This window comes from Capnocytophaga sp. (assembly GCF_030532915.1).
Lineage (GTDB): Bacteria > Bacteroidota > Bacteroidia > Flavobacteriales > Flavobacteriaceae > Capnocytophaga.
Window position 1 is genome coordinate 1 of the sequence record NZ_JAUNKD010000011.1, and the last position, 57671, is coordinate 57671.

General features: G+C 39.6%; 47 protein-coding genes, 2 tRNA genes and 1 pseudogene (1 of these 50 running past the window's edge). 24 read left to right on the top strand and 26 right to left on the bottom strand.

Annotation, left to right across the window (positions count from 1 at the left end):
• Window positions 1-15 precede the first annotated feature (15 nt).
• From Q4D72_RS04775 to Q4D72_RS04805, 7 genes are all read right to left on the bottom strand, one after another.
• On the bottom strand, window positions 16-1380 hold the full coding sequence (locus Q4D72_RS04775; protein WP_303076408.1) for a DUF6377 domain-containing protein: 1365 nt from the start codon (window positions 1378-1380) through the stop codon (window positions 16-18).
• 37 nt (window positions 1381-1417) lie between these two features.
• Complete coding sequence (locus Q4D72_RS04780) at window positions 1418-4012, bottom strand: DNA gyrase/topoisomerase IV subunit A (RefSeq protein WP_303076409.1); 2595 nt, start codon at window positions 4010-4012, stop codon at window positions 1418-1420.
• A 135-nt stretch (window positions 4013-4147) separates the two neighbouring features.
• The gene (locus Q4D72_RS04785) at window positions 4148-4564 is read right to left on the bottom strand and encodes a CBS domain-containing protein (RefSeq protein WP_303076410.1); all 417 of its coding nucleotides are present in this window, start codon (window positions 4562-4564) and stop codon (window positions 4148-4150) included.
• A gap of 259 nt (window positions 4565-4823) precedes the next feature.
• Window positions 4824-5198 carry a hypothetical protein gene (locus Q4D72_RS04790; RefSeq protein WP_303076412.1) on the bottom strand — a complete coding sequence of 125 codons (375 nt, stop codon included), beginning with the start codon at window positions 5196-5198 and terminating at the stop codon, window positions 4824-4826.
• Between the two features lie 66 nt (window positions 5199-5264).
• Window positions 5265-5335: transfer RNA gene (locus tag Q4D72_RS04795), tRNA-Cys, on the bottom strand.
• 50 nt (window positions 5336-5385) lie between these two features.
• Window positions 5386-5748 carry a dihydroneopterin aldolase gene (folB, locus tag Q4D72_RS04800; protein WP_303076414.1) on the bottom strand — a complete coding sequence of 121 codons (363 nt, stop codon included), beginning with the start codon at window positions 5746-5748 and terminating at the stop codon, window positions 5386-5388.
• Window position 5749: 1 nt separating this feature from the next.
• Entirely contained in the window at window positions 5750-6703 is a 954-nt protein-coding gene (locus tag Q4D72_RS04805; RefSeq protein WP_303076415.1) for a type IX secretion system membrane protein PorP/SprF, read from the bottom strand.
• Between the two features lie 365 nt (window positions 6704-7068).
• On the opposite strand from Q4D72_RS04805, the gene Q4D72_RS04810 reads away from it, so the two are divergent.
• The 4 genes from Q4D72_RS04810 (at window position 7069) to Q4D72_RS04825 (ending at window position 11761) form a co-directional block, all read left to right on the top strand.
• Window positions 7069-7150 (top strand) — tRNA-Leu (locus tag Q4D72_RS04810).
• A gap of 95 nt (window positions 7151-7245) precedes the next feature.
• Complete coding sequence (locus Q4D72_RS04815) at window positions 7246-8445, top strand: MFS transporter (RefSeq protein ID WP_303076416.1); 1200 nt, start codon at window positions 7246-7248, stop codon at window positions 8443-8445.
• A 102-nt stretch (window positions 8446-8547) separates the two neighbouring features.
• Window positions 8548-9579: a class 1 fructose-bisphosphatase gene (gene fbp / locus Q4D72_RS04820; RefSeq protein WP_303076417.1), complete on the top strand. Its 1032-nt coding sequence runs from the start codon at window positions 8548-8550 to the stop codon at window positions 9577-9579.
• A 310-nt stretch (window positions 9580-9889) separates the two neighbouring features.
• Window positions 9890-11761, top strand: a complete 1872-nt coding sequence (locus tag Q4D72_RS04825; protein ID WP_303076418.1) for a sodium:solute symporter family protein — start codon at window positions 9890-9892, stop codon at window positions 11759-11761.
• Between the two features lie 361 nt (window positions 11762-12122).
• Here Q4D72_RS04825 and Q4D72_RS04830 read toward each other — a convergent pair whose 3' ends face one another.
• From Q4D72_RS04830 to purN, 9 genes are all read right to left on the bottom strand, one after another.
• Entirely contained in the window at window positions 12123-13784 is a 1662-nt protein-coding gene (locus Q4D72_RS04830; protein ID WP_303076419.1) for a hypothetical protein, read from the bottom strand.
• 3 nt (window positions 13785-13787) lie between these two features.
• Window positions 13788-14549 carry a DUF6261 family protein gene (locus Q4D72_RS04835; protein WP_303076420.1) on the bottom strand — a complete coding sequence of 254 codons (762 nt, stop codon included), beginning with the start codon at window positions 14547-14549 and terminating at the stop codon, window positions 13788-13790.
• 304 nt (window positions 14550-14853) lie between these two features.
• Window positions 14854-15828 (bottom strand): cation diffusion facilitator family transporter, encoded by a 975-nt coding sequence (locus Q4D72_RS04840; RefSeq protein WP_303076421.1) that lies wholly within the window; start codon window positions 15826-15828, stop codon window positions 14854-14856.
• A 168-nt stretch (window positions 15829-15996) separates the two neighbouring features.
• The gene (locus Q4D72_RS04845) at window positions 15997-18486 is read right to left on the bottom strand and encodes a tetratricopeptide repeat protein (protein WP_303076422.1); all 2490 of its coding nucleotides are present in this window, start codon (window positions 18484-18486) and stop codon (window positions 15997-15999) included.
• 247 nt (window positions 18487-18733) lie between these two features.
• Window positions 18734-19987 (bottom strand): spondin domain-containing protein, encoded by a 1254-nt coding sequence (locus Q4D72_RS04850; RefSeq protein WP_303076423.1) that lies wholly within the window; start codon window positions 19985-19987, stop codon window positions 18734-18736.
• A gap of 289 nt (window positions 19988-20276) precedes the next feature.
• Complete coding sequence (locus tag Q4D72_RS04855) at window positions 20277-23435, bottom strand: glycoside hydrolase family 2 TIM barrel-domain containing protein (protein WP_303076425.1); 3159 nt, start codon at window positions 23433-23435, stop codon at window positions 20277-20279.
• Between the two features lie 64 nt (window positions 23436-23499).
• Window positions 23500-25797, bottom strand: a complete 2298-nt coding sequence (locus Q4D72_RS04860; RefSeq protein ID WP_303076427.1) for a beta-N-acetylhexosaminidase — start codon at window positions 25795-25797, stop codon at window positions 23500-23502.
• An 11-nt stretch (window positions 25798-25808) separates the two neighbouring features.
• Entirely contained in the window at window positions 25809-26666 is an 858-nt protein-coding gene (locus Q4D72_RS04865) for an MBL fold metallo-hydrolase (protein ID WP_303076428.1), read from the bottom strand.
• 55 nt (window positions 26667-26721) lie between these two features.
• Window positions 26722-27282, bottom strand: a complete 561-nt coding sequence (purN, locus tag Q4D72_RS04870; protein ID WP_303076429.1) for a phosphoribosylglycinamide formyltransferase — start codon at window positions 27280-27282, stop codon at window positions 26722-26724.
• Between the two features lie 172 nt (window positions 27283-27454).
• Here purN and Q4D72_RS04875 point away from each other — a divergent pair, with 172 nt between their 5' ends.
• From Q4D72_RS04875 to Q4D72_RS04890, 4 genes and pseudogenes are all read left to right on the top strand, one after another.
• Window positions 27455-27940: a hypothetical protein gene (locus Q4D72_RS04875; RefSeq protein WP_303076430.1), complete on the top strand. Its 486-nt coding sequence runs from the start codon at window positions 27455-27457 to the stop codon at window positions 27938-27940.
• Window positions 27941-28058: 118 nt separating this feature from the next.
• On the top strand, window positions 28059-28640 hold the full coding sequence (locus tag Q4D72_RS04880) for a hypothetical protein (protein WP_303076431.1): 582 nt from the start codon (window positions 28059-28061) through the stop codon (window positions 28638-28640).
• Window positions 28633-28943: pseudogene (locus Q4D72_RS04885) on the top strand (winged helix-turn-helix domain-containing protein). The gene Q4D72_RS04880 and the pseudogene Q4D72_RS04885 overlap by 8 nt, the downstream one beginning before the upstream one ends.
• A gap of 82 nt (window positions 28944-29025) precedes the next feature.
• The gene (locus Q4D72_RS04890) at window positions 29026-29784 is read left to right on the top strand and encodes a hypothetical protein (protein WP_303076432.1); all 759 of its coding nucleotides are present in this window, start codon (window positions 29026-29028) and stop codon (window positions 29782-29784) included.
• A 34-nt stretch (window positions 29785-29818) separates the two neighbouring features.
• Here Q4D72_RS04890 and Q4D72_RS04895 read toward each other — a convergent pair whose 3' ends face one another.
• The gene (locus Q4D72_RS04895) at window positions 29819-30106 is read right to left on the bottom strand and encodes a hypothetical protein (RefSeq protein WP_303076433.1); all 288 of its coding nucleotides are present in this window, start codon (window positions 30104-30106) and stop codon (window positions 29819-29821) included.
• A gap of 84 nt (window positions 30107-30190) precedes the next feature.
• On the opposite strand from Q4D72_RS04895, the gene Q4D72_RS04900 reads away from it, so the two are divergent.
• A complete protein-coding gene (locus Q4D72_RS04900) occupies window positions 30191-32110 on the top strand; it encodes a TonB-dependent siderophore receptor (protein ID WP_303076434.1) in 1920 nt (639 codons plus the stop codon).
• 445 nt (window positions 32111-32555) lie between these two features.
• Here the strand turns inward: Q4D72_RS04900 and Q4D72_RS04905 are convergent, their stop codons facing one another.
• From Q4D72_RS04905 to Q4D72_RS04915, 3 genes are all read right to left on the bottom strand, one after another.
• Window positions 32556-33209: an NAD(P)-dependent oxidoreductase gene (locus tag Q4D72_RS04905; protein ID WP_303076435.1), complete on the bottom strand. Its 654-nt coding sequence runs from the start codon at window positions 33207-33209 to the stop codon at window positions 32556-32558.
• 89 nt (window positions 33210-33298) lie between these two features.
• Entirely contained in the window at window positions 33299-33877 is a 579-nt protein-coding gene (locus tag Q4D72_RS04910; protein WP_303076505.1) for a Crp/Fnr family transcriptional regulator, read from the bottom strand.
• A 114-nt stretch (window positions 33878-33991) separates the two neighbouring features.
• Complete coding sequence (locus Q4D72_RS04915; RefSeq protein ID WP_303076436.1) at window positions 33992-34381, bottom strand: nuclear transport factor 2 family protein; 390 nt, start codon at window positions 34379-34381, stop codon at window positions 33992-33994.
• 129 nt (window positions 34382-34510) lie between these two features.
• Between Q4D72_RS04915 and Q4D72_RS04920 the strand changes: the two genes are divergently transcribed.
• The 10 genes from Q4D72_RS04920 to Q4D72_RS04965 all read left to right on the top strand — a co-directional run bounded on the left by Q4D72_RS04920 (window position 34511) and on the right by Q4D72_RS04965 (window position 40064).
• Window positions 34511-34831, top strand: a complete 321-nt coding sequence (locus tag Q4D72_RS04920; protein ID WP_303076437.1) for a helix-turn-helix domain-containing protein — start codon at window positions 34511-34513, stop codon at window positions 34829-34831.
• Window positions 34832-34974: 143 nt separating this feature from the next.
• The gene (locus Q4D72_RS04925) at window positions 34975-35553 is read left to right on the top strand and encodes a hypothetical protein (RefSeq protein ID WP_303076438.1); all 579 of its coding nucleotides are present in this window, start codon (window positions 34975-34977) and stop codon (window positions 35551-35553) included.
• Window positions 35554-35560: 7 nt separating this feature from the next.
• Window positions 35561-36070: a ClbS/DfsB family four-helix bundle protein gene (locus Q4D72_RS04930; RefSeq protein WP_303076439.1), complete on the top strand. Its 510-nt coding sequence runs from the start codon at window positions 35561-35563 to the stop codon at window positions 36068-36070.
• A gap of 93 nt (window positions 36071-36163) precedes the next feature.
• Complete coding sequence (locus Q4D72_RS04935; protein WP_303076440.1) at window positions 36164-36895, top strand: hypothetical protein; 732 nt, start codon at window positions 36164-36166, stop codon at window positions 36893-36895.
• Window positions 36896-37012: 117 nt separating this feature from the next.
• Window positions 37013-37477: a transposase gene (locus tag Q4D72_RS04940; protein ID WP_303076442.1), complete on the top strand. Its 465-nt coding sequence runs from the start codon at window positions 37013-37015 to the stop codon at window positions 37475-37477.
• 94 nt (window positions 37478-37571) lie between these two features.
• Window positions 37572-37841 (top strand): hypothetical protein, encoded by a 270-nt coding sequence (locus Q4D72_RS04945; RefSeq protein ID WP_303076443.1) that lies wholly within the window; start codon window positions 37572-37574, stop codon window positions 37839-37841.
• A gap of 31 nt (window positions 37842-37872) precedes the next feature.
• Window positions 37873-38472 carry a hypothetical protein gene (locus Q4D72_RS04950; protein ID WP_303076444.1) on the top strand — a complete coding sequence of 200 codons (600 nt, stop codon included), beginning with the start codon at window positions 37873-37875 and terminating at the stop codon, window positions 38470-38472.
• Between the two features lie 127 nt (window positions 38473-38599).
• Complete coding sequence (locus Q4D72_RS04955) at window positions 38600-39520, top strand: hypothetical protein (RefSeq protein ID WP_303076445.1); 921 nt, start codon at window positions 38600-38602, stop codon at window positions 39518-39520.
• A 57-nt stretch (window positions 39521-39577) separates the two neighbouring features.
• Window positions 39578-39862, top strand: a complete 285-nt coding sequence (locus Q4D72_RS04960) for a transcriptional regulator (RefSeq protein ID WP_303076447.1) — start codon at window positions 39578-39580, stop codon at window positions 39860-39862.
• 73 nt (window positions 39863-39935) lie between these two features.
• Window positions 39936-40064, top strand: a complete 129-nt coding sequence (locus tag Q4D72_RS04965; protein WP_303076448.1) for a hypothetical protein — start codon at window positions 39936-39938, stop codon at window positions 40062-40064.
• A 97-nt stretch (window positions 40065-40161) separates the two neighbouring features.
• On the opposite strand, the gene Q4D72_RS04970 is transcribed toward Q4D72_RS04965, so the two are convergent.
• On the bottom strand, window positions 40162-42159 hold the full coding sequence (locus Q4D72_RS04970; RefSeq protein WP_303076449.1) for a RagB/SusD family nutrient uptake outer membrane protein: 1998 nt from the start codon (window positions 42157-42159) through the stop codon (window positions 40162-40164).
• 11 nt (window positions 42160-42170) lie between these two features.
• Window positions 42171-45353: a TonB-dependent receptor gene (locus Q4D72_RS04975; RefSeq protein ID WP_303076450.1), complete on the bottom strand. Its 3183-nt coding sequence runs from the start codon at window positions 45351-45353 to the stop codon at window positions 42171-42173.
• Between the two features lie 167 nt (window positions 45354-45520).
• On the opposite strand from Q4D72_RS04975, the gene Q4D72_RS04980 reads away from it, so the two are divergent.
• Together Q4D72_RS04980 and Q4D72_RS04985 are read left to right on the top strand one after the other, a co-directional pair.
• Window positions 45521-47875 carry a TonB-dependent receptor gene (locus tag Q4D72_RS04980; RefSeq protein WP_303076451.1) on the top strand — a complete coding sequence of 785 codons (2355 nt, stop codon included), beginning with the start codon at window positions 45521-45523 and terminating at the stop codon, window positions 47873-47875.
• A gap of 4 nt (window positions 47876-47879) precedes the next feature.
• On the top strand, window positions 47880-48722 hold the full coding sequence (locus Q4D72_RS04985; RefSeq protein ID WP_303076453.1) for a DUF4249 domain-containing protein: 843 nt from the start codon (window positions 47880-47882) through the stop codon (window positions 48720-48722).
• Here the strand turns inward: Q4D72_RS04985 and nhaD are convergent.
• Window positions 48719-50044 carry a sodium:proton antiporter NhaD gene (gene nhaD / locus Q4D72_RS04990; RefSeq protein WP_303076455.1) on the bottom strand — a complete coding sequence of 442 codons (1326 nt, stop codon included), beginning with the start codon at window positions 50042-50044 and terminating at the stop codon, window positions 48719-48721. The genes Q4D72_RS04985 and nhaD overlap by 4 nt on opposite strands.
• A 284-nt stretch (window positions 50045-50328) precedes the next feature.
• Window positions 50329-50955, bottom strand: coding sequence for a peroxiredoxin (locus Q4D72_RS04995; protein WP_303076457.1), 627 nt, complete (start codon window positions 50953-50955; stop codon window positions 50329-50331).
• A 528-nt stretch (window positions 50956-51483) separates the two neighbouring features.
• On the opposite strand from Q4D72_RS04995, the gene trpB reads away from it, so the two are divergent.
• From trpB to Q4D72_RS05010, 3 genes are all read left to right on the top strand, one after another.
• A complete protein-coding gene (gene trpB / locus Q4D72_RS05000; RefSeq protein ID WP_303076459.1) occupies window positions 51484-52689 on the top strand; it encodes a tryptophan synthase subunit beta in 1206 nt (401 codons plus the stop codon).
• A 174-nt stretch (window positions 52690-52863) separates the two neighbouring features.
• Window positions 52864-55149 carry a hypothetical protein gene (locus Q4D72_RS05005; protein WP_303076460.1) on the top strand — a complete coding sequence of 762 codons (2286 nt, stop codon included), beginning with the start codon at window positions 52864-52866 and terminating at the stop codon, window positions 55147-55149.
• Window positions 55150-55151: 2 nt separating this feature from the next.
• Window positions 55152-55916, top strand: a complete 765-nt coding sequence (locus Q4D72_RS05010) for an acyl-[acyl-carrier-protein] thioesterase (protein ID WP_303076461.1) — start codon at window positions 55152-55154, stop codon at window positions 55914-55916.
• Window positions 55917-56110: 194 nt separating this feature from the next.
• Here Q4D72_RS05010 and prfH read toward each other — a convergent pair whose 3' ends face one another.
• Complete coding sequence (gene prfH / locus Q4D72_RS05015) at window positions 56111-56794, bottom strand: peptide chain release factor H (protein WP_303076462.1); 684 nt, start codon at window positions 56792-56794, stop codon at window positions 56111-56113.
• A 16-nt stretch (window positions 56795-56810) separates the two neighbouring features.
• On the bottom strand, window positions 56811-57671 hold the 3' portion of the coding sequence (locus Q4D72_RS05020; protein ID WP_303076464.1) for a hypothetical protein. It continues 102 nt past the right edge of the window; only the last 861 of its 963 coding nucleotides appear in the window; its start codon lies beyond the right edge, outside the window; its stop codon occupies window positions 56811-56813.

The following is a 57671-nucleotide window of genomic DNA, read 5'->3' on the forward strand; positions in this document are numbered from 1 at the left end:
CGCCTTTTTTCGGAATTATCTTTTCATCGTCCAGCAACAAATCGTTAAATTCTTGTACAATTCCTCCACTTCTTTTTCTTCTACCGCATTGGATTTCAGCAGTTTCACCAATTCATCAAACTGATTTCGATTGGCTTTTTTGTACAAAAATTTACGATAACTTTCAATCTTATCAATATACGCCGAACACAAATTGAAAAAATGAGCGATGTACTCTTCTTTTATCTTGTTGGTTTCCTGTAAGTTACTATTTAATTCTGAAAGTTCAGCATTAAGCCGAGCCAATTCTTTATTACTGTGGTACAGCTCTTTACGTATTTTAACAAGCCGTTTCATTTGCTTGTAAACATATACCAAAGCAACGATAAGAGCCAATGATAAAATGCTGATTAACAGCAAATAGGCTTGTAGTGTTTTTTTCTGTTTTTCTTCTTTTTGTTGGTAAGCCGTATTAATAATGGTGTAAAACGAAGCCCCTTCTTCTGCTCGATGACGCACATTGCAGAAAATCGCGTCTTCAATCGCCATTTTTATGAATTGATAAGCTTGGGTCAGGTCGCCCGCCGTGTAATGCGTGAGTGCCAAACTTTGAAGGGAAGCGTTATTTTTAATCGTATTTTGAATATCCGTGATGGCAGACATCGAAAAATAAGCCTCTTGTTGTGCCATATCACCTTTTTCCTGATAGATTTTTCCTAAAAAGTAAGCAATTAAGGCTCTTTCAGGATTTTTATCGGTTGTTTTTTGTAATAATTCAAGAAATTGAGCTTCGGAGTCGGAAAATTTTGCCAAAAAAAAGTTTTTTACGGCAATTTCTATCCGATATTCGACACTTTCTTTCGGAAGATGTAGCAAAAGCGAGTCGCGATAGCGGTCACTTTGCTCAAAATAATACAAATTATTAGTACTTTGCCCGTAATGGCTGTAAAAAGAATAAAACGAATCGTAATATTCACACAACATTTTTTGGCTTAGCAGACCTTTATCAATGGATTTCAGCAAGTTAAGTGCCTCGACGTACATTCCTTTGATGGAATACAATTTTGAGAGCTGTATGTTGGCTTCATTATGTAAAACACTGTCTTTCAACCTTAAAGCTATTTCTTTGTTTTTCAGCAGATAAGCCACCGCTGAATCCACCTTGTATTTTCGGTATTCTTCGTACAATTTTAAATGAATGTGATACGCCTCATTATCAGGAAGTTGGTTATCTTCCAACATTTCCTTTAATGAATTGATTTTCAGTTCTTTTTTATGTATGTACTGCTCGCTGTTTTTAATTACCTGTTGAAGCCGTGCCACCACCGAATCCCTGCTTTGTTGTGCAGAAACACAATGTAACAAACTAACTATCAAAATGATAAATAATATTTTTCTCATAGCACGAAACAGCCCTTTTTTACCAAAAAATTCACGATTAAAATTCCAACTGGGTTTGCATTCCGTCGCCGTTTTGATGCTCATCTTCAATGATTTGCTCATCGCCCACAACTTCGGTTTCGGTTTCCTCCTCAACTGGCTCGTAAGGGAGCGGTTCCAACGAAATGATTTCCTTTACTTTATCGGTAGTTAATTGATTACCAAGTGCTTTTATTCCTTTAATGGCAATAAATTCTTCCAGATTTACCAATAAATTTTCCTTGTCGGCTTTTCCTTTTTCTTTGGCAAAAACCACTTCCGCCATTGGTCGCCAATGCGATGAAACGTACAATAATTGTGATTTTGGGTGCTCGGAAATGACCAATTCTTCTTTGTTTTCGTTCTCAATCACAAAGCGTTTCACGAAGCAACGTTCCTTTTCGCCATCGTAATAAATGACCGAAATGGGTTTTTCAGGAATCCATTTTTCCATTATCAAAACGTTGTTTTCAAAATGCAAACTCAAATCAGGAATCACGGTTTTCACGTTGCCTTCTTTGGTGATTAACAACAAGCGGTCACTGCCTTTAAATGCTCCAAGTAACTGCCCTCTTTCATCTGTGTTTAAGCGTTTTACCACATCATCAAACCAAATTTTTCGCGGTTTGAGCGTTGAAACGCCTTTTTCTTTGAGTTCGATACGTTTGATGGGATATTTTGACACGAGATTTCCTTTCACACCCCGCCCTTTGATGAGCGTATCGGCAAAATCAATGTCCCATTTCAGTTTGCGAATGGTTCCTACTTGGCGTAAATTCACCGTAACAATTTCGGCTTCTCCGTTAGGATTCGCACTGAAATACAATATTTTAGAATTTTTATGTTTCGGAATCAATTCATATTCCTTATCGCGAATAACACCCGTAACGTTAAATCGTTTGATGTATGAAAATCCGGTTTGCCCGTCTTTGTAAATTACGTTGTAAATGGTGCGTTTGTCGTCTTTTTTGAAAACCGCCGTGTGAATGATGTTTTTCTCCACGTACGTTTTGTCACTGACTTTCACCACTTTCATCATTCCGCTTTCGGTAAAGACAATCACATCGTCAATGTCGCTACAATCGCCCACATATTCATCTTTTTTAAGCGATGTGCCGACGAAGCCTTCCGCTTTATTTACATACAATTTGATGTTTCGTACCACCACTTTTGCCGCTTCGATGGTGTCAAACGGACGAATTTCAGTCTTCCGCTCCCTACCCTTTCCATAGGTGGTTTGCAAACGCCTAAAATGATTGATGGCATAATCAACCAAATTCGCTAAATGGTTTTTAATTTCCTCAATATCAGCTTCAATCTTAGCGATGTTTTCATCAGCTTTGAACGAATCAAAACGCGTGATGCGAATCATCGGAATTTGCGTAAGTCGCTGTAAATCATCATCCGTAATAGCACGAAGAAACGTATCTTTGAACGGCTCAAAACGCTCATAAAGATATTGATACAGCGATTCTCTGTCAGAATACAACTTAAAATCAATGTACATTTCCTCGCGGATAAATATTTTTTCCAAAGAAGAAAAATGCCATTTCTCCTGCAATTGGGCTAAATCAAATTCCAGTTCTTTTTTTAGCAACGACACCGTATTATCGGTAGAACGTCGTAAAATTTCAGAAACGCCCAAAAACAACGGTTTATTATCTTGAATGATGCACGCCAGTGGCGCTACCGAGGTTTCACAAGCCGTGAAAGCATAAAGAGCATCAATGGTTTTGTCGGGTGAAATTCCGGGTGGCAAATGAATGATAATCTCCACATTTTCAGCAGTATTATCATCTACTTTTTTGATTTTGATTTTTCCTTTTTCGTTGGCTTTTAAAATGGAATCAATCAAGGAATGAGTGGTGGTTGAAAATGGAATTTCCTCGATTTTGAGCGTACTTTTATCCACTTGCGAAATTTTGGCTCGCACGCGCACACGCCCGCCCCGTTGCCCGTCATTGTAATTGGTTACATCAACAATTCCCGCGGTCGGGAAATCGGGATAAAGCTCAAAGGGCTGTCCTTTCAAGTATTTAATCGAAGCCTCAATCAGTTCGTTAAAGTTGTGCGGCAATATTTTTGCTGAAAGCGCTACGGCAATACCCTCAGTGCCTTGCGCCAAAAGCAACGGAAATTTAGCCGGCAAAAATACGGGTTCTTTTTTTCGCCCGTCGTAACTCATCTGCCATTGCGTTATATCAGGACTAAAAACCACGTCCAGTGCAAATTTTGACAAGCGAGCCTCAATGTAACGCGGTGCTGCCGCTCCGTCGCCGGTTAAAATATTTCCCCAGTTTCCTTGCGTGTCAATCAGCAAATCTTTCTGCCCGATTTGCACCATTGCATCACCGATACTTGCATCACCGTGCGGGTGATACTGCATCGTATGCCCCACTACATTGGCAACTTTGTTATAGCGCCCATCGTCAAGTTCTTTAAGTGCGTGCATAATACGCCGTTGCACGGGTTTGAAACCGTCTTCAATACTGGGAATAGCACGGTCAAGAATCACGTATGAAGCATAGTCCAGAAACCAAGTTTCATACATTCCGGTAATTTTAGTGATGCTTTCGCTTGATTGTTGCGAAGTTTGCGGTGTGTTTTCTTCCATCGAAATAGATAAACTGATAAAGATTTGACAGTTTGCAAATATAACAAATCTTTTTAAAACTTACCCATTGCTGCTTGTTAAAAACACGAGTGGGCAATTCTTGAAAGAGAATTGCCCACTCGTGTTTTGCTTCTTTTAATACTGTTCTAACAGATAATTCAACAAATCAGTGGTGGTTACAATGCCCACCAACTTTTCGTTTTCCAACACTGGAACCGAATGAAAACTTTGCTTGGCAAGAATTTCAGCCACCTCTTTAATAGTGGTGTTGGCATTGACTGTGAGCGGTGTTTTTGCCATTATCTGCGGAATGGTGTACATATCGTAAACCACCGATGTAACCTCTTCTTCGCCGCTTGTCATATCAGCAAAGCTGATACGCAACAGGTCAGAATAACTCACAATCCCGATTATGCGGTCATTTTCAACCACCGGAATATGCCTGATTTTATGCTTTTTAAACATTCGTTCAGCATCATACAATGACTGTGTCGGATCTAAAGTTACTAACTTTCTCGACATAATTTGAGATACGGGTACGCGCTGTTTCATAATCACACTTTTTTAGTTATTAATTCGTTTAAATTGATAGAACAAAATTAAAACCAGAAAAACAAAAAATATATGAGCAACCTCATTGTTTTTTAATTTTCTTTGCCGTACCTTTACAAGGTTTGCGTTAATAAAAAACAAAACAACACATTTGTCGATATAAACAAAACAATATCAACAACTTACCACCTAAAACAAAAAAAAGCTCTGAATTACAAAAATCAGAGCTTTAAGATGGATATAATAAATTAGTTTCTTTTTAAAAAACAGCTGCTAAATCTTTTTTGTATTTAGCTAACAAGGCTCGGGTCAAGCCCAAATTTGCTTTTGTTGAATCTATTGTTAAGTAAATGAAGTATGTTCCGTTATCCGAAATATTGATAATGTGAATCTGATCAGTTAGAAGAACCAAAATATCTTCAATTTTCTCCTTCACTCCTAACACCTTAAGAGCATTCTGCTCTGATTTTACCACCTCTAAATGATATGCCGAAGCCAAGGTCGGGTCAAAATTCGGGTTCACTGTTTCAGCTCCGTAAGAAACCCCCGAACGTACCTCCGTAACTGATACGGCTATAAATCCGGGTATGTTTGTTTTTACATCTTGAATAAATTTGTCTAACACGTTTATCATTTCACTAAAATTTTATAGTTTTACTTAAAAAGACAAGTGCTGAACCCCAAAACCGACATTTGTTTGAGGCATCGAGCGGATTCGAACCGCTGTACAAGGTTTTGCAGACCTCTGCCTAGCCACTCGGCCACGATGCCCTATATCATTATTTCATATTCAGCGGACAAAAGTAACCTTTTTTACGATACTAACCAAATCTTTTGCGTTTTATTTTTACTCCCACGGCTTGAACATCCCCTCCAATAGGCGGATTCAATTTTGAAATTTTCAGCACAACTTTCTTGGTTTGAACAAGTTCCTTCAAAATTCTGTCGCAAATTCTTCCGGCTACGTGTTCTAAAAGTTTTGACCGAACAGCCATCTCTTCTTTTACAATTCTGTTCAAATGCACATAATTCACCGTATCGGAAAGCTCGTCCGAGGCAATTGACCTAGTCAAATCCAACGAAATTTTTAAATCAACACGATAATCACTCCCTATGAGCTTCTCTTCGTGCAAACAACCGTGATTGGTGAAAACCCGTATGTTTTTTAAAATAATTTGCCCCATTCTATTGGTGTGTACATCTACAATTGCTCACCCCTTGGAACAAGTCAAGCCCCAGTGTAATAACGTGTGAACCTGAATTATAGGCTATTAATTTATTCAGCATCATTTGGTAAGAGTACGCAAAGTAAAAATACCCGCGCTTAATACCTGCCATAGGACCTACGGTAAGCGGCTGAAAAACTTGATCATTCAAAAAACGATAATTTGCACCTACCCAGTAATAGTCTTCCAAATCTCTCCAACGGAATTTTAAATTCACGTCAGAAGATGAACGACGGTCACTTTCATAAAATTGAACAAAAATTGAAGGTTCAATCTCAAAATTGCTCGTACGATATTTTTTGTAACGATAACCCGTGTAGAGCGTGTAATTACGAAGCGCACGAGGCTCATTAGTTGCAAAAATATCTATGTTTTTATTCAAGATATTCAACGCATTAAGGCTCATAAACCACCCTTTGTAACGATACAAAAAGCCTACGTCAAAGTTGTGATTCACCTGCGAACGATTGTTTGTTACCGAGGGGTCAGCCGACGCCGACGAATCAAACTTGTCAATATCAATGCGAAATGTGTTCAACGCATACGAAATACCGAATGAGACAAAGTGATTCTCATAGCGGTCAAGCGTCAAATGGTGTGCAAAACTTGCCTTGCCTCCCATCTGTTTGGTATGTCCGTTTTTATCGTTATAAAGAATCAGCCCCGCACCGCTCCGCTCTCCAATCCGAATATCTCCTGAAAGCGACTGATAGTCAGGTGCGTTTTTGATTCCCACCCATTGTGAAACACCGCTAAAACGCAACTTAACAAAATCTCCAATCCCTGCATAAGTGGACGTAATCAAAAACTCACTATCTGCCAAGTATTGATTCATTTGAGGCAAGTGTAACTCTTGTGCCGATACCTTACCCCCAATAACACAAGCCGTAAGGATTAATAATATTTTTTTCATTGTTGATAGAATTAGTATAAAACATCGTCATACCTTTATATATATGGCAAAACACCAAAAAGCACAACACGCTAAAACGTGGACAAATATCACTACTTTTTTTTTCTTTTCCTACTTTTTTTTAGTTTCATAGGAAATTTTTAACACATTAGTCCATTTTTAACATTTTTAAAAGAAAAAACACCCCTGTTTTTTGGACTTTCATCACTTTTAAAAATTTGCCTTTCCTCTGGTTTTTCGCTTAGTAAAAACGCTCAGTTCAAATTCACTTTTTAGCTCGGTTAAAAAAAATCTACTTTTTTTCAAAAAAATATTGGTTATTAAAAAAACTTGCGTATATTTGCACCGCAAAACATTCATCACTTGCGGGTGTGGTGAAATTGGTAGACACGCCAGACTTAGGATCTGGTGCTTCACGGCGTGGGGGTTCGAGTCCCTTCACCCGCACTTTTTAAAACCTTGATTTATTTAACCGAATAAATTGAGGTTTTTTTATTTTTGCAAACTGCATAATTATCAATATGATATAAATTCTCCCTACAATGGAACAAACAAAAAATAAAACGGCATACTCTATACTCTTCGCCATTGCCATTGCACACACTCTCAACGACTTGCTTCAAGCCGTCATCACTGCCAGCTATCCGCAATTACAGCAAGAATTCGGTTTATCAATGACACAAATCGGGATAATCACGCTTTGTTATCAAATTTCGGCTTCCATTTTTCAACCGCTGGTCGGAAATTTTACCGACAAAACACCCCTTCCCTACTCGCAAGTCATCGGAATGATTTTCACCTCACTTGGCATCATAACACTTTCTTTTTCAACGAGCTATCTTTGGGTTTTGGTTGCCGTTTTTTTAGTTGGGACAGGTTCGTCCATCTTTCACCCCGAATCATCACGAGTGGCTTATTTGGCTTCGGGCGGAAAACGAAGTTTGGCACAATCCATCTTTCAATTGGGCGGAAACTCAGGCACGGCCATCGCCCCGCTACTCATTGCATTGATTGTAATTCCGTACGGAAAAATACACTCACTATGGTTTTTAATCGCCTCTTTATTAGCCATAAGCATTTTAATTTACGTCGGGAAATGGCGTAGCCGTCAATTAAAAAACAGTAAAAACACACCTAAAACAACCGTTGTTCAACCCGATTTATCAAAACAAAAAATAGCAGCATCAATAGTTATTTTGCTGATTTTGATTTTTTCAAAATATTTTTACACTGCCGGAATCACCAATTATTTTCAGTTTTACACCTTGCAAAAATTTGGTTTAACCCAAGTGCAAGCACAAGTTTATTTATTCTACTTTTTGGGCGCTGCCGCTTTGGGAACGCTGCTCGGCGGTATTTTTGGCGATCGTTTCGGACGGAAATTCGTCATTTGGTTTTCCGTGCTGGGCGCCGCCCCTTTTGCACTTTTACTTCCGTATGTAAATCAGCAGTGGACAGCCGTTTTAATCGTCGTTATCGGGCTTATCATCTCATCGGCATTTCCCGCTATTTTGGTGTATGTGCAAGAATTATTACCTAAAAAAATCGGAATGGTTTCAGGGCTTTTTTACGGTTTTGCCTTCGGGATGGGCGGACTTGCCTCTGCCGTTTTGGGCAAAATTATCGACCTAACCAGCATTGATTTCGTATACAAAATATGTTCTTTTTTGCCTTTAATGGGATTAATTGCGTATTTTCTTCCGAATTTAAACAATAAAAAACATTACAAAAACCCAAACTAACCTCTGATTTACTGAACGTTAGCTACCTAAAAATTTATATTGGTTATTTTTTTGATTTTTACGCTTTATTTAGTAACTTTGAAGCAATAAAAAAGACACAATATGGCTACAAAAACGTATCAAACAATGGGTGAATTCATCATCCAGAATCAGAAAGATTTTCAGTATTCCACGGGGGAATTAACCCGCCTACTGAGTTCCATTCGGTTGGCTTCAAAGGTCGTAAACCGAGAAGTGAACAAAGCCGGATTGGTGGAAGATATTTTAGGCGATGTGGGCAGTGAAAACATTCAGGGCGAAGTGCAAAAAAAATTAGACGTCTTTGCCAATGAAACTTTCATCAAAGCCCTCACTCAGCGCGAGGTTGTTTGCGGAATTGCTTCGGAAGAAAACGAGTTTTTCATCCCGATTGAAGCCTCTGAAAACAGCCATTTAAGCAAATACGTAGTGCTGATTGACCCGCTTGACGGCTCGTCAAATGCCGATGTAAACGTTACGGTCGGGACGATTTTCTCCATCTATCGACGCATCACTCCGGAAGGAACGCCCGTACAATTGGAAGACTTCCTCCAACCCGGAAACAAACAAGTTGCCGCCGGCTACATCGTTTACGGACTATCAACAATGATGGTTTACACCACAGGACGAGGCGTAAACGGTTTTACCCTCGACCCCTCCATCGGAACGTACTACCTTTCACACCCCAATATGAAATTCCCCCAAAACGGAAATATCTATTCCATCAACGAAGGTAACTACGTACATTTTCCGCAAGGCGTAAAAGACTACATCAAATACTGTCAAGCACTTGAAGGCGACCGACCTTATACCTCACGATATATCGGTTCGTTGGTGTCGGACTTTCATCGCAATATGCTCAAAGGTGGTATTTACATTTATCCCGCAGGCACACGCACCCCACAGGGTAAACTCCGGCTGCTTTATGAATGCAACCCGATGGCTTTCCTTACCGAACAAGCCGGCGGAAAGGCTTCCGATGGGTACAACCGCATTATGGACATCAAAGCCACGGAGCTTCATCAGCGGGTACCTTTCTTCTGCGGGTCGGTAAATATGGTTGAGAAAGCCGAAGCCTTTATGGCAAAATATCCGGGTGACAAACCTACCTATTAAAACAATCTCTGTTTCCCACAGCGGCAAGCCTTCATCAGATTGAACATTGGTTTTTCGTTGTGGGAACTTTATTTTATTTCCTAAAACTTTCATCTGTAATACGCTTAACCTTGCCTTACACTACAAAAGGCTTCTTTCCGAAAGCAACATACATCATTTCAATCCTCAGAAAATACAATTGGGAAACATAAAAGCCTGCTTTTAGCTTGCAAAATATTAAAAAAAACAATACCTTTGCTTGCTTTTTGAAGCAGAAATGACATATATCTTTCACAATACAGAATAATAACTACCAAAATATAAGTACAATATGAATAGTATTGACATTTTAATCGTTGTTCTTTACATTGTTTTAACCGTGGGGGTAGGTGTTTGGATATCAAAGCGTGCTTCCAAAGGATTAGACTCTTACTTCTTGGGGGGTAACTCCATCAAATGGTATTACTTAGGGCTGAGTAACGGCTCGGGAATGTTTGATGTTGCCGGCACGGCGTGGATGGTGGGCATCTTATTCCTCTATGGGGTCAAAAGTTTTATGTTTATGTGGATATGGCCCATATGGAACCAAATCTTCGTAATGGTATTCTTGGCAGCTTGGATACGGCGGTCAAACATTATGACAGGCTCTGAATGGATACTAACCCGCTTCGGGAATGACGCCGCCGGGCGCGCATCGCACTTAATTATCGCTATCTTTGCCATTATTACCTCCATTGGCTTCATAGCCTACTTCTTTGAAGGTGTCGGTAAGTTTATGACCATCATTTTACCGTGGGATATGACTTTGGAACTGGGCAACAGCATACTCTTAACCTCCGAACAGAGCTATGCTCTCATCGTTATACTACTCACAACCATCTATACCATTAAAGGAGGGATGTTTTCAGTGGTGGCAACCGAAGTTTTGCAGTACGGAATTATGGTTCTGGCGGGCATACTTATCGCCGGATATGCTTTCTTTACCATTAGTGACGTGCAAATAACCTCCGTTATTCCGCAAGAGTGGAAAAACATCTTCTTCAGTTGGGAATTAACGCCCTTCTGGGACGCCAAGTACCAAGCATTCAACAATCTGATTGATACGCAAGGATACAAAATGTTCGGAGCATTCATCGGGATGTCACTCCTTAAAGGCTTCTTTGCCAGTGTAGCCGGCCCTACACCCAGCTATGATATGCAACGCATACTCTCAACACGCAATGTGAAGGAGGCTTCGTATATGAGCGGGTTCACGAACCTGATTCTCTTTATCCCCCGATACCTGCTCATTGGCGGCATAGTGGTCATTGCACTGGTTCACATAGCACCCCAGATGGTGGGCGAAGTTACCAATAACGACTTGGAAACCATCCTTCCGAAGGTGGTAAACTTCCATATACCGGTTGGGATTAAAGGTTTGTTACTTGCAGGCTTGCTCGCCGCCTTTATGTCAACCTTCTCTGCCTTCGTGAACTCGGGTCCGGCGTATATTGTCAATGACATTTACAAGAAATACTTCAAGCCGGAGGCTTCGGCACGGCACTACATCAACGCCTCGTACTGGGCGTCGTTCGGGATTGTAATCCTCGGGGTGGTGATGGGCTTCTTCGCTGAGTCCATTAACTCCATTACGCTATGGATAACCAGCGCCCTATACGGCGGATACGTAGCTGCCAACTTCTTGAAATGGGTTTGGTGGCGCTTTAACGGATGGGGTTACTTCTGGGGAATGCTCGCCGGACTCTTAATCGCTACCCTTCAATTCATCTTAGATAGCAACAAAAACAACTTTGAGGTAGGTTCGTGGGCGTATGACTTGGCTCACATACCGCCGATATACCTCTTCCCGATATTCTTTGCCTTCTCGTTACTGGGCTGTTTATTGGGTACGTACCTCTCAAAGCCCACTGAAATGAATGTGCTGGTAACTTTCTACAAGAATATCCGCCCTTGGGGTTGGTGGCACCCTGTTTATTTACAGCTAAGGAAGGAAGACAATACTGCGGCAAAGAACCACAACTTCTGGAAAGATATGTCCAATTGTGTCATAGGTATCATTTGGCAGTCCAGTCAGATACTTATACCTATATTCTTGATGATTCGCGATTATCCGAAAATGGGTTGGTCAATAGCCGTATTTGCTTTAACCACGCTTATCCTCAAATTCACGTGGTTAGATGTTGTTCGAAATTATAAAGATTAATTTAGTTATTAGTAACTAAGGGGCTACCGATGCCGGTAGCCCTTTTTATTTTTAATAGGAATATAGCCTTTTAGATTCGAAATTACTATTGATTTTGTTTTTTACATTATTTATTCAATACAAAGCTATAAAGAAAGAAAAACATACATAATTTCAAAGGCAATAAATAACCCTTGTAATACTTACCTATATAACTTCATCTAAAAGAAATAACATTCCTATATTTTAGGAACACAACTTTAAGCATTAAAAATAATATTATTACTAAACAATTTTTAATTGCTACCACTCCAAATAAAAAGCCTTTGCTGAAATTTCACAACTTCAACAAAGGCAAGTAACATTATGACTTGTAATTTCCTTATTTAAATATCTGCTCAAGTATCTTTAAAGTGATAAGATAGGTAGGTTTCACACCTGTTGTTCCCAATCCGCCGGAAGCGAGCGTGCTTCCCGTTTCTAATGGGTTATCCGAGGCATAGTACGCATAGCGAACCTTAACGTCTTCACGTATGCTCCTACGTATTTTTGAAGCAGATTGAATAGCCTTTTGGTAGTGAACGCCTTCCATTTCCAGCCCTACTACGTTCCAAGTGGAGCGCAGGAAGTAATTAAGCACGTCTTTATTCTGCAAAGAGGTACCTAAAACGGTAATCATTGAGCCTTCAAACACCTTTAAGCCATATCCCTCAAAGTCCGACTTGGTAAGTTCATTATGAAAAGGATAGTTATCAGATGTTCCTTCGAAGATATGTGCCGTCGGAATCATCAAGTCACCTTTCCCACCTTCCAATATACCCGCCTTACCCATAATGGATACTGATTCCACGTTCATAAAATGCTTCTCGCTGCCTATCTGGAAGGGTTTCAGCAGTTCGTCAATGGTCTCGTAAGCCTGCTCGCCAAAAGCATAATCCATTACAAAAAGCACCGGAGGCTCACCGGCGAGGTTTTCGTAGGGTGTATCGGTGAAGTCAATCTTTGCCGTGTCAAATATCTGAACGTCAATATTCGTGCCTGAGCTATCCGGAATAAACAACATTCCCTTCTTCCGGGCATAGTCTTTTACCTTCTTGCGCAGATTTTCGTTTTCCGGCAGACTCAAAAGCTCAAAGATTTCCATAGCGGTCTTCTCTTTCAGCTCCTTTAACGCCTTTCGGGCAAACAAACTGTTCATTACGCTGTGCATATTGGCACTAATAATATGCAACGGACGTTTGTGCAAGCCGTGTTTGTATAGTTCCTGCTTGATGGTATCTGCCCATATCTCACCGTGAAGGTGGTGCCCCAGCCGCTCACGCAGCACTGTGCTGAACGTAATCACCCTTTTTTCGTCGCGAACTATCTCATCGAGCGCCAATTTCCCCAACCAATAAATAATATGGATAAATTGCTCGGGCTGCGGGGCAGTTGACAAGGACTGATACACTTCTAAGACCTCCTCAAAGGTACGCCCCAAGATGTTCCCGATGTGAATTAGGGTGGACTCACGTTCCGCCTGCGTTAGTTTTCCCTTACTTACAGCCTGTTCAAGCTTCTCCCAATCGCGTGAAAGCGTCCCTGTCTCTTCAATAAGCACATTTCGGGCAATTTTATGCGACTCTATGAACAGGAAAGTGAGGTGTGTCAAAGCATCATAAATATCCGACCGACCCCTCGTAATCTCGATATTCATCTGCTGAGGGTCAATCCGATAGCAATTACGCCTGCGTTTGGGCGGAACAATGGGCTTGAATTGTGATTTGGCATAGCCCTCGTCGGATATGAGATTAATGTAACGGCATTGTTCGATGCCTTGTGGCAGTCGTTCAAGTACATACGTGAGCCCGTTAAGCTCAATCTTGCTCTCGGCTATGGTGCCGTATATCTCCGGACGGAGCAATAGGAGTGATTCCCGCAGGGCTTCACCCGATACGCCCATCGGTTTGTAAAAGCCGCGGGCAAACAAATGGCGCATTGTTACGTACATACGCTCAATGGCACTGGTCGATTCCTGTGCGCGACTACGTTCCTTTATCTTCATAGACTAACTTTTCTTGGATTCAGATTCTTTCTGTTTTGACCTGAGGGTACTTTTGGGCTGTCGGCGCTTGTAAGCCAAGACTGTGTCGGCAACCAATTTGTTTAAAGAGTTCAGGAAGTAAGCACTCTCTTCGGTCTGATACAATAGGTAAGTAGCCTCCGCACAATCAACCACATACCTATACACGGGCATAATCTCCTTGCGTAACTTTCGGGTGTTAATTAACTTGTTTTCAAGCTGGTCTTTGGCACGTTTGGCAGCAAGCTCTTGATACTCTTTGTTGATATTATCAAGTGCCGCAATGGTGCTTTCAACCCCCAGAACAGCAGTATGGGGTTTCATCTCGGGCTTTCGGATATCATACAAAAAGCCATTGATGCCCTGCGTTTTCTGTGCCAGTGGTAAGGATTGCGTTCCGGCATACATTTTCAAGGACTTGTACAGCAAAAGGGCTGCTTCCTTACGCTCCGGAATCGTATTATTTTGCTCTACACGGAAACAGGAAAGCAAAAAGACAAGGTATTCGCCCCGTTTTTTATCCAATTCGGAGATGCGACGTGTCTCTTTGTTTGAGCGCACCTGACCGGTAGCTTCCGTAAGTTCATCTAAATACTTTTCAAGCCGGTCATAAACTTCCTTTTCGAGGTTTATCTGCTCCAAAGTAGTTCGTTCAATCAACATAAGTACGCTTTTTAAGAAATGAGCATACTCATTAATGTTTAGGCGGTCATCATTGACCGACCTGATTTGAATCATTTGTTTCATACGTTTACATTTTTAGCATTAACAAGTTGAGTTAAAAGTTTTCATTTAGTTATCAAACCCTATTTTTTGTTTGTTGTAAGAAGCCAAAACCAAACTTTTGCTTCTTATAGTATCACTCCGCAATATTACAACATTATTTTCAAACCTACAAATTTATGTTTGCTTTTTTTATCATCAACCTTTAAACTACAAGAAGCCTCCCTACCTATTTACCATTTTTAGTTCCAGACCTTCAAAACAATCCTTGTAGGCTTTCGGAAGCTTATTTCAACCTACTTAAAGGTTACAAAAAGGCATTACACATCTAATTCAATCGATGCTTTTGTACCTGTGAAATTGTTTTCTCATTCCATTCCACAGACGAAACGTATGATTTGGAACGAAAAGGACAATCTACCTTGCATACTTCACACGAAAAAGGCTTACAATCATCCATATGGAAGTTAAATTCAATGCTTCGGTCAATATTATCAAGCAATAAATGGATTACTTTTTCCATTTGTTGATGTGCCTCACGAAGCGAGTAATAGTACGGGAGGGTAATATGCGCATCGATATGTAAGTGCGACCCAAACTGTTGTACCTTCATATTATGAATATCAATCCATTCAGCACATCGATGCTTGCGAAGCACCTGCACAATCTCAGCAAAAAGCGCCTCATCCTTCTCGTCCATAATGCCCCTTAGTGCCTTTCGGACAATTTTGCATCCCACCACAATGATATAACTCCCAAAAAGCAGTGCCACAGCTACGTCAATCCACACCAATTTGGTAACATAAACCAACCCCAAGCTCAGCATTACCCCCACGGTGGATAGCGTGTCGCTCTGCAAATGCCTTCCGGAACTCATCAGTACCAATGAGTTTTCGCGTTTGCCCTTTCGGTAAGAAATATAACCCAGCACATAGTTTGCCAAAGCAGTCATCCCGATAAGCAGAACACCCCAATCCAGCCGATGAAGCACGATACCTTTTAGTAACGAATCAGCTGATTCAATGATGATAAGCCCTCCGGCAATGATGATAAGCACCCCTTCAATAGCTGAAGTTATAAACTCAACCTTTCCGTGCCCATACGGATGGTCGTTATCGCGGGGTTTGGCAGCCAAGTACAGGGAATACAAGCCCATAAAAGCCGAAATGATATTTACGATACTTTCCATTGCATCGGAAAAAACAGCATCTGAGTTGGTTAGTTGCCAAGCTATGAGCTTACCAATAAACAGAAATATACCAACAGCAGCCACTACACGCTGGAAAGATAACGAATTTTGCATTACGGAACGATACTTTATATATAAAAAAATTAGATTACTACTAAAACAGAAGCTATTTCAATCTATCAAAATTCCCCTATGAACCATTCGGAAGACAACTTTAACCTATCAAAAGCTATGAAAAATTAAAAACAACAGCTATTTCAACCCATTCAAAACAATGAATTACTACTCTTTTTGCTGCAAATAGGCTTCTTTGGCTTTCTTTATTTGTACCAATCGGTAGTTTTCAGTAGCAATAGGGAAGGCTGTGAGCTTGTATTTCTCAACTATGGGGTGCAATTGGCTAAGAATATGAAGTGCCGTATCCCGATTTTGAAGTCCGTGAATAACAATCCATACTTCTTTATGGTTATAAACATCTTCCGAAAGGGTTATCTTATCGGATATGGTTTGTAACTTTTCAGTGAGTTGGGTTGCTATCTCGGGGCGTTCTTCGTCTATCAGGTTGGTAACGGCTACCTTCCACGACTTGGTTTTGGCATCTTCAAAGAAGTTAGGATCTGTTCCTTTCAGCTTTTCGATAATTTCTTTGGCTTGCAGGCTTTCATCGGTATCCGGATAGGCTACTGCCACCCCTTCAAGGGCTGCCTGATAGGCTTCAACACCTTGTAACCGACCAATCAAAGCTGCTTTGAGTAAATCCAATTTTGGAGCTACGGCTGTCTCTCTGTACAAATAGTCATTTTCAGTAAGGCGTTCAAGTGTCGGAGAGAAGGTTCCGTTTTCAAAATCAGTGGTTAACGAGTCTAAAAAGGCTTGTGCCTGCTGATTTTTTTGCTCTTTGGACGAGGGCGAGCCTTTGAGAATACTTGCATAATCGGACTCGGGGTAGTCAGCAAGCAGTTTGTTTTTCATTTCTTCAAACTTCGGGTTGTTCAGGTCCTTATAATTTTTGTACAGCTCATACAGCGTTGCCATTTTGAGCCCCTCCTCCGGATTTTGCGCAAGCACCCGCTCCAATCGGCTGATTGCCAAATCGGTGTCATTAAACTTCGCCTTGTACAAAACCCCTAATTGGTAAAGCGCCTGATTGCGTTCTTTTTCAAATGCTTGGATTTCGGCTTGCGTTTTTGGCAATTGGGCAATGTAATGCTCGGGTGTTGCTTCTTCTTTTGGTCGTGCCTCTTCATTAGGCTCAACATTCTGATTTACAGCAATTGTATTATTCTCTTTTGCTGCCCAACGCCAGTTATCTTCCAAAGCTCGGTTGCCCCAAAACTGCTGAAATTGTTGTTTTCCGTAAGCTACTGCCATTGAATTGTGAAAATAAAATTTCCCACTATGGGTTTCAGACGTGTTGGGCATCAAAATTCCGGAACCGAAATCATTTTTTGATGTACGTTGCGCCTTCTGTTCGGCAACTTTTTGCAGTGAATCAATGTGTTTTTGGAAGAAATCATATCGTTCTTTATCTGAAAGACTTACAATTTTCTGAATGCTATCATTCTGTTTTACAACATATTCAAGTTCGGTGATTTTTGCCAAATTTTCTTTTTTCCGCTCGATGTAAAGCCGTTCAAACGTATGTTCGGGAACGTATGCCAATGTGCTGTCCAAATGATGATAAGCGCCTGTATAATCTTTCTGTTCAAAATACACATCGGCGAGTCGTTCGTGTGTTTTTGCTTTTAACGGACTATTTTCTGTATTATTTTTCAACGACTTACGATAGAAATCGGCTGCCATCACTTTGCTATCTGCTTCAATGAGTTGCCCGTGCGTAAAATAAAGCACGTCAAGCATTTTACGGTGTTCGTAGCGTTTTTCAAGCTTGGTGAGATAGGTTAAAAAATCCTGTTTTTCTTCGGGAGAAAAATCTTTGTTTCGGGCTTTTCCGGCTTGAGCTTCCACCCATAACCTGCGCGGAATTTTCCAGTTGAGTTTAATCACTTTTTCATAAGCCGCCACCGCCGAATCACGTTTTTTTTGTTTTTCATACAGCTGTGCCGCAATGAAATAGTAGCGCCCTTTGAGGTTTTTGTTTCGGGTGTACTTTCCGCCTGCGTAAAGCGCATCGGCAGCCTGCGGATACATTTCTTCATTGATGTAGGCTTGCCCCAACGTGGCGTAGGCTTCGGCTCGGTCGTTACGTTTTAACTTTTCGGTTATCAATAGGTTACGAAGCCTTTCAATGGCAATTTTCGGTTTCCCCAAACGCAAATTGGTTTTTTCAGCCCAAACGGCTGCTTCGGGGATTCGTTCACTTTTTCCGTAGTTTGTAAGCAAGTGATTGAAGGCTTCAAGTGCGGGTAAAAAACGCTCGTTGTGGTAACGTGATTTTCCCAACAAAATGTAGGCATCGTCAATTTTGTAATTGCGTTGCTCGCCTTTAAAAACCATTGAGTGTAATTGAATGGTTTTGATGGCTTTTTCTTCGGCGCGTTCAAAATTCGGGTTTTCAATGCCGTCCAACTGAATTTTACCCGATGTGTTAATCGGCTCGACGGGCAAAATTTGGGTAAAATCATCTTGAAATTGTTCGTGAAGTTCTTTCAAGCCCAAATCAAAAGCTTCCTCGCCGTTGTACAGCACGTTGTATTTCGTTACAATGGGTTGCATTTGTCTGTTATAATACGTGTTTGCCTTTGTGGTACAACCCATTACGATTATTCCGATTACAAAAAGTAGCCCGATATGTTGTATGAATCTTCTCATTTTTGATTGCGAAATTAATTATCAAGCTACGAAATTAGTATTTTTCCGGAAAAAAGAAAAATATAAAGCGATAAATAACAATTTTTTATGACGAAACTGCTTTTTCTGTCCTACAAATTATTCCGGCATTTGGGCATTTACTAAGGTTCTACAAAAAAATGAGCCCGATTAAAAATCGGACCCATTGATGAAAATTAACTGTATATTGCTTATTATGATGGGATTTATTTTTTTGAATGAAAGAATATTATTTTAAGGTTACTTTTACCACTTCGGATACGTTAGGCACCGGGAATTGACCTCCAACTCGCTGAATGGCATTATCTTCTTTTTCGGGCATTCCTCCAAAAAGAGCTTGTCTGTTTCCGGCTCCGGGATATTGGTCAAAGCCTGTTCCGTTATCGAAAAGCACTGTTTTTGAGGTCAATTCGCCTCTTTCTGTAGCCATAATTTCGGCTTCGTTGGCATAGAACCAGTCATTTGAGTAACCGAACATAAAGGCATAAGCAATTTTATCTCCTTGTTCAAGTTTGATGTTTGCCGAAACTTTTTCAGAAGGCGCCACCGGAGCATTTCCTGCCAAGTAAAATGCTTTAACATTTGCATCTTTCTTTAACGAGGCTTGAAGTTTTTCAAAGTTACCCATTTGTGAAACTTCTTTCAACCCCTGTCCGGCATCTTTTTTGCCCACTTCAAAAAGCGGATTTTTATTTCCTTTGTAAACCACCACGATTGCCGGAGAAAGCCCTGTGATAATGCCTGTTTCGGCTTGAATTTTTTTGTACAACGGGTCAGGATTTCCCATTTCGGCTAACATTGAAAGCTCGGGTGTCGTTTTTTTGTTGGCTTCAAAGAAAGGTTTTTCATCAAGTAATTTTCCGCCAACAACATTTGAAACAACCCACACACCAGGTGAAAACGGCGTTTCAAGTGATTTTCCGTTAACGTCTTTTTTCCCTTTTGAGGTATTGGTGATTGTCAGTGTAAATTCAGATGTTTTCTCATCATAATCAAGCATTAAGCTCATCAACTCACGGGGCATTGTTCGGGCGAATAATGATGTGATGTTATTATCCTCTTTGGCTCCGGTATCGTCATTTTTGCTTCCGTTATCCCAAAGACTTATTTCTGAAACGATGTTTCCGGTTCGGGCTTTTCCGTTATCATCATACAATGGAATACCGGGTTGCCTTGCTGCAAAAAACCAATCTTTTGAAGCACCGAACATCATCGCGAACATTAAACGTTGTCCTTTTCCGGCGTTGAATTTAATTTTTGTTGAGTTGGTCATTTTGTCATCGCTTGGTAAAATTAAGTTTCCTATTTCTCTGCCTCCTTCGTTGATTTTTCCGTTTCCTTTAAAAATACCGCTTTGAACATATTTTTTGGGTTTCACTACGTTTTCAAAAGTAATGTTGGCATTACCGCTCATTGGCATTGTGTCAGGTTCAGTTTTGTCTTTGTCACAAGATACGAATAATAATGCTGATAGTACAGCCATTGAGAATATATTTTTTTTCATAAAAGTCGAAATTATTAATTATTAAAAGTTTTTTTCTAACAGAACAACTGTGCCGGCGTTTTTTGTTCCTTACACTTGATTAGTCTGCAAAAGAAGATTAACCTGACAAAATAATTTATTTTTTTAATCCATAAACAATTAAATTATTTATTTTCAGACACATAAAACTAATTAATTAACATTATTTAACAACTTGAAGCCACAATAAAAAACGAAGTCAACACAAATTGACTTCGTTTTTTATTGCTATTAATTTAAAAAGAAAAAACTAATGTATCGGGATAATGCGATACGAATAGTGATACGGTTGGTGCAAATACAACAAATATTTATCCATCGGAAGATTGCCCCAACTATTATCACCTCCTACGCCTAATTGCTGATAATCAATATCTAAATGAATATACGTATCTTTTTCAAGCTCTGCCGAGTGTGTTTGTTTTTTCTCCTCACCCGGATACAGTGATTGCGGACTGTAAGGCAATACATTGATATTGAGCAACTGCCCTTCCGATTGTATTAAAATACCGCTACCGTCTTTTCTGAGTAATTTTGCATAACGAACCTGCGTTTTATTGCCCGACTCTTGCGGACGAACATACGGGTGATATTGCGCATCGATTTTACCTTTATAGTAACCCACAAAAGCAGATGTTTGGCGGTCTTCATAACTCTCCCACGGACCGCGACCATACCATTCAACATCAACAAAATCAGTGGGAAGCGTCAGATGATTTCCAACTTTGAATGTCAGTCGGTTACTTTGTGTTAATGGTACAAGCCGATTATCTACCAAAATGCTTCCGTTGCCATCAAAAGTTAAGGTTTGTTCGTAACGAATGCTCTCGCCTACTATTTTTTTAGTGATGCAAACCTGCTTTTGCCCATCTTCCAAATCGGAAATTTCAATACTTTCAATCTTAGCATCGGCATCAGCGTTTTGCAAATCGCTCAATTTTTTTTGTAAACCTGCTCCAAAATCATTATCGGTTGCGGGGCGCCATAAATTCAAAAACAGCCCATCACCTTGCACGATGTTTTTACCCGCTTGATAATGCGACATTCTTCCTTGGGCTTTGGAAATCACTGCCTTAAAGTTTTTATTTTGTAAAACGATTTCTGTATCTGTCTGATTTACAACAACAGGAGTTACATTTGGTTGATACACGGGCTTTTTGTAGTGCGTCAGCGGAAATTCGGCAAAGGCAAGCGGCGTTTGCGCCTCTAAAATACCTTCTTTGGCTTTTAATTTAGCTTCAAATTGCAAATAATATTCATTTTCAGTATCTGTTTTAATAATTTCAGACAATAAAACACCTTTTTTACCTTCTTTTACGTTAAAATCAACATAAAAATCCCCTTTGGAACGAGGCAAAACCGTCACATTATTAATTTTCCCTTCTTTTAGAAGCATTCCGTTTTTGAAAACCTTCCAAACAAAGTCAAAATTCGATAAATCTTTGAAAAAATACTTATTTTCGATGGTTACTTTGCCGTTTTCGTACGAAAATCCTATTTCTTGATACACTTTTCGCACCTCAAACGAATGCGGATGAAACGTTCTGTCGGAAGCAATCACACCGTTAATCAAAAAATTATTATCGCTGGGCGTATCTTTATCGCCATAATCACCACCGTAGGCTATAATAGTTTGATTTTTAGCATTTTTCTTATAAATCCCTTGATCAACCCAATCCCAAATGTAACCGCCTTGCAAGCCCGGGTAACGCTCAAAAACGTCCCAATATTCTTGAAAATTACCCACACTGTTGCCCATTGCGTGCGCATATTCACACAACAAAAACGGCTTTTTAGGGTGCGACAAGCCGTAATCTATCAAAAAAGGAATGCGGCGATACATTCGCGATTCTATATCCGTATTCCAATCATAATGAGCCAATTCGTGATGAATCGGACGCGAAGGGTCTAATCCTTTGAGTTGTTTGTAGGCTTGGTAAAAATTCCAACCGTTGCCGGCTTCGTTTCCTAAACTCCAAATGATAATACTCGGATGGTTTTTACCACGCTGAAACATTCGCTTAATACGCAGTGTATGAGCTTCTTCCCACACGGGGTCAGTAGCCAACGTACGCTCGGGCAAGTAGCCCATTCCGTGTGTTTCTACGTTGGCTTCTTCCATTACATAAAGTCCGTATTTATCACAAAGTTCATAAAAATAAGGGTCGTTGGGGTAATGCGATGTACGCACGCTATTTACATTTAACTGCTTCATTAACAGCACATCTTTTTCCATACTTTCACGGCTTACCACCTGCCCTGTGTGAGGGTCGGTTTCGTGGCGGTTCACGCCTTTCACAAAAATGCGTTTACCATTAACCAGCAAATCACTTCCTTTGATTTCAACGGTTCTGAAACCTATTTTAAAACTCGTAGCTTCAATGGTTTGCTGTTTTTCGTCTTTCAGCAATAGTTGCAAGCGATATAAATTCGGAATTTCGGCACTCCATTGTTTTACAAGCGGAATTTCAGCCGTAAACTGAAGCTCTGTTTTACTATTTTTACGACGAATTTGCTTAACTTCTTTAACTTCTTGCCAAATTTGAGCGTTATTTTCATCAAAAATAGCCACTTCCAAATGATAATCGGGCTTACCTTGGTCAGACTCGTTCCAAACTTGCGCCAAAAGATTCAATTTTCCGTCAGAATACCCATTTACAAGCGTAGTTTGTGCATTTATGTCATACAAATGCACCGACGGACGCATATAAACATAACAATCACGCATAATTCCGGACAAACGCCACATATCTTGCGCTTCCAAAAAACTGGCATCTGACCAACGGCGCACTTCCATTGCGATGTGATTTTTTCCCACCGAAACAAAAGGCGTGATGTCAAATTCCGAAGCCAGTTTACTATCCTTGCCCACACCCACAAATTTTCCGTTTATATACAATTTAAAAGCCGATTTCACAGCCCCCAAATGCAAATAAATTTTTTGGTTTTTCCAATCGGCAGGAAGCTGAAATTCTTTACGATACAAACCTGCCGGCTGCTTCAAATCATCGGGAACATCGGGCGGATTGGGATTTTTCACCGCAAATTCAAATTTTTCGTTTACGTAAATCGGAGTTCCGTAACCATTTAATTCCCAAACAGAAGGCACACTGATAGTATTCCAACGAGAATCGTTATAATCTGCTTTGAAAAAATCACGCGGAAGTTGTTTAAAATCCTCTTTCCACAGAAATTTCCATTGCCCATTCAAATTGATGTATCGCCCCGATGTTTTGTAATTATTGCCGATTGCCTTTTCAATAGTTTCAAAAGGTAAATAATGGCTTCGCATCGGTAATCGATTGATTTCCTGAACGGAAGGATTTTCAAAAATACTATCCAAATACGGCTCTTGCGCCCAATTTTGAGCGGAACACAATACAATTAATAGGTAAAAAAAACGTTTCATTCGTTTTGATTTTGAAAATGACATTTTAAACATATAAAACTCTGAAAAAAAAATAATTTAACCTTTAAAACACCTGCACCTCATCAATAAACAGCCACGCATCGCCGCCTTTGGGCGGGTGTGCCAAATTTTGGATTTCCAACTTAATGAAACGCACCTTTTGTTTTTCAAATTCAAATGCAAAATCCTGCAAAAGTGTGTATCCGTTGGAAGCATAAGGGCGATTTATTTCGCCGGCTTTCACATAATTTTTTCCGTCGGATGAAAGCAAAAGCGTAATTTTCACAGGGAAATAAATTCCGGAACCTTGATTTTCCATTGCTCCCAAAACCACTTTTTCTATTTCGGCAACTTCTTCTAAATCAATCTCAACAACAGGACTTTTTACCAACCACGCTAACCATTGTTTGTCGTGGAAATCTTTTGTGCCACGAACGATATTAGTCAAGGTTTTGTCGCCCTGTCCGGAGTAACTTTTGTGGTAAGTTGGCTGATATGAAGTTGGTTTCCCGATTGCTTTATGGAACGTTATCGTATTGCTATAAACGGACGTATGTGGCTTATTATCAAAAAAAACCGCTGCTTGAATCTGGGTGGTTTGATTGATATGTAGGGTGTCGGTGTACGAAATGGCATTGCTAAAATCGGGTTGGTTCAACACATAGCGTATATCGGCGTTCGGGGTTTCCGATTGAAGACTAATTTTTACACCATCGTTGCCATTGTCAAAGACTTTTCCTGTGGTTTGGTAAATGGATTTCGCATAATTGATATCCATCACCTCCAAACGAGCCAATGATTTTTGCAAACGCTGTGCAAAATCAGCCCAGTTTCGGTCTTTCTCAGGTTTCCAAAACACTTCCGACAAGGCGAACAAACGAGGAAATAGCATATATTCAGAATGTTTTTCATTGGGAATATATTCCGCCCAAAGGTTTGCTTGCAGGCCCAAAATATGGGAACGTTCCTCATTGTTTAATTCCTTTTCAAAAAACGCCTCATTGTAAATTCGGCTTACGGGCAAATATCCGCCAATTGCCAAAGGCTCATTATCAGGCAATCCTTGATATTGGTCGATATAGCCTTGACTGGTCAAAATTACTTGATTTCCTTTTTCGGTGGCTTTTTTCACGATGTTGTTACCACGCCAAACCATAACTACCGCATCATCAGCCAGTCCGCCGTCAATGATTTCGTCCCAACCGATGAGCTGTTTGTTTTTCGACTTCAAAAAGGTATTGATTCGTTTGATGAAATAACTCTGCAACTCGTGTGCGTTTTTGAGTTTATGGTCTTTCATTCGTTGCAAACATTTCGGGCATTTTTCCCATTCGGTGTGTGTGGCTTCATCACCGCCAATATGCACGTATTTACTTGGAAATAAATCGATTACTTCGGAAAGAACATCTTCTAAAAATGAAAACGTTTCTTCTTGACCGGCACAATAAATATCGGTAATAGGCCAAACTCCACCCGATGGCACAGCGATAGGGCGTTTATGGCACGAAAGTTCGGGATACGCCGCAATGGCACTCATCACGTGTGCAGGCATCTCAATTTCAGGGACTACCGTGATGCCGTATTTCGCTGCGTGGGCTACGATTTCTTTAATATCCTCTTGGGTAAAAAATCCGCCGTAAGTTCCTTTTTCGTTAGGGTCGTTGGTCACGCGGGCATTCCAATGTTGGTCAAATTGCCCCACACGCCACGCACCAACTTCGGTAAGTTTCGGATATTTTTTGATTTCAATTCGCCAACCCTCATTATCAAGCAGATGGAAGTGAAACGTGTTGAGTTTGAGCATCGCCATTCGGTCAATGGTTTTTAAAATATATTCTTTCGGAAAGAAATGCCGAGCCACATCAAGCATCAAGCCTCGCCAAGCATATTGCGGTTGGTCGTCAATGACCACACACGGAATAACCCATTGACAATCTGTTTTTTGAGAGCTTTCAATTTCTTTTGGAAGCAATTGCCGAAGCGTTTGCAGGGCGTACACAAATCCGTTTCGGTCGGCAGCTTTGATGGTTATTTTTTCAGAAGAAGAATGGAAGGAATAACCTTCTTTCGGAAGTGATGTATCTACCTGAAAATGAACGAAATTAGCTTTCGGACTTTGGTTTGTGATTTCCAAATCCCAACCCGAAGCCTTTTGAAATTTTTCGGTGAGCAATTTGACAACGCTTTGCAAAGTGTCGGGCGTTACAAAAACGGTTTTCGGCGTAAACTCAAAATAACCTTCTGATAATGAAAGCTTTTCGGGTTTCGGAATGATGTTAATATCGCTTTCACTAAAACGAATCTCTTTGGGCGACTGACAAGCAGCCAGCACCAACAACAAAAAAGGGATTATTCTTTTCATAAATATCGTACTTAAAAAATAGTGTCAAATCGGAATGTTTCATTAAGCCGCACGCCTACTTCGGTGCGTTTCACGGTACAAATTTCGTGATGAGCATCGTGTTCTAAAAATAGATAATACTCATTATCAGCTGCTTCCTTCAAAAATTTGTCTTTTTCATCAAGCGTAAGTAACGGACGCGTGTCATAACCCATCACATAAGGCAACGGAATATGCCCCACCGTTGGCAACAAATCGGCAACAAAAACTAAGGTTTTTCCTTGGTAACGAATATGCGGAAGCATCTGTTTTTCAGTATGTCCGTCCACAAAAAGAATGCCGAAACCCAATTCACTTTCTTCCAAAAAAGATTTGTTTTGTGAATCGATGAAATACAATTGCCCGCTTTCTTGCATCGGTAAAATATTCTCTTTCAGGAAAGAAGCCTTTTCGCGAGCGTTGGGCCGGGTTGCCCATTGCCAGTGTTTTTCATTCGTCCAGAAACGGGCGTTTTTAAAAGCGGGCTCGTAGCCGGTTCGGTCGCTATTCCACTGAATGGAACCGCCACAATGGTCAAAATGCAGGTGCGTCATAAAAACATCGGTAATGTCATCACGATGGAAACCCACTTTTTTAAGCGAATCGTCCAAATTGGCATTCCCCCCGAGTGAATAGTATCCGAAAAACTTGTCCGACTGCTTGTTTCCCATTCCTGTGTCAATCAAAATCAGTCGGTTACCGTCTTCAATGAGCATACACCGGGCGGCTAAATCAATCTGATTATTGGCATCGGCAGGATTGGTTCGTTGCCAAATCGATTTGGGAACTACGCCGAACATCGCACCGCCATCAAGTTTAAAATTCACGGTTTCAATAGGATATATTTTCATTTTTTATTCTTTTGGTTTTTAATGTTATTTTACAAAATCGCTTAAATGAAAAACCTTACAGAAGCGAGGCAATCACTTCCGGAAAATGCTTATATTCAAGCTGATGTATTTTCTGTGCCAACCCTTCGGCTGTATCATTTTGTGCAACTTCGATTTTAGCCTGAAAAATAATAGCCCCTTCATCATAATTTTCATTCACGTAATGAATGGTGATGCCGCTTTCGGGTTCTTTATTTTCGATAACTGCCTGATGCACAAAGTTTCCGTACATTCCTTTTCCGCCATATTTCGGCAAAAGTGACGGATGAATATTGATGATTTTGTTAGGAAATTTCTTGATAATCGACTCGGGAAATTTCCATAAAAAGCCGGCTAACACAATCAAATCAGGCTTTTGCGATTGTAAAATTCCCGAAACGATGTCAAAATCGTAAAACGCTTTTCGGTCAAAAACCACAAACGGGATTTGCAAACGCCTTGCCCGTTCCAAAACGCCCGCTTTTGGATTGTTTGACAGAATCAAACCCACTTCAACTTGCTTACTATCAGCAAAATACAACGATATTCGCTCAGCGTTACTTCCTGAACCTGAGGCAAAAACAATTATTTTTTTCATTCTGATTTTATATAAAATAAACAGATAATAGTCTGACTTTTAAGTATTTGACAACAAATACCCACCATCCGAACCACAAATATACAAAAAAGATATCAACAAAAGACAAAATGATATGCAATTTTAAGAAGATAATACCTATATTTGCGGGGTCATAATGCATTGATTTTTTATGCCGAGGATATATTACCGAAATCGAAAAATAAACGGAGAACCTTTTAAGAGTGAGAAGATTACGCTTGCCGTATTTGCAAAAATATTGGCAAGCACTTCGTTCATTCCGGAAGATGCTTTGCACATTTTTGAGCTTCCGCAAAAAACCTCCATACTGCCTTGGAAAAAAAATGACAAAGGTTTCAAATACGCCGTTGTTTGGAATAACGACCGACCGCATAACACGGTTGAATACGGCGATTTTTACCTACCAAAATCCATTGTGTTTTTTGACGTGAAAGACGCTTACTTTCCGTCAGAATATTTCTTTATCGCAAACATTGACAATCAGTTAGAAATAAGCCATTGTCGAGCCGGAGCCGACACATCGTGGTATCAACAACCCGAATTACGCAGAGAAATTACCGACCTCAAACTCATCAAACGCATCGAAAAGTCGGTAAACGAATTGCAAGAAGTTTTGGGCATCCTCCCAAAAAAATAAATTTTACACCCCAAAAAGACATTTTTTTCAAAAATGTTTGGTTTATATTATAAACTTATTTATATTTGTATCGTTAATTCGTATTAAGACAATATTTATCAACTTAAAAAAACTAAAAATGAACAATTTACAACCCAATGATAGCCTGAAAATCATTCAGGAAATCATTAATCAACGCAAACAGAAGTATGAGCAAAGCGGATTTTTCTTCATCTTTTGGGGCGTACTGATTATGGTGGCAGGAAGCACACAATTTTTGATGTATCAACTTGATTTTCATTTTGATAAATCAGGATTGGTATGGGCAATTTTGATGCCTTTGGGATTTATTTTCACTTTCATCGCTAAATTTCGCGAAGGCATCAAAGCCGAAAAACAAGGCAAAAGCATCGACTGGCTCGGCTGGATTTGGCTCGTGGCAGGAATGGGGGCAATGGTAGGCGGATTTACACAATCTTTCAAATGGATTATTGTACTGGTATACCTGCCCTTTGCGATGGCTTCCTTGGCAACGGCTCTGCAACTCAAAAACCGACTTTGGGTAACGACTTCACTCATTTCTTTCGTGTTGATTTACAGTACTTTGTTTGTCAATTACGGATATTACGCCATTTTATTATCGGTAATTTTGGCGGCGTTGCTGTTTTTGATTCCAGGGATTCAATTGCATTCGGATTATAAAAAAAGAAACAATGTTTAAAGATTTAGACCCACTTTTGCATTCGCAATTACGACTGGCAATTGTCTCGCTTTTGGTCTCGGAGGAAAAAGCGGATTTCGCTCGTATTAAGGAAGTTACCCAAGCCACTTCGGGCAACATCAGCGTACAGATTGGCAAACTCGAAAAGGCGGGATATATCAGCGTAACCAAGTCATTTAAAGACAATTACCCAACACCCAACTCGCCCTAACCGCCAAAGGTTTGGAGGCTTTTGAGAGTTATGTAGAGGCATTAATAAGGATATTTAAAATAATTTTAACACTTAAATACAATGAAAGCTGATAAACAAAGGAAAACAAAACCAATTTTTTTATCTTTTTACTTTATAGAACAAACTAATTTATAATTTTAAAAACAAAATACAATGAACCAGAAATTTAAAAACATCGTTTTGGCAGTGAGTTTGTCATTTTTTGGAATGAATGCACAAGCTCAAAACACGCAAACAACTGAAATTCAATCAGTAGAAAATCAATTTTCGCTCAATGGCATTCAGCAGAAAATAGAAACTGCTTTGGGTGAGGCTTTTACCACCAAAAACGGACTTCCGTTAGAAAATTTGGAAAAGCAAATCATTGATAATAAACAAAATACCGATTGGGATTTGTATTGGCAATCTTACTTGAATTTTTACCAAACCATTTTTTATCTGCAAAGTGGCAACAAAGAAAAATCCGCTGAATACAACCGCAAAAGTATTGATATTCTGCAAGATAAAAAAGACAAAAACGCCGAGGATTACGCCCTGTTAGCCAATAATTTAAGTCTGTCGTTTGCCTTTATGAAAAACCCAATGGAGGCGATGAAAATAGATGCTGAATTGCGTGAAAATCTGCAAAAAGGCTTCCGTTTACAAAAGGAAAATCCGCGGTTGCACTATGTGGAGGGCAATTACGATACGCACATGCCCAAGCAGTACGGCGGTGGCAAAAAGGCGGAAACCTCGCTACTGAAAGCCATTTCCCTCGCCGAACCGAACCAAAATTCCGACCACCTGCCCATTTGGGGTAAAAAGGAAGCCTACGAGCAACTTTTAAAATGGTATCTTTCTGAAAACCAAAAAGATAAATACAATGATTTGCTCAAAAAATTCCGTGTGGAGTTTCCTGAAAAATCAAAATAAAAAAAGGGTAATTTTATGTTACCCTTTTGTATAACTATTTTTTAATCAGTTTGTTATAAGCAACATAGGCTTGATAAAGGAAGAAAAATCCGCCCGCAGCCATCAGTGAGCTAACGCCCCAAACGCCCGCTATGTCGTACACCACGGCAAAAAGGCGATTCATCGGACGCGTTCCGCCCTCTTGTTCCCACTGCGTCAGGTCGTTATAGGTTTTAAACGCATACCATAAAATTGCTAAACCCGTTAAAACCAGCACCAAAACGCCCAATTTCGGATTTTTTTTGAGTAAGCCTCCGTACTCATTCGTTTCTTTTTCGCTCATAAAAATGAATTTAATTTTTTTTGCAAAAGTGCGAAAAAACCTAAAAAATCACAAGATTTATTCAATTTTTTAACAATTTTTACAATGAAAACACTTTTTTTAAACATTCATCTATTCTTATTCAGTTTGGCAACAGCTCAGCAGGACAGCCTCACAATCAACAAAATAGAAGAAGTTATCGTAGTGGCAAAAGACCCCATTTCCGAAAAATTTGCGGTGAAAAAGCTCCAAACGTTGGACATTTACTTCAATCCTGCCGCCAATGCCGACCCGCTCAAAGCCGTTACCACGCTCCCCGCCTCCACCAACACGGACGAGAGTGCCAATCCTTCGCTTCGTGGCGGAAGTGCCGACAGGTCAAGGGTTTACCTCAATGGGTCGCCTGTGCTGAATCCCGTGCGGTTCAGCCGAAATGACGGACTGGGGAATTTTTCGCTTTTCAACACCGAACTCATTGGAAAACAGTATGTTTACGCCAGTAATCCGCCGCTTACTTTCGGAAATTCGAGTGCAGGACTGGTGGAAATAGAAACCAACACGCAGAAAATCAGTGAGTTTACGCAAGTTTCCTTGGCTCTTTCCAATGTCGGACTGATGCGAAATCAATCGATTGGAAATGAGAGTTTTACGCAAATTTATGGCAATTATCAATTTAGCGATGCCATCATTGGGCTGAACAAAAAAAGTTTGGACAAACTGCATCATTTTTCCACCTTTGATTTGGGAGCGAACACTCACTTGAAAATCAGTAAAAACCTGTCTTTCAATTCGTTTAATTATTTTATTGACGAAAAATATTCGGTTTTCAATCATTCTTTAAATTTTTCTGGTGATGTGAATGCGTCCAAAAAACGCTTTTTTTCGGTGAATAATTTGGATTATTTTACGCAAAAAACCAAAATTCGTTGGGCTTCAATGGTGGACTTTTCCGATTCGGATTTTAGTTACGGAAATATGGATTCTAAAATGGTTAATTTTCAGATTTTCAACGGATTAAGTTTTAAAACGCGTTTTTCGCGAAATTTCACCCTGCAATACGGAGCCGATGCTTCGGTGTTTCGTTACCGATATGATGCCGTTTTTCCGCAGCTTTATTTCAGCTTAAAACCTGATAGTCCGACAGTTACCACTCAAAAAACGACTGATTTTTTCTATGTAGAGCCGTATCTGTACGCCAATTATTCGCCTGATAATCAGTGGAATTTTTCATCGGCTTTACGGAAAAATATTTTTCTTCACAAAGACAGCAAAAGTTTTGTAAGTTACCAATTTTCAGCCAATTACACACCTAATAATCAACATCGTTTGCTTTTCAGTGCAGGGAAATACCACAGTTACACCACGCCGAATTTTGTCGTTCAGAATTTTAATGTCCTGAGTAGCAACCAATTTGCTTTGGATTATTCTTTTGAAAATGAGCGATTTAACTTATCGGCAGCGGTGTATTACAAAGTGGATAAGGGCGACATCACGGCAAATCATTACGAGCAATTTGAGCAAACGCAAACCTTTGGTAATGAGCTATCTGTGGATTTTAAGCTGAATCGTCATTTTTCGGTTTCGGTGTCCAATATTTTTCTAAATCAGAAGTATCTTATTGGGAATCAAAAATATAAGTCCGCTTTAAATCTGAAATATTTTATCAAATCGCAACTGACTTACAACAATCCGAAATGGTTTACGGCTTCGTTGGTTTTTGCCACGCGTCCCGGCAATCGGTTTACGCCTGTGCAGTCGGTGGTTTTTAACTCGCAAGTCAATGATTTTCAACCGATTTTCGGCGAATGGTATTCCGCTGAAATGCCTCATTACAAGCGTTTGGACTTTTCCGCAAACCGACTTTTCTTCATCGGAAAAACCGCCGTAATTGCTTTCGTTTCCGTTAATAACTTGCTGAATTTCAGTAACTCCGCTTCGGTGTATTACAATTCGGACTATTCGCAATTGCAGTACGACCACCTCCAAAAACGGATTTTTTATTTTGGGGCGATGGTGAGGTTTTGAGGTTTTTCATATTTTTGTACAGAATTTTAACCATTGAAAACATACCGAAAATGAGATTTCTGTTAGTCATTTTAGCTTTTGCCTTTGCGGAATTTCGGCAATAAATAGTTGTTTATCAGTCTTTAATACGGACTTAAAAGCCATTTTGCTACAAATGTTTCTTTGGACGGATAAGTGTCTGGAATACAACAAATAAGATTTAAAAAAAAGAGTAAAAGAAGCTGTTCTATATTGAATGACTATTTTTTCAATTGAATGAATTTCTGATGTAGATCTAATATGGATTTTCCATTACAATCGGCAAGGAAATCATTCCGTTTATTGATTATTTACGACAATGGGGCGAAAAACAAATGGCAAAATCTTCCGAAAACACTGAAAATATTTGCCATTTAAATGGATGATTGTTATCTACTCAATGGGATTTTCGCTCCTCAGACTAATTTCATTCTGCTGCCGTAAAACGCTCAAAAAGATATGCTTGTTGTTCGGCGTCATCTGCCAAAACACACGCCAAATCGCTTACGGAAATATCGGCAGGAATACCCTCTTGGGTCATTAACACTTCATCTTTTCCCAATCGGTATTTACCTGTTCGTTCAAAACGAACGGGATTGACCGCAAACATTGCTGCCGGTGAAAAAAACGCCCAATTGACATCACGACGAGGCTTTAAATCATTCAATAAATTGCGCACCGCATCTGCCGCTTGGTAATATTCCTTAGGAAAATCGGGCGTATCTACCAATTGCAAATTTGGGGCAACATACAGGCTTCCCGCTCCGCCCACAACAAGTAGATACGGAACTTGAGCTTTCTTTGCCGCTTCCAAAATGCGTTGGTAACCTTGGGTATAATCGTGGGCGAGATTGGGATTCGTCCAACCGGCATTAAACGCGCTAATTACGGCATCGGCATTTTGCAAATGTTTGTAAAAATCCATCGCGTTTACATCTGCTGAAACAGCGGTGATGTTTGGCGTTTTCTGTACTTTTTCAGCATCTCTTGCCAATGCAATTACTTGATGTCCTCGCTGTGCCAATTCTTTCACAGTGGCACTGCCAACCAAACCTGTGGCTCCGATAACTACTATTTTCATTTTTTGTCATTTTTTAATTCGGGGCAAAGGTAAGATGTGTACCAAGCAAAAAACATTGAACTACTTCAATAAGTTGCTCATCGGGGGAATTATTTTTTTGTTGCCTTGGCTCTGATTTTACTTACAAACTCGTGTGTTACACCTAAATATCTAGCTATCTGAATATTAGAAAGCCTGTTCGCTATTTTTGGATATTTATTTAAAAAATCCCAGTAGCGTTCTTGGGCTGTTTTGCTCAGGTTGTCAATCATTCGGCGTTGTAGGGCGATGTGTGTTTTTTTGGTCATAATTCGGAAGAGACGCTCGGTAAATTGCCATTTTTTGAAGGCGTATTCCTTATTTTTATACGAAATGAATAGAATTTCACTATCCTCCAAAGCCTGAATAGACAACTGAGAAGGGCTTTGATTGTCAAAACTATCAAAATCGGTCAGCCACCAATCTGCCTCCGCAAATTGCAGAATCTGTTCATTTCCTTTACTATCAATGTGATATGTTTTAAAAAGCCCTTTAATGACAAACGCCTCGAATTTACAAATTTCTCCTTTTTCAAGTAAAAATTGTTTCTTTTTAATCGTTTTTTGCTCAAAAAGCTGACAAAAATCCGTTAGTTCACTTTCAGAAACGGAAACATATTTGGCAAAATATTGTTTTAGATGCCGATACATCATTCCACTTTTTTGGAGCAAAAATACAACATTTGGCGTTTTTGAAATAAAAACATAAAAAAGGAACGAAAAAACCTTCGCTCCTTTAAAAATAACCCGTTGATTTTTAAAACTTTATCCCCAAAACTCATCTTCAAGTTGTTGGTCGTCAGAAAAAAGCCAAACTTGGGTGATTTTTCCGTCAAGAATCTCAAACATATCTATCCCATTCATATTCAGTTGTTTTTCGTCGGATTTTTTACCTGAAAAAGAAATGGGAGCCAACACAAAATTGGCGTTTTCCATTATGTTTCCGCTGATTTCCAACCTGAAAGAGCCTTGCGTGTCTTCTATCATTTGTCCAATCATCGCCCCAATTTCGGAAATACCGTTTTTAAGTCCCGAAAATTTGTTTTTGCCCGGTTGATGCCATTTTACATCGTTTGCATAGCAGGAAAATGCGGTTTCAATATCGTCTTTTGCCAATGCCTGAAAATAATTTTTAATAATTTCTGTGTTTGTCATCGTTTTTCTTTTAAAATTCGAGGCAAAAGTATATTTTTGCTTTCTATAAGTCAAGTACCTACCAATTTGTAAGATACTTACCAAAAAGAAAGAATTATTTAGTATCAATTATTTAAAATTTAAAAGAAAATGAAAAAAATTAATTGTCCTGTGCGAAAAGCCCTTGACATCATCGGCGGAAAATGGACGCTGTATCTTATTCATCAAGTGGGAAACGATACGATTCGTTATGGCGAACTGAAACGAAAAGTGGACGGAATCAGTGAAAAAATGTTTGTTAATGAGCTGAAAATGTTAGTAGAAAACGGCATTTTGAGTAAAAAATCGTACGGCGAAATTCCGCCACGCGTGGAATATTCACTCACCGATTTCGGAAAAGAATTGTTACCACTTATCGAAAATCTTGCCCAAATCGGAATGAAAAATCTCGCCCTTAAAAATGAATTATAGTCGGTTTCTTTAAAATTTGCTCTTCCCTCCGAAAATTATTGGCATTTTTAATTGCCCAAACATTTTATTTATAACATAAACTTATTTATCTTTGCATTATCAAATAGCATCAAAACAATATTTATCAATAAAAAAAACTAAAAATGAACAATTTAAAACCCAAAGACAGCCTAAAAATCATTCAGGAAATCATCAACCAACGCAAACAAAAGTACGAGCAAAACGGATTTTTCTTCATCTTTTGGGGTGTACTCATTATGTTAGCAGGAATGATACATTTTATGATGTATCAGCTTGATTTTCATTTTGATAAATCAGGATTGGTATGGGCAATTTTGATGCCTTTGGGATTTATTTTCACTTTCATCGCTAAATTTCGCGAAGGCATCAAAGCCGAAAAACAAGGCAAAAGCATCGACTGGCTCGGCTGGATTTGGCTCGTGGCAGGGATTGGAGCGATGCTCAGCGGATTTACGCAATCTTCCAAATGGATTATTGTACTGGTATATCTGCCCTTTGCAATGGCTTCTTTGGCAACGGCACTGCAACTCAAAAACCGACTTTGGGTAACGACTTCGTTCGTTTCTTTCATATTGATTTACAGTACTTTGTTTGTTAATTACGGATATTACATCATTTTGATGACCGTAGTTTTGGCAGCATTGCTGTTTTTAATTCCAGGGATTCAGTTGCATTCGGATTATAAAAAACGAAAAATATAAAATCCATATGCCACGACGACAATCCAAAAAAGAATTGCTATTTTTGTCGGAAGAAAATTACCAAAAAATCATTAATTTAATCAAAAATCTATCCGAAACGGAAAGAAATTTTGAATTTCCGAAAGGGACAATGAACCGAAATATCCGTGATGTTATTGGACATTTATATCATTGGCATTCAATGTTTTTAACTTGGTATGAAGTAGGAATGAAGGGCGAAAAACCGAAAATTCCGAAGGAAGGCTACACCCTTGCCGATACACCTCGTTTGAACAAAGAAATTTGGGAAGAATGTCAGAAATTTTCTTTGGAAGAAACGCTTTCGGCATTTCAGACTTCTCACAAAAAAATATTTCAAATCATTGAAAATCATACCAATGAAGAACTTTTTACCAAGAAATTTTATCCTTGGACAGGCACAACTTCTTTGGGGTCTTATTTGGTTTCGGCAACTTCCAGTCATTACGATTGGGCTTTGAAACTCATTCGGAAAAGCCTTAAACATTTGAAATTGTGATAATTAAAAATTAAATTCATAAGAAAGAAAGTCCACACTGTGGAGTATGTGAATATCCCTTCCGTTATTCAAAAAATTAAAAAAAAACAGAAAATGAAATTCAAGGAAATTGCAGCGGTTATCGGCAAACAAATTGCTGAACATTATAAACATTTGGGCTTTAAATACACCAAAACTTGGGGCGTTCGCCGTAAAGGAAAAGAGTACGAATTTGTCATCAATTTTCATTCTGCGGACGGAAATACGCCCCAAAAAGTGGCTTTTTTGGTCGATTTTAGCGTAATTTGCACCAGCCTTGCGGACGAATACGGCGATTGGGGCATTCCGCTTTGTGGGTATTCGCTTTGGGATTTGGGTTATCGGTACGAAATTGGCGAAACGCACACCGCCGAAGAAGTAACGCAAGATATTATAAATCAAGCTGATACGCTATTGATTCCGCATATTGACCGCTTTGAAAACGACCTCAATCGGCATAAAGAACAATGGATTACCGCTGGTTTTTCGGCACACCTTTCTGCGGAAAAATATCGTTTTACCAACACGGATTACACCTCGCACAAGCATTATTGGAACGAAACGGACTTTTTCAGCCGAAATCCGTTTGGATTTGACATTTCTTTGCCTTATATTTACGAAAAATTCGGCAAAGAAACGGCAGAAATTTGTCTAAAAAACTATTTTCAGTCGTTAAATTCCGTTTCTCGCGAAAATTTTGCCAAAGCCTGCGCCCGAGAAAAGGAAAACACCCCGTGGAATTTGGAATATGCAGCGCTTCCTGATGTGGGACTGGTGAAATTTGCCGTTGAAAAAGGCTTGTTGTAGGGAACGGATATATCCGTTCCGCATACTGGATATATCTGTTTCACAATTGATATTGTGATAATTATAAACGATGATAAACGGCAGGGATGTATCCCCGCCCTACGAGTGAAAAAACCAATGAAAAATTTGCCCAATAGAAAGAGAACCAGAGCCAGTTGGTGGGATTATTCCGAAAGTGCCTTGTATTTCGTAACGATTTGCACCAAAGAAAAATTGCATTATTTTGGGGAGATTTCCAATGAAACGATGGAATTATCCAATGTTGGGATTATTGCCGATGTGTTGTGGTATGAAATAAAAAATCATTTTCCGCAAGTGGAATTAGATGAATTTGTGGTGATGCCCAATCATTTACACGGAATTATCGCTTTGGAAAGAGAGGAAAAACCAGTGTCAATTTCCACAATTATAGGCGGATACAAGGCAGCGGTAACGAGACATTGTCGTCGTTTGGATTTGGAAATGGCGTGGCAAAGCAGTTTTCACGATGCAATTATCCGAAATGAAGAAATGTTTTTAAAAATTAAGGAATATATCCGAAATAATCCGCAAAATTGGCAATCGGACAAATTCCATCCGTAGGGAACGGATATATCCGTTCCGCCTGTTTAAATTATTCGTTCCGAATAAAACGGCAGGGATATATCCCAGCCCTACAAGTGAAAATTAAATAAATATGGAAAATTCAATAAAACTTTTTGAACAGAAAAAAGTGCGTTCGCATTGGGACGAAGCACAAGAAAAATGGTGGTTTTCCATCGTTGATGTGATTGAGATTTTGACCGAAAGTCCCAATCCGAGAAAATATTGGAGCGTACTGAAAACGCGTCTGAAAAAGGAAGGAAGTGAGTTGGCTACAAATTGTAGTCAACTGAAAATGCAATCGGCTGACGGCAAGTGTTACAAAACCGATGTAGTGGCATCAGCCAAAAAATTATTGAAATAAAAACGATATATTACTTCCAAAAATAAAAAATATGCTAAAAAAAATTGATTTGTCAGATAATCACGTTTATATGATAAAGATTTCAGAGGAAATTTTTAGCGTTGTACAGCACCGTGAGAATACTTTTTTTGAATTTTTTGACATTTTCTTTACCCGACCCGATGCCCAAAAATCATTGTATTTGGATTTGAACAGCATTCCTGTACTTTGCACTTATTCGTTGGCGGACAACAAGTTAAAGGATTTTTTCGTGCGAAAAGAAACACACATAAAACCCAACGAACGCGAATGCAACCGCATCTTTTTTCATCCGTTTCATTATATGATGGAAGGTTTAAAACAAGGCAAACAACTTGCAGATGGCGTGGCGTTGGTTCGCCGAAAATCATTACAAAATGTTGATTATGAAGTGTTAATAGAATATTTAAACGACAAAGAACATTTGAATGAAATTTATCAATACAACAGCTTCGGAATGGTGGGAAACACTCAAAAATTGCAATCCGAATTGCTGAAATATGTGGAAACGGGCGAGTTTTGGAGCGTATTGAAAGCCGATTTATTCCCCAAAGTAGCTCCTTATCAGAAGGAAAAACCGATTGTTCATAAAGCAAAGGAGTTTGAAGAATGATTGTAAAAATTGAGTTTTATAGCTAACTTTGTGTAATTTTTATTTTCGTTCTTTTGTCTTGAAACAAAAGAACCAAAAATTCAAGACTTTGGATTTGGACATACTCTGCTCCAAGTATTCGCAGACTATGCTAAAAATCAATTCTCACATACCCCGCAGTGCGGGCTTTACTGGAAATCTCCAAACTTGCTCCCTGCGGTCGCTTCGAACAGTGGATATTTCCTGCGTTCCATTCATTGATTTTCTTTACGCTTCGTCTCCAAGGTCGCTTAAAAACAGTAACGAATTAAAACACAAAAAAATGAATAAATCACTGGAAATGAAAACCTTAATAGAAGAAGCCTATCAACTTTTTGTGCATCCGTTGGGGGCAAATCTTACCGATGTTTGCACGGAATGTTGCGTGAGCGAGGAAGACGAAAAATTGCTCATCAAAACGCCTGTGAAAAACCTCAGCAAAGAACTGATTTACCAGTATTTAGATGCGGCTTTTTCCACCCAAGACGGCAAGGAAATCGTCCATTTTTTGCCTCGTGTTTTGGAACTTTTGGCGGAAGATGAAGAAATTCGCCATTCCACCGAAATCACGCTGGATAAGTGCCATTTTTCCAAATCGCATTGGTCGGAAAAACAATTGGATTTTATGCACCGATTTTCGGTGGAACTCATTAAAAATCTGCTGAAAACGCCACCCGAAAACTGCCTCGATGTGGTAGATTCGTACATCGTGATGTTTGATTTGGCAGAATTGCCCACCGCCCATCTGCTCACGCTTTGGGAGGAAATGGCACAGGAATATCCAACGGCGGTGGAGCATTTTGAAAAAATGATGTATTACGAGGTGAAATCTCTTGAATATTATAACAAGATTTTTGCCGAAGAACCTTTTCGTGAGCAAATGAACCAGTGGATAAACAACCCCAAAACGGCTCAAAAATTTTCACAAGCTATTGAAAAACATTATTTTAACAATTCAATCACCGATGAAGAAATGAAACAGCGTTGGGAAATTTTATTCTCTATTTTGGAGCAAAAAGCAAAGTCGTAACCCAAAAAATCCTTATTTTTGCAAAATCCATAAAATCAATTTGATACAAAAAATCTGATGTTCAAAGAATTAGACCCACTTTTACATTCGCAATTACGCTTGGCTATTATCTCGCTTTTAGTTTCGGAAGAAAAAGCTGATTTCACGCGTATTAAGGAAATTACCCGAGCCACTTCGGGCAACATCAGCGTGCAGATTGGCAAACTCGAAAAGGCGGGATACATCAGCGTAACCAAATCATTTAAAGACAATTATCCAAACACCCAACTCGCCCTAACCCAAAAAGGATTGCAAGCCTTTGAGGAATATGTAGAGGCGTTGAGGGGGTATTTATCACCGTAAGGAACAAAAATCCACATTGCGGCGAGTTGAAAATCGGTTTACTTATCATTAATTCTTTCAAAAAATAAACAGAATGAACAAAGATTTACAAAATATGGCACAAGAGCAATTGATTTCGGAAGTAGAAAAGTTACGCAATGCCATTGGCAAACATCGGGATTGCAGCAGACACGATTTATATTGGTTTCACCCCGAATTATAGAACTTACTTCCTGAAAAATAAAAGTTTAGTATATATCTGTACAACAAAAGAGCTACTTGTGCGCAAGTAGCTCTTTTGAAAAATAAATCACATTATTTTATTTTAAACTTTCACCCGAAATTTTTGACCAGCCCGGATTTTGATAAATCACAGACGAATTCAAATCGCCTTCGGTTTTGGTTGTCAAACGGAAAGCATCCATCGGTATAGGTGACAAATAATGAGCATCGTTCCATTTGTAACCGTCATAGTACAAGTTATTTTTCTTATTTCGTTGATACGGACGTAAATACACGCTATTTGCCTGTGGGTTTACATTTCCGTTATCGGCATCACTGACCACCAATGCAGAAGTGCCGTCAGCTTTTTTGTACCAATCTTTCATTGGTCCCCAAATTTTAAACCCCTCAACAATATACGGGTTGTTTTTAATTTGATCCATTGAACGCCAACGTTTTAAATCCATCCAACGGAGTCCTTCAGCGATAAACTCACTTCGACGCTCTCTTCGGATATTGTAAAGTGTTGTGTTTACAAGATTGCCGGCTGAGTATGCCCCTAAATCGCCCAATTTTTCTCTTTCCATATCAGTAGCAGCGATGGTTTTATTAAAATCGGTATCCACTTTGGCACGGGCTCTGAGAGCCTTCCAATATGTTTCTGAATTACCGTCTAATGAACCATTTAACTCATAATCAGCTTCAATGTAGTTTAAAAGTGCCTCTGCCCCACGGAACACCAAAGAACCTGACGTACCCACGTGATGCGCAAGAAGATCGGCTTCTGAAAAATTCATTCCTTTTTTGATGCGATAACCAGTAGTTGAGCGGGTTTCGTTTGGGTTTAAAATTTGAGGTACAGCAGCTAATACCGGTTGCCCATCGTGATAATAAGTAGTATCTTTATCAATTTTGGTAAAGAGTCTTAACCGGTCGTCACGGTTTTTGAGTACATCTTTCAAATATTCATCGCCGGCATATCCTGAGCCTGCTGCATAAATAGGCAAGCCGTTTTTCATCAAAAATGACTCTACGAATCCTTTGGTATAACCCGAACCACCCCCGCTTTTGGCAAGTTCAAACTGAATATTATGTTGTTGCTCGGTTTTAGAGAATTTTCTCCAAAAAATAACTTCTTTGTATATTTCCATATTATCATCGGCAAACATCATATAATATTCATTTCTGGAAACTAAGCTCTTGTTTCGTGCCACACGCTCTCCCGAATTGTGAGCCAAACCTGTTACCATTTTGGCTGCAACCACTTGTGCGGCTTCTTTGGCTTGTTGTAGGAAGAACTTGATTTCCTCGTCAATGTTAATTGAAAAGCCTTGCAGGTAATCGGCATTGGCACCGGGCCAACCGTTTCCTCCGGGAACTTGCGCCGTACCTTTGTGGTATTTTAACCAAGTGCCCTCATAAAGTGCCACACGCGATTTAAGCAAATAAGCCGCATCGATGTTCAAACGATTTTTGCCATTGGGAGTTAATTCAGAAAGCAAGGAAATAGCCCTATCCAAATCAGAAAGGATAAACCGAGCTACCTCATTGCGGGGTCTTCGTTTACTGCTTTCCGTAAGCGCTTCCTTGTCGTTTTCCGGAAGCACTTTTGTGATGATAGGAAAGTCTCCGTAGGCCTGTAATTTAGCAAAATAAATATTGGCACGAAGTACATACATCTCACCAATATAACGTTTTATATTGGTTTGATTTCCATCAATTTCTCCTGCCTCATATTTGGGCAACACATTCTCAAAGAAATAATTACATCGGCGAATGGTTTCAAACTTCCATTCCTTATTAGAATTTTGTACGCGCCATTCACCGGGCAACCAACGGGCATTTCCAGTAGGAGACGCCTGATTATCCGTGTCATTGTCTGATTTGAATACGGAAAGCCCATACGCCCCCGGAGCGATGGTTAAAAAGTCAGCATCCGGATACAAACCTATGGTGAAAGCTGCCAAATCTCCTTCGTTGTTAAAGTAAATTTCCGGCGTAATTTTATCCAAAGGTTCTCTGTCTAAAAAATCGTTACAAGAAGCCAAAAGCAAGACTCCTGAAACTATGGTAATATGTCTTAAATATTTTTTCATCCGATTAAAAATTAAAGAGTTAAACTTAAACCAACTGACCAAGTTTTAGAAAGCGGATAGGTTTTTGCGCCTTCATCACCATAACCAATCCCCAGCATCTCAGGGTCGTATAATGAACTTAACTTAGTGAATGTCAATATGTTTTCACCTGAAATATAAATCCTTAAATTTGAAATTCCGGTTTTTGAAAGAACCTCTTGCGGAAGGGTGTAACCCAATTGCACGTTTTTCACACGCAAATAAGCCGCATTTTGTAAATAACGTGTTTGGGTATGTCGGTTTCTCCCACTTCCCCAGTCAGCACGAGGGTAGTACGAATCTACATTCAAACCAAGTGGGTGGTTGGGGTCATTACGGAAATAATCCAAATGCTCTTCAAAAACAACGGTTTGCCATTTTCCGCCATCAGCTCCCCAGAAATACGACTTGCCTGTCGCAAAATCCCTTTTGGCTACCCCTTGCAGGAATATTTTCACATCAAACCCTTTGTAAGCAGCATCTAAATTAACCCCAAAGTTGTAGCGAGGCGTGCTGTTACCAATAACCGACAAATCGCCCGGTTTGTTAACCGTTCTTTCGCCATTGGAAACTTTTCCGTCTCCGTCCAAATCGGCATACATTATATCACCGGCACTCCAATTACTACCCAATTGATTTTGATTTACTTTGGCTAAATGTGCATCCATTTCTTCTTGCGTTTTGGCAATTCCGATAGTAGTGTACCCCCAAATATCGCCATCGTAACGCCCTTCATACCACATATATTTATTGTCGCTTGTGTAGATTGCATACGAAGGATTTGGATATCGCAACACTTTCTGGCGGGCATCTGACAGTAAAACACCTATTCCGTAACGGAAATCTTCCCCGATGCGGTCTCTCCAATTTAAGGTAAGTTCAAATCCGGAAGAAAGCATATCGGCATTGTTGGTTTTCGGTACTGCTATACCCAAAGTGTGAGGTAATTCGGGGGCAGGTCCTACCATATTTAAGGTTTTTCGATTGAAATAATCAAATGTGAAAGTCAATCGGTTGCGCAATGCTGTTATGTCTAAACCTACGTTCCACGAACGAATGGTTTCCCACGTAAGGGCTGTGCTTATTAACTGTGGCACAGAAGAAATGTTTGGTTTTTTCTCTCCCAAAATCCACTTACCATCATTGGGTTTATAGTCAATTGACGGATAGAAAGGATACCAATTACTTGTGTTTTGGTTACCCAATTCACCCCACGAACCTCTGATTTTTAGCGTACTAACCGCTTCTTGTAACGGTTCCCAAAAATCTTCTTGGGCTATGTTCCAACCTGCTGACACAGAAGGGAAAAAGTTCCAACGTTGGTCTCTCAAAAAGCGGCTTGTTCCGTCATAACGCCCGTTTAATTCCAACAAATAGCGCCCTTTGTAATCATAATTGATACGACCAAAGAAACCTACCGTTGCCCAGTGACCGTGCCCTCCTTTGTTTACTCTGTCGTTATAACCTGCTGTGTTAAGTGTGGGTTGCGACTCGTTGATAACAACTTGTTTTTGAGCCTCTAAGTCTCTATTTCGCAACATTTCCAACTGAAAACCTCCTGTAAGCTTAAAATTGTGACCGCTGTCTAAATCAAGAAAATAATTCGTGTAGATATTCGGGTTAATAAAGTTTTCTTTGTAAGCATATTCTTTTACTGAAGATGTGTGATTATGAACCGCATAACGTTTGCTGTCAGCGTCATATCCGTAAACGGTTAAGTTATTGATATGTGTAAAATCAGTATACGTTTTGTAATTAAGTTCGGCTTTGATGTCCCAGTTATCCAACAATTTATAAGTAGCCGAAAGTTGGGTGTATAGCCAATCTTTTTCAGATTTTTGTCTTCCTCCGTCTTGCAAAATACTTATTTTACTCTCTGTAACATAAAATCCGTTAGGATCTTTTACCGGTACGATAGGCCAATAACGGATAATATCGTGATAAAACACGCTGTTATGCGTCAGATACGAAGGCGCTTGATATTCTTGGCGAATAAAACGCGTGCTGTACCCGATTGATAATTTATCGTTAATTTGAGCATTGATTTTCCCCATTAAAGTGTAACGGTCAAAATTTTCGGGAGCATAACGGAAAAGCCCGTCTCTGTTCAAATAGTTAGCAGACAGGTAATACTGCATTTTCTCCGAACCTCCGTTAATACTTAAATTTTGTTCGCTTGAAAAAGAAGCTTTTTTGTAATGTTCTTCAATCCAGTTTGTATTGGCTACGGGTAATAGGTCGTGTTCATTCCAAACTTCCCATTTATTGGATTTGTTTTTGAACATATACTCCGTTCTTTTTCCTTCTTGAAAATCTTTGATTTGTTGTAGTTTTTCGTTTCTAAACTGAGTTCCCCCCACATCAGCATCATTGAAATAAAGTGCCCACGAGTAAGAATCTACCATTTTCGGGCGGTGAAGTGGCGAGTCGGCTCTGAGGCTTGATGTGTAGTTAATTGAAACCTTGCCGGCTTTTCCTTTTTTGGTGGTAATCAAAACAACCCCAAAAGGTGCTCTTGACCCGTAAATTGATGAAGCGGCGGCATCTTTCAGTATCGAAATATTTTCAATATCGTTGGGGTTTAGGGCGTTAATATCGCCTTCCATTCCGTCTATCAACACCAACGGGTCTGATTTTGAACCATCACCAATAGTCCCCGCTCCACGAATGTTAAACGATTTATTAGTATTAAGTTGCCCCCCTGCGTTTGAAGTAAGTACATTAAGTCCGGGGGCAATCCCTTGTAAGGCCTCGGTAGCGGTTGTTACCGGACGTGCTTCCAACGCTTTGGTATCAACCGAGGTTACAGCGCCGGTCAAATTCACTTTTTTCTGTGTACCGAAACCTACAACCACAACCTCTGAGAGTTGCTGGGTGTCTTCTTTTAGTAAAACATTGATTATCTGGTTATTACCCCCCCCCACAGGTTTTTCTTGGGTTGCAAAACCTACGGAACTGAAAACCAGCACTTCGCCTTTGTTTACTTTGATTTCGTAGTTTCCGTCAAAATCAGTCGAAACGCCTCGTTTGGTATTCTTTACCATAACGCTCACGCCGGGTAGCGGTACTTTACCCTCATCAGTGACGGTTCCCCGCACCGATAACGATTGTGCTGAAAGCATCGTACAGAAGCTCAAAAGCACAAAACAAAATAATGTTAATTTTTTTCTGTTCATAAAACTATCTTTGATTGATTTGAGGCGTAAAGGTAATCCTTTTTCCACAACCTCGCAACAAAAAAACGATATTTCTATCAAAGTTAAAAAAACGTTACGAAAAACCTAAAAAAAATCAAAAAAAATCGTTCCTTTGCAAAATTTTAATTTTCTTTCAGCAACGTAAAATGAAAACGGCTCTTATAGGTTTATTTTTCATTATTAACACACTATTATTCAGTGTATTCGCACAAAAAAAACACACCATCAGCGGGTTTGTTACCGAAAAAGGAAGCAAAGAACTCCTCATCGGGGCAACGGTTTATTTTCCGCAACTAAAAACCGGAACCGTAACCAACAATTACGGCTTTTATTCCCTCTTGCTTGTGGAAGGTGAGCATCAACTGCAATGCTCGTATGTTGGTTATCAGCAATTTGCACAATTAATAAATATAAAATCAGACATTCGTTTGGATATTGAACTGGGAGGCATACAAGAGCTTGATGCTGTGGAAGTATCATCAAGTTCAAACAAAATTTCAACCAGAAGCTCACAAATGAGCGTGGTGGAATTGCCCATTGCCCAAATTCAGAAACTACCATCATTGTTGGGCGAAAAAGACGTACTGAAAACCCTGCAACTGACCCCCGGCGTGCAGTCGGGTTCCGAAGGCAACAGCGGACTTTACGTGCGGGGTGGCGGACCCGACCAAAATCTCCTGATTTTAGACGATGCGCCGGTGTACAACGCTTCGCACCTTTTCGGTTTTTTCTCGATTTTCAACGGAGATGCCCTAAAAAACATCAGCCTAACCAAAGGCGGTTTCCCCGCTCGCTATGGCGGAAGGCTTTCTTCCGTGTTGGAAATGAATATGAAAGACGGCAACAAAGAAAAATTTTCAGGCGAAGTTGGCATCGGATTGGTGGCATCAAGATTACTTTTGGAAGCGCCCATCGTCAAAGGAAAATCGTCGTTTATCATCTCAGGCAGGCGCACCTATATTGATTTGCTCGCTCAACCGTTGCTCCCGAAAAACAACCGATTAGGCTATTTTTTTTATGACCTCAATGCAAAGGTAAATTATGATTTCGGACAAAAAAACAAACTTTTTTTAAGTGGCTATTTCGGGCGGGACAAGTTCCATTTTACGGATAAAGAAAAAAACGGAAACAAATTTGCCGGCGGGCTCCATTGGGGCAATGCCACCGCCACACTGCGCTGGAATCATCTTTTTAACTACAAAACTTTCGCTAACACATCGCTGATTTTCAGTGATTACACTTTTTCAATCGCACAACAAGACTCGTACAACACCTTTGATTATGACTTAAAATACGACTCCGGAATAAAGGATTTGGGCATAAAACACGACCTGCAAACGGCTGTCAGCCAGCACTATTTGCTTCGGGCAGGACTGAGTTCAACCTTTCATCAATTTAGCCCCAGTGCCGTGGTGGTAAAAAACAGTTCGGTTAATCAGCTTGACCGCAAAATTGAAATTATAAAAACAGTAGAATCAGGAATTTATTTAGAAAACGAACTCACTTTATGGGAAAAATTACGCCTAAATGCCGGATTGCGATACAGTTTTTACATCCATCAAAATAAAAATTATCAAGCTCTTGAACCCCGATTTTCAGCAAGTTATGCCCTTCCTGATGATTGGCTATTGAAAGCATCATATGCCTCAATGAATCAATACGTGCATTTGCTCAGCAGTACGGGCGTTTCGCTTCCGATGGATTTATGGATTCCTTCCACCAATAAAATTAAACCGCAACACGCCCAACAAATTGCGGCAGGCATTGCCAAAGATTTTCTTGACAAAAACATAAGTTTTTCATTAGAAGGATATTACAAAAAAATGAACAACATAATCGGTTACGCACCGGGGGCAAATTTTCTATTGGTGGATAAGCTCGACACCGCTTCGGAATACACCTGGCAAGAGAGCGTGATTCGTGGGCAAGGCTGGTCGTACGGCGCCGAATTGTTATTACAACGTAAAACGGGCAGGCTGTCGGGTTGGTTGGGCTACACCCTTTCGTGGACGCAACACCAATTTGATGCCGACAACAACGGACAAAAATTCTACCCGCGTTACGACCGCCGGCACGACCTCTCACTTGTTGCCATTTACAACCTATCGGACAAGATAACCATCTCAGGAACTTGGGTTTACGGCTCGGGCAACGCCATAAGTCTGCCTAATGCCGATTACCAAGTGGGCGATGCACACCCAAACAATATTTTGCGCAATTACACCGTGCATTCCTACGGCAAAAAAAACGATTTTCGGATGCGGGATTACCATCGGTTAGACCTTGCTGTTCAGTTTCACAAAACCACCAAACGCAATTGGAAACGCATTTGGGAAATAGGTCTTTACAATGTTTATTCGCGTAGGAATCCGTTTTTTTATCAAATCAAGGAAAAAGGAACGGGTGAATTTCAAAACGGAAAGGAAATCAAAACCAACGTATTGGAACAATATTCCATCTTTCCGATAATTCCGTCGGTAACATATAATTTAAAATTTTAAATCAATGATAAAAAAAATAGTTTATTCACTAATAATCAGCTTATTATGCAGTTGTCAGAGTTTCTTTAAAAGCGAAGTTTCTCCGCCTGAACAAAGTACCAAACCACAATTGGTGATTCACGGATATGTTTCGCCTCAAAATCCTGAAATTAAAGTTTCTGTGAGTTTGTCAAATCCCGTTTTCGGAAAACAACATTCAGACAACCAGATTGTTACCAACGCCCAAGTGATTTTGCGCAACTCGGAAAATCAAAGTATTTCGCTTTCGTTTGATGCTTCCAAAGGATATTACAAAACCACAACCGATTTATTTCCAATTAATTCGAGCGAAACCTATCAATTGGACGTAAAAGACACCCAAGGCAACCACGCCACGGCAGAATGCACCGTACCTGAAAATATCACCACTGCCATCAATGACATACAGATTATCAAAACAAAAGAATCTGAAAATGACGCATTTCAAATCGCGTTTCAATTTCAAGACACGTCCAATTTACGAAATTACTATATCGCCGAAGCGTGGGCTGAGACCGATAACGGGCATTTTAAACGAAAAGCCGAAATAAAACCTTTTACCGACAACAATCGCGACGGGCAAATCATTTCGGTTCGTTCAGAAAAAACACTCGGTGACGCCCAAAGCATTGAAAAAGTGGAAATCATTTTACTATCAGCCGATTACAACTATTATCAATACATTAAAACCGTGCTGATGCAATCCGAAATAAAAGATTTGGGCGCTTTTGCCGAACCCATTTTTATCACATCAAACATCAAAGGCGGGTTGGGCGTTTTTGGTGCGTACAGCCAACAACAGGTAACAGCTAATTTCTTAGAAAATTAACCGAAAACGTGCCAACTTTCCAATAGTAATAAGAATAAAAATCCGCTGATAAAACCAACCAAAGCCAGCCATAAAATATTTTTGGCATACCAGAAGAAATCAATCCGTTCCATTCCCATTGCCGCTACACCCGCTGCCGACCCGATGATAAGCAAGCTTCCGCCGGTGCCCGCTGCATAGGCAATAAAGTGCCACAACGCATTGTCAATAGGCTCTTGAAACATACCGATGCTTGCCGCCACCAAAGGCACGTTATCAATCACCGACGAGCCAACCCCCAAGAGCGCTACCACCAAATTTTGATTCGGGATGGTTTGGTTGAGCATCGTGGCGAAATTGAACAACACCCCGATAGACTCAAGCGCCGAAACTGCCAGCAAAATCCCCAAAAAGAACAAAATACTTGAAATTTCAATGCGTGATAAGGCTTTGTGCGGTGAAAATGAAACGGCTGCGTCTTCATCCAGTTCTTTAATGGGTTTGAGAAGCTCGGAAAAAAACCACATCGTAGCCAGAGCAAACAGCATTCCCATATACGGAGGCAATCCGGTAACCGACTTAAAAACAGGCACAAAAACGATAGCCGAAAAACCGATTGTCAATACAGGCAAACTGCTCTTAAAAGCCTGTGTTTTGTCGGAACGAGGGATATCTAACCTGCCTCGAAATACGGGCAAAAACGATGCAATCACAAACGGAACCACGAAACATATAACTGACGGAAGCAACACATACTCCGTTAATTTAGCAGGCGTTACCTTGTTTGCCATCCAGAGCATTGTCGTGGTAACATCACCAATGGGTGACCACGCTCCGCCGGCATTAGCGGCAATGACCACCAACGAAATGTACCAAAGGCGTTCGTTGCGCAACGGAACCAATTTTCTGACAATGGTAATCAACACAATGGTAGCCGTTAGGTTGTCAATCAATGCCGAAAGAAAAAAGGCAACGATGCCCAAAATCCAGAGGAGTTTCTTTTTCTTGCGTGTTTTGATAACTTTTTTGATAATTTCAAAGCCTCGGTGCATATCAATGATTTCCACAATGGTCATCGCCCCGATAAGGAAGAATAAAATTTCGGCAATTTTGCCCAAATGGTGCAGTAAAATCCCGTCAATTGCCGCCGTGTTGTTTTGCAAATCAATCGGATGAAGCGCCTGATTTTCAATCTCAAAAACCGTAATGTTAAGCAGTTTCAATATTGCCCAACACACCGATGCCATTCCTAAGGCTGAAATGGTTTTATCAATCCGTACCTGATGCTCAATTGTAATGAAAAAATAGCCGATAAAGAAAATGGCTACAACCCAAACTTCCATAATACTTTTTTGGTGGCAAATATAGTAAAAGACTTTTATTCAGGCTTATTTTTGACGAGGAAAAAAATAGAAAAATTGGGGAAATTTAATTTTTCACCACGTGCTTTTTCAAAAACGAAACAACAGACTGTTTTTGAGTTGCTCACAATTAGGTGATTTTCTGTCAGAATAATACATCGTTAGTTATAAAATACAACAAACGCTCCAAATATTCTTAAAATATTCGAAGCGTACGTTACAACTAACTATTTTAAAAACTAACGTTTTATTAAAATGAGGTCTGATTATTTTCCTTCATTTATTTTCAATTGCTGTGATAATGTCTGTTCGCCCAATTTCCAACCACAAGCGGTAAGCTCCCCGGTTTGAAGCGCATCTAATACTCGCAACACTTCGTCTACATTTCTTCCTACATTCATCGGATAAACACTCACCCATTGAATAATTCCCTGTGGATCAATAATAAAAGTAGCCCGATAAGACACTTTTTCTTCATTATTTAAAATCCCCATTGCTTCTGCCAACGATTTGGAAGTATCTGCCAACATCGGAATGGTAAGATTCACTAAATCAGGATGATGCTGACGCCAACCTAAATGCACGTATTCCGAATCGGTAGATGCACCAACAAGAAGCGAGTTTTTTTCGAGAAATTTTTCATCATTTTTGTTAAATTCAACAATTTCCGTAGGGCAAACAAATGTAAAATCTTTGGGCCACCAAAAAAGAACTAACCATTTACCTCTTTCAGAAGCATACTGATGAGTAAGTTCCGTTATTTCCATTGCTCCGTTAGTGCTAACAACTGCCTTTTTAGTGAAAGCAGGAAGCTTGTCACCAATGCCGAGAATTCCTTTTTGAACGAGTTGTAACTGCTCTTTTTGAACTAATTTTTTAATTGAATTACACATTATAAAAATATTTTTTGATTATGAAATTTATTTTTTGTTTGCAAAAATAATAATTTAGATTAACCTAAAAAAATAATTTGAATTTTTTATTGTTTATTTTAGAAATTAATTTTTCAATAAACTGATTATAAACACAATATAAAAGACTCTTACTTTTAGATAGCCGTAAAAAATAATCAACGTAAAATTAATCCTGAATTGAGGACTACGAAGCACATCACAAAACCAAAGAAAATTGCTTTAATCTAACAAAATGAACATTGAGATTAGATTTTAAAATTCAAAAATTATTAAAAAAAATTGTTTTTCTCAAAAAAAGAACTACCTTTGCCCCATCGTTCAAGAAGAAATGAAATTCATAAATACAAATATCAATTGGTGGAACAGTTACAATCTCAAAATAAGGGAGTGTAATTGATTTTTTGTATTCAATAAAATTATAAAAAAATATAAAAGTCATTAGGTTTTGCTCCTAATGGCTTTTTTTATTGCCTAAAAATAACGTTAAACACTAAAATAGAATTTAAAATGAAAAATGTAGATTTACAATCAGAAACAGCCGTAAAAGTAGGGGCTTTACCCGAAATGCTTAATTATCAAGGATATTATGGTGAATATGGCGGTGCTTTTGTGCCTCCGGTGCTTGAAGAGAAAATGAAAAGTTTGAGCGATTTTTTTGACAATATCGTAAAAACACCTGATTTTCAAGAAGAATTTATCGCCACCTTAAAAGATTTCATCGGCAGACCCTCACCACTTTACTTGGCTAAAAATTTAAGCAAGCACGTAGGCTCAACCATTTATTTAAAACGGGAAGACCTCAACCACACCGGTTCACACAAAATAAACAATGCCGTAGGACAAATTTTGCTGGCAAAAAAAATAGGTGCTACCGAAATTATCGCCGAAACCGGAGCAGGGCAACACGGCGTGGCAACCGCAACGGCTTGCGCCTTTTTGGGGCTTCGATGCAAAATTTTTATGGGTGCCATTGACATACAACGCCAAGCACTTAACGTAAAACGAATGAAATTGCTCGGAGCCGAAGTGGTAGCTTGCACCAACGGAAACCAAACCTTAAAAGACGCCGTTGATGCCGCTTTGGGGTATTATATTGAAAATCCGGAAAGTTATTATTTGTTAGGTTCGCACGTTGGTCCGCATCCGTATCCTAAAATGGTTGGGTATTTTCAAAGCGTGATTGGCAATGAAGCCAAGCAACAAATTTTACAAAAAGAAGGACGATTGCCGGATGGGCTAATCGCTTGTGTTGGAGGAGGTTCAAATGCCATTGGTTTGTTTTCTTCCTTTTTGGAAGACAAGCAAGTTGCCATTTACGGTGCCGAAGGTGGCGGGCAAGACCAACAAAACAACACCGCAGCCACACTTAATTACGGCAAACCTATTGTTTTTCAAGGTACATATTCATATTGCCTAACCAATGAAAAATGCGAGCCCGTAGCTTCAAAGTCAATTGCCGCAGGCTTGGATTACCCGGGAATTAGTCCGCAACACGCTTATTTAAAAGATATTAAACGGGTTGATTACCATTCGGTTACCGATGATGAAGCGGTTGCAGCTTTTAAATTACTATCGGAGTTGGAGGGTATCACTCCGGCAATTGAATCGTCACACGCCGTGGCATTGGCTGTAAAATTGATGAAAAATAAAAATCAATTAGTTGTCGTAAATCTCTCAGGACGAGGCGATAAAGACGTAGAACGCTCAATGTAATCACTTTGGCATTATTTTCAAAACATAAAAATTCCTCAATTTTTTTGAGGAATTTTGTTTTTTAGGCGTAACCTATACCACAAAAACACTTCCTTAATCAAAAAAAGAATTCCGTTCTAATTATTTTTCACTTTTGGGCTTTTTTCATAACTTTGTCGCTTAAACTGCATTGATATGAAAAAAATAAGTATTGCTTTATTGCTGCTATCCCCGTTGTGGGCAATGGCTCAGACTGATAATGTGCAAGGGATTTATCATTCCGGTACGTTGGGAAATGATTTTAAACTGAAATTAAATGATGACGGCACGTTTGAGCTGTTGCTCTTCACTGGAAAATACACTTCTGAATCAGGCGGAAAGGTGCAATTTTCTCCTGATAAAATCCCATCATTTATCGTTGAAGAAAAACAAAAAGGAACAACAGACTCCCTACAAATCAATTTTAAATCAGGATATAACTTATCTGAATTAGCTTTTTTTTACTTGGGATACGAACAAAACGGCGAAGTAAAATATGTTAATTTAGCCGAAGAAATCACGCCTGCAAATAATGACCTCCCTGTAAAAACGCAAAACGGAGAACTTGTTTATGAATTGGGTGATTTTCAAATTCCTAAAACGGCGAATTTGTATTTGGTAAATGCGCTTTCATCATCGCCGTTAAATAGCGGAAAAACCGAAAAAAGTGTTACCGTTGAAAAGTATCCCATCGGTAATGATGTGCGTTCGGTTGATGTGTTTTTCTCCCTTTCCGGATTGTACTCAATTCACACGAAAGCAACCGGATTGTACAATCCTGAAAAAGAGTCCTTATACATCAATGATTTTTTTGGAAGCAATGCCGTTTCGCTTTACAAAAACACGCCTGAAAACAATAAAAAAACCATAAAAAACACTGATATTCAAGAAATTAAAAACTGGAAACATTTAAAGTTTTTTGACAATGAATACGATTATCAAACCAGTGATTCAACAACGATGGCTGTTGAAACACGCATCAAATTGGAGGTCAAAAATTCCCTTTCCGAAGCCTTAAAATCTGCCAAAAAAAGCAATAAACCTTTGTTGGTTTTCTATCAACCCGAGCAAACCCAGCAGGCAAAAGAAGCTTTCAGCCAGCTGCTTAAAAATTACGAAACCGAATTGCGTTATTACACCTACGATTTGGAAACCTATGATTTGGTTGATTTTTATTTTGCCGATAAAAAAGATGAAAAATGGCTCAGAAAGAAAAGCATAAGCCCTAAAAATCAGCTTGTTTTGTTAAGCGGAACAGGCGATGTACTCTACCACGAAGCCAATCCGATGGAAACTTTGACAGAAAAAATCAGTCCGGCAAATGATTTTTTAAAAGCACTTGTAGGGATTTATTCCGCAAAAAAAACGGACGATATTCTTTCGGATAAAAAAGCCGGCATACAAGAGTTGGAAAATGCTTTCTTTACGCTTTTAAATGCCGAAATTCCTTATGCAGCGTATCATTTTTCAGCGGAAGAAAAAACACAAAACGATGAAAATCAAGACAATTACGACGCCGATTATTGGGCATATTACCTCAACTCATTGAGCAATAAAGAAAGCGTGTACAAATCAAAAACTACGCCTGAACAAGCTGAAAAACAATGGAAAAAAATGGTTGAAGCCCACCAAAATGACACCAAATTGAGCGTTACCTATGCAGTGGTTTTGAGTAAAAATTATCAGGCATATGATGACCAAACGTATGGCAAAAAAATGTTCGGAAAGGCAAAACCAATGAACAATACCGATTTGAAAGCCATTCGTTACCTGCTCAAACACAACGATGCCATTGTTGAACACAACAACAATATCAATTACGACGAAATCAGTGCGTACAAACACGAAATTAATTTCTATCCGTACGAAGTGTCTGCAATGCTAAACCAAGCGGCTGCCGATTCACCCGATTTACGCCCCCTAATAAAGCAAATTTATCAGGAAGAACAACAGAAAAACTTATCGCTGTACACTGAATTTGAAGCCTTTTTGAAAGAATATTATCCGCAAGAATACCTTTCTCATTTTTCGGATTATTACCAAAAAATGGTTTCCGCCGAGCCGTCTAACATCATTTTGTCGCTTGATAAAATGTATCCGTTGTATAAATCGGATTATAATGAATGGAGCTATTACAAAAAAAGTTTCGCCAATAATTGTAACAATGCCGCTTGGAATGTAGTTGAATCGCATTCTTCTGATACAAAATGGCTTACAGAGGCTATCAAATGGGTGGAAACCGCTTTGGAGGTCGATACTGACAGTCCGTATATTTTAGACACTTACGCCCATTTGCTCTATTACTCAGGAAATAAAGCAGAAGCCATTGAAAAACAGCAAAAAGCCGTGAAAATCATAACCAACGACCCGCAAACTTACAATCAAGGCACCGAAGACGAAATCAAAGAAACACTAACAAAAATGCAAAACGGAACACTTTAACAATGCAAAGCATCTTTACAGAAAATTACAAAGTACGAAGCACGCAAATCAATTTAAACAACCGCTTGGGGCTATACGGCGTTTTAGGTATGTTGCAAGACATCGCTGCCGAACACGCCTCGCATTTAGGTTTTGGATATAAAGAACTGATTCAGAAAGGATTTTTCTGGGCATTAACCCAACAAAAACTCAAAATGTTTGAGTATCCCAAATGGAACGAACAAGTAACCATCAAAACGTGGTCTCTGCCCGTGCAAGGCGTGTATGCCTTTCGTGAATTTGAACTTTTTCACGGCGAAAAGAAAATAGGCGAATGTGCCAGCACGTGGATAACGCTCGACATCAACACACGAAAACCGATTGATATTTCTGAAAATCAGCATCTTTTTATGCCTCGCACCGATGGCGGATTAAGGTTCAAAACCGAGCGTATTGCCCTACCCGACACAATGCGTTTGGCTTCAAAATTTAACGTAAAAGTAAGTGATTTGGACGTAAACCGACACGTAAACAACGTGAAATACGCGCAATGGGCGTTGGATATGATTCCGATGGAAGAACATACAAGCCTCATTATCAAGGAATACGACATTAATTTTCTGTCCGAAACATTTTTTAACGACCCGATGGAAGGTTACATCAGTGAACAAAAAGCCTCCGATGGAAACCCAAATGAAGTTGAAACCTATTTTTACGCTCAAAAAACCGGAGTCTCCAAACCCGCTTTCATTTCAAAATGGAAAGCCGAAAGAATCTTGTTTAGGTAATTCATTGACAATAAAACACTTACATAACAACCGACTCTAAAATGGCAATGCACAAAAAAACATAGACAGCCGGTATTTTTTGGTAAAAAACAATTTTGGAGACATATTCCTTTTTGGTAATGTGTTTCCAATGTTGTTTTGTCCTCACAATTCACAAAATATACGATAAAAGTATCAACAACTGGGAAAATTCCTCATTCCTCAAAATCAATTCTTTTGCCTTTGGCTCGTTCTTTTTTGTAGGATTTATCTACGAAATTGCGTTTGAAATCCGTGCCTGTAAAAGTGCGAACGGCGTTGCCTCGTGCTACTTGCTGGTGGTTATTCCATTGGTTTTGAGCCTGTTGTTTGAGCTGCTCGATTTCGGCGAGTTGCAGTTTTTCTTTGAGCCGCACAATGGCTAACTTCTTGTTTTCCAGTTGCGAACGCGTATCCTGCACAAAAACGCTCACTCCCGAAGGCTCGTGTGTTGCCCGAACCGCCGAATTTACTTTATTAACATTCTGTCCGCCAGCACCTTGCGACCGCACCATCTGAAACGAAATATCGCTTTCGCGGAAATCCGACTTGCTCGACATCGCCAATTCAAACACGCCGATAAACCAATTTTGCCGTTGGTGAAACTTCCTGAAAGTGGACTTGCCCACCCAACAAACCGAGCCGAGCCAATTCCCCAAAAATCCTTGTAAATCAGTACCTTTAAGCAAAATCGTAACCGATTTTAGGGTCAAATTTTCGTCTCCCTCCTCGCGGTGAATGATTTGTGGTTCGATGCCCTGCTCTTTGGCTTCTTCCAAAAAGATTTTCAGCACTTTTGCCACCACCCACTGGCACTCCAAAGGCCCTCTGCCTGAGGTTATTTGTATGATTTTTTCCATTTTTCTTTTATAAAATTTATCCGTTCATTCCGCTGAAAATCAAGCGTTTTTTCGCGTTGATTTCAAGGCTGAGCGTATGTCCGCCAAAATAATCGGGCGAGGTGGCAAGGTCTATCTCGATGCTGTCCAACTTGCCCTCGATGAAGGAAATTTCCAGTCCGCTGATGAAAATACTTTTTGCAATATCCTCATAATCCGCTATTTGCGTAAGTGTCGTGCCGTCAAAAAGTTTAGCTTTTTCTTTTTTGGCGATTTCCTTTTCCGCCCAAGCGTTAAAACCATCGACAAAATTTTCGGCGTTTAACGCAAAATCCTTGATTTTCTGCTGATTATCTTCTATCCATTGCAGATTTTTAAGCAAATCCTTTTCGGAAAATGCCTCGCTTTCAATGTTTGCGGTTACCGATTTTCCCCATAAAACCGAAATTGCTTCATATTGATTTTCAGTAATTTGCCTTACACTTTCCAAAATGATTTTTTGACTTGGGGTCGATTTTTCGGATTTTTGAGCTTTTTTCGGCAACATTTCTTCGCCTCGCAACAGTGCCATAACACGCTGATAATCCGCCATTTTCTCTTTGGTCGTCTTTGCCGATGACCAGCGATGTGCCTTATGAAAGGCTGCCAAACGATTTTCCTCAATCAAAATCAGCTCCATACTCGCCACGAGCCACTGCAAAGGCGAATAGCCCAAATAAACCACATTATCGTCCTCATCTTCTTCTTCATCAGTGCTTTGCGGTTGATTTTTGGCAGGTTCAATCATAAAAAGCGTAACCAAATCGACGTTTTTCAGCAAATAATCGTAAGCCGTGCCGACCGCCACTTCCGCAAGTTTGAACAAATCCGCGATGATGTTGTATTGTTGCAAACTGAT

Coding starts and splice junctions, on each gene's coding strand:
- Q4D72_RS04835 (WP_303076420.1), bottom strand. CDS start 14,549: ATGAAACAAATGATTCAAATCAGGTCGGTCAATGATGACCGCCTAAAC.
- Q4D72_RS04930 (WP_303076439.1), top strand. CDS start 35,561: ATGCCACGACGACAATCCAAAAAAGAATTGCTATTTTTGTCGGAAGAA.
- Q4D72_RS04890 (WP_303076432.1), top strand. CDS start 29,026: ATGAACCAGAAATTTAAAAACATCGTTTTGGCAGTGAGTTTGTCATTT.
- Q4D72_RS04865 (WP_303076428.1), bottom strand. CDS start 26,666: ATGAAAATATATCCTATTGAAACCGTGAATTTTAAACTTGATGGCGGT.
- Q4D72_RS04855 (WP_303076425.1), bottom strand. CDS start 23,435: ATGAAACGTTTTTTTTACCTATTAATTGTATTGTGTTCCGCTCAAAAT.
- Q4D72_RS04920 (WP_303076437.1), top strand. CDS start 34,511: ATGAAAAAAATTAATTGTCCTGTGCGAAAAGCCCTTGACATCATCGGC.
- Q4D72_RS04775 (WP_303076408.1), bottom strand. CDS start 1,380: ATGAGAAAAATATTATTTATCATTTTGATAGTTAGTTTGTTACATTGT.
- Q4D72_RS04875 (WP_303076430.1), top strand. CDS start 27,455: ATGCCGAGGATATATTACCGAAATCGAAAAATAAACGGAGAACCTTTT.
- Q4D72_RS04905 (WP_303076435.1), bottom strand. CDS start 33,209: ATGAAAATAGTAGTTATCGGAGCCACAGGTTTGGTTGGCAGTGCCACT.
- nhaD (WP_303076455.1), bottom strand. CDS start 50,044: ATGGAAGTTTGGGTTGTAGCCATTTTCTTTATCGGCTATTTTTTCATT.
- Q4D72_RS04945 (WP_303076443.1), top strand. CDS start 37,572: ATGGAAAATTCAATAAAACTTTTTGAACAGAAAAAAGTGCGTTCGCAT.
- Q4D72_RS04895 (WP_303076433.1), bottom strand. CDS start 30,106: ATGAGCGAAAAAGAAACGAATGAGTACGGAGGCTTACTCAAAAAAAAT.
- Q4D72_RS04850 (WP_303076423.1), bottom strand. CDS start 19,987: ATGGCTGTACTATCAGCATTATTATTCGTATCTTGTGACAAAGACAAA.
- Q4D72_RS04940 (WP_303076442.1), top strand. CDS start 37,013: ATGAAAAATTTGCCCAATAGAAAGAGAACCAGAGCCAGTTGGTGGGAT.
- Q4D72_RS04975 (WP_303076450.1), bottom strand. CDS start 45,353: ATGAACAGAAAAAAATTAACATTATTTTGTTTTGTGCTTTTGAGCTTC.
- purN (WP_303076429.1), bottom strand. CDS start 27,282: ATGAAAAAAATAATTGTTTTTGCCTCAGGTTCAGGAAGTAACGCTGAG.
- Q4D72_RS04825 (WP_303076418.1), top strand. CDS start 9,890: ATGAATAGTATTGACATTTTAATCGTTGTTCTTTACATTGTTTTAACC.
- Q4D72_RS04980 (WP_303076451.1), top strand. CDS start 45,521: ATGAAAACGGCTCTTATAGGTTTATTTTTCATTATTAACACACTATTA.
- Q4D72_RS04840 (WP_303076421.1), bottom strand. CDS start 15,828: ATGCAAAATTCGTTATCTTTCCAGCGTGTAGTGGCTGCTGTTGGTATA.
- Q4D72_RS04955 (WP_303076445.1), top strand. CDS start 38,600: ATGCTAAAAATCAATTCTCACATACCCCGCAGTGCGGGCTTTACTGGA.
- Q4D72_RS04995 (WP_303076457.1), bottom strand. CDS start 50,955: ATGTGTAATTCAATTAAAAAATTAGTTCAAAAAGAGCAGTTACAACTC.
- folB (WP_303076414.1), bottom strand. CDS start 5,748: ATGGGGCAAATTATTTTAAAAAACATACGGGTTTTCACCAATCACGGT.
- fbp (WP_303076417.1), top strand. CDS start 8,548: ATGGCTACAAAAACGTATCAAACAATGGGTGAATTCATCATCCAGAAT.
- Q4D72_RS04925 (WP_303076438.1), top strand. CDS start 34,975: ATGAACAATTTAAAACCCAAAGACAGCCTAAAAATCATTCAGGAAATC.
- Q4D72_RS04900 (WP_303076434.1), top strand. CDS start 30,191: ATGAAAACACTTTTTTTAAACATTCATCTATTCTTATTCAGTTTGGCA.
- Q4D72_RS04915 (WP_303076436.1), bottom strand. CDS start 34,381: ATGACAAACACAGAAATTATTAAAAATTATTTTCAGGCATTGGCAAAA.
- Q4D72_RS05005 (WP_303076460.1), top strand. CDS start 52,864: ATGAAAAAAATAAGTATTGCTTTATTGCTGCTATCCCCGTTGTGGGCA.
- Q4D72_RS04830 (WP_303076419.1), bottom strand. CDS start 13,784: ATGAAGATAAAGGAACGTAGTCGCGCACAGGAATCGACCAGTGCCATT.
- Q4D72_RS04805 (WP_303076415.1), bottom strand. CDS start 6,703: ATGAAAAAAATATTATTAATCCTTACGGCTTGTGTTATTGGGGGTAAG.
- Q4D72_RS04970 (WP_303076449.1), bottom strand. CDS start 42,159: ATGAAAAAATATTTAAGACATATTACCATAGTTTCAGGAGTCTTGCTT.
- Q4D72_RS04910 (WP_303076505.1), bottom strand. CDS start 33,877: ATGTATCGGCATCTAAAACAATATTTTGCCAAATATGTTTCCGTTTCT.
- Q4D72_RS04950 (WP_303076444.1), top strand. CDS start 37,873: ATGCTAAAAAAAATTGATTTGTCAGATAATCACGTTTATATGATAAAG.
- Q4D72_RS04815 (WP_303076416.1), top strand. CDS start 7,246: ATGGAACAAACAAAAAATAAAACGGCATACTCTATACTCTTCGCCATT.
- Q4D72_RS04960 (WP_303076447.1), top strand. CDS start 39,578: ATGTTCAAAGAATTAGACCCACTTTTACATTCGCAATTACGCTTGGCT.
- Q4D72_RS04780 (WP_303076409.1), bottom strand. CDS start 4,012: ATGGAAGAAAACACACCGCAAACTTCGCAACAATCAAGCGAAAGCATC.
- Q4D72_RS04880 (WP_303076431.1), top strand. CDS start 28,059: ATGAACAATTTACAACCCAATGATAGCCTGAAAATCATTCAGGAAATC.
- Q4D72_RS04985 (WP_303076453.1), top strand. CDS start 47,880: ATGATAAAAAAAATAGTTTATTCACTAATAATCAGCTTATTATGCAGT.
- Q4D72_RS04860 (WP_303076427.1), bottom strand. CDS start 25,797: ATGAAAAGAATAATCCCTTTTTTGTTGTTGGTGCTGGCTGCTTGTCAG.
- Q4D72_RS04845 (WP_303076422.1), bottom strand. CDS start 18,486: ATGAGAAGATTCATACAACATATCGGGCTACTTTTTGTAATCGGAATA.
- Q4D72_RS04785 (WP_303076410.1), bottom strand. CDS start 4,564: ATGAAACAGCGCGTACCCGTATCTCAAATTATGTCGAGAAAGTTAGTA.
- prfH (WP_303076462.1), bottom strand. CDS start 56,794: ATGGAAAAAATCATACAAATAACCTCAGGCAGAGGGCCTTTGGAGTGC.
- Q4D72_RS04790 (WP_303076412.1), bottom strand. CDS start 5,198: ATGATAAACGTGTTAGACAAATTTATTCAAGATGTAAAAACAAACATA.
- Q4D72_RS04935 (WP_303076440.1), top strand. CDS start 36,164: ATGAAATTCAAGGAAATTGCAGCGGTTATCGGCAAACAAATTGCTGAA.
- Q4D72_RS04965 (WP_303076448.1), top strand. CDS start 39,936: ATGAACAAAGATTTACAAAATATGGCACAAGAGCAATTGATTTCGGAA.
- Q4D72_RS05010 (WP_303076461.1), top strand. CDS start 55,152: ATGCAAAGCATCTTTACAGAAAATTACAAAGTACGAAGCACGCAAATC.
- trpB (WP_303076459.1), top strand. CDS start 51,484: ATGAAAAATGTAGATTTACAATCAGAAACAGCCGTAAAAGTAGGGGCT.